This is a genomic window from Flagellimonas chongwuensis, from assembly GCF_013376415.1.
GTDB lineage: Bacteria > Bacteroidota > Bacteroidia > Flavobacteriales > Flavobacteriaceae > Flagellimonas > Flagellimonas chongwuensis.
Genome location: NZ_WYET01000004.1, coordinates 173,015 through 230,685, shown reverse-complemented (window position 1 = coordinate 230,685; position 57,671 = coordinate 173,015). Strand labels below are relative to the sequence as shown.

The 57,671-nt window shown below is 40.7% G+C and carries 51 protein-coding genes (2 of these 51 running past the window's edge); 23 read left to right on the top strand and 28 right to left on the bottom strand.

What is annotated here, in order from left to right:
* The 4 genes in view from GUA46_RS08160 to GUA46_RS08145 are tightly spaced (at most 47 nt apart) and all read right to left on the bottom strand, a layout consistent with a single transcriptional unit that may run on beyond the window.
* Positions 1-329: the 5' portion of an SMP-30/gluconolactonase/LRE family protein gene (locus GUA46_RS08160; RefSeq protein WP_176620074.1), read on the bottom strand. The gene continues 661 nt to the left of window position 1, outside the view; the window shows 329 of its 990 coding nt (coding positions 1-329); it begins with the start codon at positions 327-329; its stop codon lies beyond the left edge, outside the window.
* A 47-nt stretch (positions 330-376) separates the two neighbouring features.
* The gene (locus GUA46_RS08155; RefSeq protein WP_176620073.1) at positions 377-1,297 is read right to left on the bottom strand and encodes an ATP-grasp domain-containing protein; all 921 of its coding nucleotides are present in this window, start codon (positions 1,295-1,297) and stop codon (positions 377-379) included.
* A gap of 10 nt (positions 1,298-1,307) precedes the next feature.
* Entirely contained in the window at positions 1,308-2,993 is a 1,686-nt protein-coding gene (gene ggt, locus GUA46_RS08150) for a gamma-glutamyltransferase (protein ID WP_176620072.1), read from the bottom strand.
* Entirely contained in the window at positions 2,981-3,574 is a 594-nt protein-coding gene (locus tag GUA46_RS08145) for an acyl carrier protein phosphodiesterase (protein ID WP_176620071.1), read from the bottom strand. The genes ggt and GUA46_RS08145 overlap by 13 nt, the downstream gene beginning before the upstream one ends.
* Before the next feature lie 91 nt (positions 3,575-3,665).
* Between GUA46_RS08145 and glmM the strand changes: the two genes are divergently transcribed.
* Positions 3,666-5,057 (top strand): phosphoglucosamine mutase, encoded by a 1,392-nt coding sequence (glmM, locus tag GUA46_RS08140; protein WP_176620070.1) that lies wholly within the window; start codon positions 3,666-3,668, stop codon positions 5,055-5,057.
* A gap of 2 nt (positions 5,058-5,059) precedes the next feature.
* Here glmM and GUA46_RS08135 read toward each other — a convergent pair whose 3' ends face one another.
* Together GUA46_RS08135 and GUA46_RS08130 are read right to left on the bottom strand one after the other, a co-directional pair.
* Positions 5,060-5,596 (bottom strand): Cif family virulence factor, encoded by a 537-nt coding sequence (locus GUA46_RS08135; RefSeq protein WP_176620069.1) that lies wholly within the window; start codon positions 5,594-5,596, stop codon positions 5,060-5,062.
* 19 nt (positions 5,597-5,615) lie between these two features.
* On the bottom strand, positions 5,616-6,518 hold the full coding sequence (locus tag GUA46_RS08130) for a lysophospholipid acyltransferase family protein (protein ID WP_176620068.1): 903 nt from the start codon (positions 6,516-6,518) through the stop codon (positions 5,616-5,618).
* A gap of 53 nt (positions 6,519-6,571) precedes the next feature.
* On the opposite strand from GUA46_RS08130, the gene GUA46_RS08125 reads away from it, so the two are divergent.
* Positions 6,572-7,222, top strand: coding sequence for a rhomboid family intramembrane serine protease (locus GUA46_RS08125; RefSeq protein WP_176620067.1), 651 nt, complete (start codon positions 6,572-6,574; stop codon positions 7,220-7,222).
* 61 nt (positions 7,223-7,283) lie between these two features.
* On the opposite strand, the gene GUA46_RS08120 is transcribed toward GUA46_RS08125, so the two are convergent.
* Together GUA46_RS08120 and GUA46_RS08115 are read right to left on the bottom strand one after the other, a co-directional pair.
* Positions 7,284-8,405: a TlpA disulfide reductase family protein gene (locus GUA46_RS08120; protein WP_176620066.1), complete on the bottom strand. Its 1,122-nt coding sequence runs from the start codon at positions 8,403-8,405 to the stop codon at positions 7,284-7,286.
* 95 nt (positions 8,406-8,500) lie between these two features.
* Positions 8,501-8,992: a hypothetical protein gene (locus tag GUA46_RS08115; protein WP_108247039.1), complete on the bottom strand. Its 492-nt coding sequence runs from the start codon at positions 8,990-8,992 to the stop codon at positions 8,501-8,503.
* Between the two features lie 89 nt (positions 8,993-9,081).
* Between GUA46_RS08115 and GUA46_RS08110 the strand changes: the two genes are divergently transcribed.
* Positions 9,082-11,997: an FAD-binding and (Fe-S)-binding domain-containing protein gene (locus GUA46_RS08110; protein ID WP_176620065.1), complete on the top strand. Its 2,916-nt coding sequence runs from the start codon at positions 9,082-9,084 to the stop codon at positions 11,995-11,997.
* Here GUA46_RS08110 and GUA46_RS08105 read toward each other — a convergent pair.
* Positions 11,968-12,888, bottom strand: coding sequence for a UDP-2,3-diacylglucosamine diphosphatase (locus tag GUA46_RS08105; RefSeq protein ID WP_176620064.1), 921 nt, complete (start codon positions 12,886-12,888; stop codon positions 11,968-11,970). The genes GUA46_RS08110 and GUA46_RS08105 overlap by 30 nt on opposite strands.
* Before the next feature lie 194 nt (positions 12,889-13,082).
* Here GUA46_RS08105 and aroC point away from each other — a divergent pair, with 194 nt between their 5' ends.
* Positions 13,083-14,147 carry a chorismate synthase gene (gene aroC / locus GUA46_RS08100; RefSeq protein WP_176620063.1) on the top strand — a complete coding sequence of 355 codons (1,065 nt, stop codon included), beginning with the start codon at positions 13,083-13,085 and terminating at the stop codon, positions 14,145-14,147.
* Between the two features lie 59 nt (positions 14,148-14,206).
* A complete protein-coding gene (locus GUA46_RS08095; protein WP_176620062.1) occupies positions 14,207-15,514 on the top strand; it encodes a dicarboxylate/amino acid:cation symporter in 1,308 nt (435 codons plus the stop codon).
* 56 nt (positions 15,515-15,570) lie between these two features.
* Here the strand turns inward: GUA46_RS08095 and GUA46_RS08090 are convergent, their stop codons facing one another.
* The 11 genes from GUA46_RS08090 to GUA46_RS08040 form a co-directional block, all read right to left on the bottom strand.
* Complete coding sequence (locus GUA46_RS08090; protein WP_176620061.1) at positions 15,571-17,625, bottom strand: DUF4139 domain-containing protein; 2,055 nt, start codon at positions 17,623-17,625, stop codon at positions 15,571-15,573.
* A 110-nt stretch (positions 17,626-17,735) separates the two neighbouring features.
* On the bottom strand, positions 17,736-18,140 hold the full coding sequence (locus GUA46_RS08085) for a thiol-disulfide oxidoreductase DCC family protein (RefSeq protein WP_176620060.1): 405 nt from the start codon (positions 18,138-18,140) through the stop codon (positions 17,736-17,738).
* A 176-nt stretch (positions 18,141-18,316) separates the two neighbouring features.
* Positions 18,317-18,703: a VOC family protein gene (locus tag GUA46_RS08080; RefSeq protein WP_176620059.1), complete on the bottom strand. Its 387-nt coding sequence runs from the start codon at positions 18,701-18,703 to the stop codon at positions 18,317-18,319.
* A gap of 59 nt (positions 18,704-18,762) precedes the next feature.
* A complete protein-coding gene (locus tag GUA46_RS08075) occupies positions 18,763-19,428 on the bottom strand; it encodes a hypothetical protein (protein ID WP_176620058.1) in 666 nt (221 codons plus the stop codon).
* A gap of 104 nt (positions 19,429-19,532) precedes the next feature.
* Positions 19,533-21,305, bottom strand: a complete 1,773-nt coding sequence (locus GUA46_RS08070) for an AIPR family protein (RefSeq protein WP_176620057.1) — start codon at positions 21,303-21,305, stop codon at positions 19,533-19,535.
* A gap of 178 nt (positions 21,306-21,483) precedes the next feature.
* The gene (locus GUA46_RS08065; RefSeq protein WP_176620056.1) at positions 21,484-22,224 is read right to left on the bottom strand and encodes a DUF6090 family protein; all 741 of its coding nucleotides are present in this window, start codon (positions 22,222-22,224) and stop codon (positions 21,484-21,486) included.
* A 162-nt stretch (positions 22,225-22,386) separates the two neighbouring features.
* Positions 22,387-24,063 (bottom strand): hypothetical protein, encoded by a 1,677-nt coding sequence (locus tag GUA46_RS08060; RefSeq protein ID WP_176620055.1) that lies wholly within the window; start codon positions 24,061-24,063, stop codon positions 22,387-22,389.
* Between the two features lie 674 nt (positions 24,064-24,737).
* Positions 24,738-26,207, bottom strand: coding sequence for a Gfo/Idh/MocA family protein (locus tag GUA46_RS08055; protein WP_176620054.1), 1,470 nt, complete (start codon positions 26,205-26,207; stop codon positions 24,738-24,740).
* Between the two features lie 239 nt (positions 26,208-26,446).
* The gene (locus tag GUA46_RS08050; RefSeq protein WP_176620053.1) at positions 26,447-26,938 is read right to left on the bottom strand and encodes a hypothetical protein; all 492 of its coding nucleotides are present in this window, start codon (positions 26,936-26,938) and stop codon (positions 26,447-26,449) included.
* Between the two features lies 1 nt (position 26,939).
* Positions 26,940-28,112: an ImmA/IrrE family metallo-endopeptidase gene (locus GUA46_RS08045; RefSeq protein ID WP_176620052.1), complete on the bottom strand. Its 1,173-nt coding sequence runs from the start codon at positions 28,110-28,112 to the stop codon at positions 26,940-26,942.
* Positions 28,113-28,429: 317 nt separating this feature from the next.
* Complete coding sequence (locus tag GUA46_RS08040; protein WP_176620051.1) at positions 28,430-30,601, bottom strand: endonuclease MutS2; 2,172 nt, start codon at positions 30,599-30,601, stop codon at positions 28,430-28,432.
* 122 nt (positions 30,602-30,723) lie between these two features.
* On the opposite strand from GUA46_RS08040, the gene GUA46_RS08035 reads away from it, so the two are divergent.
* Positions 30,724-31,389, top strand: coding sequence for a uracil-DNA glycosylase (locus tag GUA46_RS08035; protein WP_108247311.1), 666 nt, complete (start codon positions 30,724-30,726; stop codon positions 31,387-31,389).
* A 51-nt stretch (positions 31,390-31,440) separates the two neighbouring features.
* Here GUA46_RS08035 and GUA46_RS08030 read toward each other — a convergent pair whose 3' ends face one another.
* The 5 genes from GUA46_RS08030 to GUA46_RS08010 all read right to left on the bottom strand — a co-directional run bounded on the left by GUA46_RS08030 (position 31,441) and on the right by GUA46_RS08010 (position 35,611).
* Positions 31,441-32,289, bottom strand: a complete 849-nt coding sequence (locus GUA46_RS08030; RefSeq protein ID WP_176620050.1) for a substrate-binding domain-containing protein — start codon at positions 32,287-32,289, stop codon at positions 31,441-31,443.
* Between the two features lie 72 nt (positions 32,290-32,361).
* Positions 32,362-33,249, bottom strand: a complete 888-nt coding sequence (locus tag GUA46_RS08025) for a nucleoside phosphorylase (RefSeq protein ID WP_176620049.1) — start codon at positions 33,247-33,249, stop codon at positions 32,362-32,364.
* 3 nt (positions 33,250-33,252) lie between these two features.
* Positions 33,253-34,185 carry a DUF1835 domain-containing protein gene (locus tag GUA46_RS08020; protein ID WP_108247314.1) on the bottom strand — a complete coding sequence of 311 codons (933 nt, stop codon included), beginning with the start codon at positions 34,183-34,185 and terminating at the stop codon, positions 33,253-33,255.
* Between the two features lie 143 nt (positions 34,186-34,328).
* Positions 34,329-34,658 (bottom strand): translation initiation factor, encoded by a 330-nt coding sequence (locus GUA46_RS08015; RefSeq protein ID WP_108247315.1) that lies wholly within the window; start codon positions 34,656-34,658, stop codon positions 34,329-34,331.
* A gap of 2 nt (positions 34,659-34,660) precedes the next feature.
* A complete protein-coding gene (locus GUA46_RS08010; RefSeq protein ID WP_108247316.1) occupies positions 34,661-35,611 on the bottom strand; it encodes an isopenicillin N synthase family dioxygenase in 951 nt (316 codons plus the stop codon).
* Positions 35,612-35,722: 111 nt separating this feature from the next.
* On the opposite strand from GUA46_RS08010, the gene GUA46_RS08005 reads away from it, so the two are divergent.
* The 7 genes from GUA46_RS08005 to GUA46_RS07975 all read left to right on the top strand — a co-directional run bounded on the left by GUA46_RS08005 (position 35,723) and on the right by GUA46_RS07975 (position 42,410).
* Positions 35,723-37,702: an alpha-ketoacid dehydrogenase subunit alpha/beta gene (locus GUA46_RS08005; RefSeq protein WP_176620048.1), complete on the top strand. Its 1,980-nt coding sequence runs from the start codon at positions 35,723-35,725 to the stop codon at positions 37,700-37,702.
* A 108-nt stretch (positions 37,703-37,810) separates the two neighbouring features.
* Entirely contained in the window at positions 37,811-38,296 is a 486-nt protein-coding gene (locus tag GUA46_RS08000) for a lipocalin-like domain-containing protein (protein ID WP_108247318.1), read from the top strand.
* A gap of 4 nt (positions 38,297-38,300) precedes the next feature.
* Positions 38,301-38,993, top strand: coding sequence for a YiaD family glycine zipper/OmpA-like lipoprotein (locus GUA46_RS07995; protein ID WP_176620047.1), 693 nt, complete (start codon positions 38,301-38,303; stop codon positions 38,991-38,993).
* Between the two features lie 162 nt (positions 38,994-39,155).
* Complete coding sequence (locus GUA46_RS07990; protein WP_176620046.1) at positions 39,156-39,488, top strand: P-loop NTPase family protein; 333 nt, start codon at positions 39,156-39,158, stop codon at positions 39,486-39,488.
* A gap of 85 nt (positions 39,489-39,573) precedes the next feature.
* Complete coding sequence (locus tag GUA46_RS07985; RefSeq protein WP_176620045.1) at positions 39,574-40,491, top strand: EamA family transporter; 918 nt, start codon at positions 39,574-39,576, stop codon at positions 40,489-40,491.
* A 67-nt stretch (positions 40,492-40,558) separates the two neighbouring features.
* Complete coding sequence (locus GUA46_RS07980) at positions 40,559-41,116, top strand: DUF4251 domain-containing protein (protein WP_176620044.1); 558 nt, start codon at positions 40,559-40,561, stop codon at positions 41,114-41,116.
* 106 nt (positions 41,117-41,222) lie between these two features.
* Complete coding sequence (locus GUA46_RS07975; protein ID WP_176620043.1) at positions 41,223-42,410, top strand: PQQ-dependent sugar dehydrogenase; 1,188 nt, start codon at positions 41,223-41,225, stop codon at positions 42,408-42,410.
* A 7-nt stretch (positions 42,411-42,417) separates the two neighbouring features.
* Here GUA46_RS07975 and GUA46_RS07970 read toward each other — a convergent pair whose 3' ends face one another.
* Positions 42,418-42,705: a hypothetical protein gene (locus tag GUA46_RS07970; RefSeq protein WP_176620042.1), complete on the bottom strand. Its 288-nt coding sequence runs from the start codon at positions 42,703-42,705 to the stop codon at positions 42,418-42,420.
* Between the two features lie 532 nt (positions 42,706-43,237).
* On the opposite strand from GUA46_RS07970, the gene GUA46_RS07965 reads away from it, so the two are divergent.
* From GUA46_RS07965 to GUA46_RS07950, 4 genes are read left to right on the top strand one after another with little or no spacing between them, the layout of a single operon-like run.
* On the top strand, positions 43,238-45,127 hold the full coding sequence (locus tag GUA46_RS07965; protein WP_176620041.1) for a ParB N-terminal domain-containing protein: 1,890 nt from the start codon (positions 43,238-43,240) through the stop codon (positions 45,125-45,127).
* The gene (locus GUA46_RS07960) at positions 45,124-47,022 is read left to right on the top strand and encodes an SNF2-related protein (protein ID WP_176620040.1); all 1,899 of its coding nucleotides are present in this window, start codon (positions 45,124-45,126) and stop codon (positions 47,020-47,022) included. The genes GUA46_RS07965 and GUA46_RS07960 overlap by 4 nt, the downstream gene beginning before the upstream one ends.
* A 3-nt stretch (positions 47,023-47,025) precedes the next feature.
* The gene (locus GUA46_RS07955) at positions 47,026-47,943 is read left to right on the top strand and encodes a DNA adenine methylase (protein WP_176620039.1); all 918 of its coding nucleotides are present in this window, start codon (positions 47,026-47,028) and stop codon (positions 47,941-47,943) included.
* A 16-nt stretch (positions 47,944-47,959) separates the two neighbouring features.
* A complete protein-coding gene (locus tag GUA46_RS07950; protein WP_176620038.1) occupies positions 47,960-48,592 on the top strand; it encodes an HNH endonuclease in 633 nt (210 codons plus the stop codon).
* A 20-nt stretch (positions 48,593-48,612) separates the two neighbouring features.
* Here the strand turns inward: GUA46_RS07950 and GUA46_RS07945 are convergent, their stop codons facing one another.
* Together GUA46_RS07945 and GUA46_RS07940 are read right to left on the bottom strand one after the other, a co-directional pair.
* A complete protein-coding gene (locus GUA46_RS07945) occupies positions 48,613-49,233 on the bottom strand; it encodes a JAB domain-containing protein (RefSeq protein ID WP_176620037.1) in 621 nt (206 codons plus the stop codon).
* 136 nt (positions 49,234-49,369) lie between these two features.
* Positions 49,370-51,565 carry a transferrin receptor-like dimerization domain-containing protein gene (locus tag GUA46_RS07940; RefSeq protein WP_176620036.1) on the bottom strand — a complete coding sequence of 732 codons (2,196 nt, stop codon included), beginning with the start codon at positions 51,563-51,565 and terminating at the stop codon, positions 49,370-49,372.
* A gap of 126 nt (positions 51,566-51,691) precedes the next feature.
* Between GUA46_RS07940 and GUA46_RS07935 the strand changes: the two genes are divergently transcribed.
* The 6 genes from GUA46_RS07935 to GUA46_RS07910 all read left to right on the top strand — a co-directional run.
* Positions 51,692-52,273, top strand: coding sequence for a YdeI/OmpD-associated family protein (locus GUA46_RS07935; protein ID WP_176620035.1), 582 nt, complete (start codon positions 51,692-51,694; stop codon positions 52,271-52,273).
* Positions 52,274-52,296: 23 nt separating this feature from the next.
* Positions 52,297-52,641: a VOC family protein gene (locus tag GUA46_RS07930; RefSeq protein ID WP_176620034.1), complete on the top strand. Its 345-nt coding sequence runs from the start codon at positions 52,297-52,299 to the stop codon at positions 52,639-52,641.
* A complete protein-coding gene (locus tag GUA46_RS07925) occupies positions 52,638-53,258 on the top strand; it encodes a YdeI/OmpD-associated family protein (protein ID WP_176620033.1) in 621 nt (206 codons plus the stop codon). Before GUA46_RS07930 ends, GUA46_RS07925 begins: the two co-directional genes overlap by 4 nt.
* 54 nt (positions 53,259-53,312) lie before the next feature.
* Positions 53,313-54,590 carry an aminotransferase class V-fold PLP-dependent enzyme gene (locus GUA46_RS07920; protein WP_176620032.1) on the top strand — a complete coding sequence of 426 codons (1,278 nt, stop codon included), beginning with the start codon at positions 53,313-53,315 and terminating at the stop codon, positions 54,588-54,590.
* A gap of 119 nt (positions 54,591-54,709) precedes the next feature.
* Positions 54,710-56,725 carry a M13 family metallopeptidase gene (locus GUA46_RS07915; protein ID WP_176620031.1) on the top strand — a complete coding sequence of 672 codons (2,016 nt, stop codon included), beginning with the start codon at positions 54,710-54,712 and terminating at the stop codon, positions 56,723-56,725.
* A 287-nt stretch (positions 56,726-57,012) separates the two neighbouring features.
* Positions 57,013-57,671, top strand: partial view of a leucine-rich repeat domain-containing protein gene (locus GUA46_RS07910; RefSeq protein ID WP_176620030.1) — the 5' portion only. It continues 1,033 nt past the right edge of the window; 659 of the gene's 1,692 nt are visible here — the first part of the coding sequence; its start codon is at positions 57,013-57,015; its stop codon lies beyond the right edge, outside the window.

Sequence of the window (57,671 nt, the reverse complement as noted above, 5' to 3'; positions counted from 1 at the left end):
TGCTTGTTTATGATCAAACCGTTACTTCCTGGTTCACGACTATAAGGAGAAATTCCTGTATATCCGGATGGTTTTAAAAATTCGGTAACACCTTCCGTTTCACTCCATTTAAAAATGGTGTTTTGGGGAACATCTGAAAAAAGAAGAAACGAGCCTTCCTTCACCCATACAGGACCTTCGGCCCAAATGAAACCCTCGGCAAGCACTTCAATTTTTGCATTTTTATCTATGTAATCATAAAATGCATCATCCAATGCGACCAATTTAGTTTTGTTTTGACCAAAACAACTTATTGTAACAAGAACAAACAGTAGGGCTAATTTTTTCATTTTTAATCATTTACGTAAATATAAGACATCGCTATCTTAAGATGTTTCTATTTTTGAAATAGATGTTCCTTAATCCCAATGGCCAGGGTGTCCGCTGCTTCTGGATGGAGTCTAAACCATAGTTCGGGCTCAAAAATCTCCAGTTCGGCCAAAGCCCATTTGCCTTGATTGTCCTTAAAAATATCGACCCTTGCATACATGGGGAGCTCGGGAGCGGCAAACACAACACTTTTGGCAAAAGCAATTTGATCTGCACTCGGGGAATAGGGGTGTACGGTACCGCCAAAATCGTCTTGCACCCTAAAATCACCTGTTTTGGCAATTTTTAAAACTGCGTGGGTGAACTCTCCGTTAAAAAGCATCATGGAGATTTCCCCTTCGGATACGATGTGGTGTTGAAATTCTTGAAGCATCATGGCCTCCTCCTTAATCAGTTCCGAAAAGATGGATTCGTGCTCTGCAACAGTGCTATCGTCCAATTTATAGGTATGTCTTGCCGCTCCGGACACACAAGGTTTGAGGATATATTCGTTTCCGTAAAAATCATGTTTCGATTTCGAAATTTCAATTGTTTCGGCAAGTGAAGGTGTGGCTCCCTGTTCGATAAATATCGTTTTTGGAATATTAACGCCCGCAATTGACAAATCCTTTAAATAATGTTTGTCGATGTTCCAATAGATGAGCTTTTTGGAGTTGATGAACTTTGTTTGCTGTGAGGTTTCATCCAACCAAAGTGAAAACTCTGCATATCTATCAAAATAGTCCCAAGTGGTTCGGAACAGGGCATATTTAGTGCTCGTCCAATCAAAACCGGGGTCGTCCCAAGCTTTTCGGACTGCTTTTAGCCCTTGATTTTGCAAAGCTTCCAAAACCAACCGGTCTTCTTGGAGAACATTTTTAATATAAGGTGTTTTCTTGTCTGGGGCCACATAACGGTGGTCCGTTAGAACGACTACGTCAAATTTCATTCAGTAAGGATTAATAGCCAACAGCGGTATCATCACCACGTTTATCCGCTCCACCTTCAAGTTTACCATTCGGCAGAACTCGAATAGCGTCTACTTTTCCGATTATGGGCGTACGTTCTTCGTTAATGATATATCCTTTGCTCTTTAATTCTTCAATTAATTCTTCGGAGAAACCTTCCGGTTCAAAAATGACCATATCCGGCAACCATTGGTGATGAAAGCGGGGTGCATTGACAGCTTCTTGCATGCTCAAATTAAATTCATATACATTTAGGATAGTTTGTGCTACAGCGGTGATAATGGTCGACCCTCCGGGAGTGCCCACGACCATGTACAGTTCCCCATCTTTTTCCACAATCGTGGGGGTCATACTGCTCAACATACGTTTTTCGGGTTGAATGCTATTCGCTTTGGCCCCAATAAGACCAAATATATTAGGAACTCCCGGTTTAGCACTAAAATCGTCCATTTCATTGTTCAAAAAGATGCCCAACTCCTCACAGAACAATTTAGAACCATATCCACCATTTAATGTTGACGTTACCGAAACAGCGTTGCCTTCCCCATCAACAATGGAAAAATGGGTGGTCTGGTCGCTTTCAATTATTTCGACTTCGCCATGGCTTACTTCCGATGACAAAGTTGCTTTATCAAATGAGAAATTCTCCATTCTATCCTGAAGGTAATCATCACTCAAAAGAACATTATATGGTATATCAACAAAATCGGGGTCTCCCAAGTAAAAGTTTCTATCGGCATAGGCCCTTCGGGATGCTTCGGTAAACAATTGGATGGTTTTGGCGGAGTTATGTCCGAAATCAGAAACATTGTAGGGCTCCATCATTTTAAAGATTTGATTGATGGTCACACCTCCGCTGCTAGGTGGGCTCATGGAAATAATTTTCATGTCCTTATAGCTGAAAACAATGGGGTCTCTCCAGACCGCTTCATATTTTTCCAAGTCTTCTTCGGTGATCAGACCACCTTTTTCTTGAACAAATGCGGCGAGTTTTTGGGCGATTTCACCTTTATAGAAGCCATCTCGACCTTCTTCCATTATTTTACCAAGGGTTTTGGCGTAGTTGGGATATTTTATGGTATCACCTGCTGTAAATGGTCCTGCAAATTTGGTGCCGTCACCGTTGGCCTCGATAAATCGTTCACGCGTTCTTTCCAGTCTATTGGCTTGGTTCTCGGTAACTACCACGCCCTTATTGGCAAGTGCAATAATAGGCTCAATTATCTCATTCAGAGGAAGTTTTCCAAATTTTTTATGGACTTCCAACACTCCTGCTACCGTGCCGGGAACTCCAACTGCCGTTCCTCCCGAGGTGCTCAATCCAGAGATTACATTACCCAATGAGTCCAAATACATGTCCTTATGGGCTGCCAGAGGAGCTTTTTCGCGATAATCGATTCCGCCGACCTCGCCATTGCTTTTGCGGTACACCATAAATCCACCACCACCAACGCTTCCAGCAAAAGGGTATGCAATAACCAAGGTTAGCTCTGTAGCTACCATGGCATCGAAAGCATTTCCTCCCTTTTTCATAATATCAACAGCGAGTTGCGATGCTTCTTTACGGGCAGAGACAACCATAGCCTTTTCGGCTACTAATCCGGTAGGTTCCGCTGGCTGTTGCTTACAATTGACAAAAAAGATTAGGAAGGGCAGAAGGAGTATCAGTCTTCGCATAGAGAAATAAATTTTTGGTTGGAAAAGGTAATTAATTCTTCAAAAAAGGAGGTGAACTCATTTTCGAATTCGGTATAATGTTCTTCAAGGTCCAAAATGGCAAAGTTCATTTTGGATTTGTTCTTGGTGCGTCGGTTCATGCCATGCAGAACATTGTTGATACCGGCTAAGTTGGCATAATTCAGCAGCCAATTGTCCGCCATCATATAGGGCATCATTCTTTTGGTGGCCATCGGGAGCACATCATAGTTGTCTTCCAATAGGTTATAGAAGTTTTCCACATACTCATCCAAGGGCACTTCTGAATAATCGCTCCAGTTCTTGGCCAAAAAATGGTCGTAATATATATCTACAATGACCCGACTGTAATGACTGTAATTTTTATGAAGACGTTTACTGCTCTTCCGAACCGTGGGATGCGAATCGGTAAAAGTATCGATTTCGCGGTGCAATAGTATGCCTTTTTGAATCTTTATGGGCAAATGACCAAACTTGTTTCCACGGATATGATCGGCAAAGAAATTGCCCAAAGTAATCTCTTTATCATCAAAAGAAAGATAGATATGCGCTAAGAAGTTCATCGGGACAAATTCCTTTTCTGTCGAAATTTACAAATTCAAAACATGGAATCGGATATGCCCGATTATATTTGCAAAAACTTTTTTAACAATTATGACACTAATCAAATCAATTTCTGGAATACGAGGCACTATTGGAGGCCAAACTAATGACAACTTAACACCTGTTGATGCGGTTAAATTTGCAGCGGCCTACGGTACTTGGTTAAAATCGTATTCGGAAACAGATGATTTGAAAGTTGTAATTGGACGTGATGCCCGATTATCCGGAGAGATGATTCAGAATTTGGTGGTTTCCACTTTGGTGGGGCTTGGAATTGATGTGATCGATCTAGGATTGTCCACTACACCTACCGTAGAAATTGCAGTTCCTTTGGAAAAAGCGGATGGTGGCATCATTTTAACGGCCAGTCATAACCCAAAACAATGGAACGCCCTTAAGCTTTTGAATGAAAAAGGTGAGTTTTTGGATGCCGAACAGGGCGCCAAAATTTTAAAACTGGCCGAGGAAGAGGATTTTGAATTTGCCGAAGTCGATGATCTTGGGGAAATCATTAAAAATGATTCCTATATCGATATCCATATTGATGAAGTCCTAGAGCTTTCCCTTGTGGATGCGGATACCATCAAGAAGGCAGGTTTCAAAGTGGTTGTGGACGGTGTAAATTCCACAGGAGGCATTGCCATACCCAAATTGCTCGAAGAATTGGGAGTGGAAGTAGTAAAGTTATATTGTGACCCAACCGGTCATTTTCCGCACAATCCTGAACCTTTAAAAGAGCATTTGGGAGACATCTGTAAAAAAGTGGTTGAAGAAAAGGCTGATTTTGGAATTGTGGTCGACCCAGATGTGGACCGTTTGGCATTCATCAGCAACGATGGACAAATGTTCGGGGAGGAATATACATTGGTGGCCTGTGCCGATTATGTCTTGTCCAAAACCCAAGGGAATACGGTTTCCAACCTATCATCTTCCAGAGCTTTGCGTGACGTTACCGAAAAACATGGAGGTACTTACGAAGCTGCTGCGGTTGGAGAGGTAAATGTTGTGACCAAAATGAAAGCCAACAATGCCATTATAGGTGGAGAGGGCAATGGCGGAATCATATATCCAGAAAGTCATTACGGGCGCGATGCATTGGTAGGAACTGCATTATTCTTGATGTTAATGGCGGAAAAAGGCGGGACGGTTGCCGAATTGCGTGCTAGCTACCCAAGTTATTTTATGAGCAAAAAGAAAATCGAACTCACCCCTGATTTGGATGTAGATGCTCTTTTGGAAGCCATGCACCACAAATACAAAGATGAGGAAGTGTCCACAATTGATGGAGTAAAAATTGATTTCCCTGAAAACTGGGTACACCTGAGGAAATCGAACACAGAACCCATTATCCGAATTTATACCGAGGCAAAATCACAGGATGAAGCTGATGGTCTGGCGGACCGAATTATTGGTGAAATTAAAGAAGTGGCAGGATTGGAATAAATCTATTTTTTCAGCTCATAGATGATTTTTGAACTACCAAATTCATCGTCAGAAATATCGGTACGGCTATCGGAATCCAGCCAAATTTTCCAAGTTCCATTTTCCTTCCTAAGTCCAACGTTAAAAAAACCATATCCCGTGTATTGAGGTTGGGCAATTGTTGAATTATATCGGACTAAACGGTAATAACCGGTTTGGTAGGCAACATCTTCATTGGAATTGAGGGCGATGGTACGGATTGCAAAAGCTATACTCAAATGATTCCCTTGATTTTTTACGCTATCTAAAAACCCGCCAAATTCATTCAGGTACTGACTCCCGGATGCAACATTGTTTTGGGTAATGGTAACCCGAACAATATCCGGGGTATGGATAGCTTTGATTTTCTTGGAATCCAGCTGATCGTAAGCCTCCATAAAAGGGACCCAAACGTCGTTTTTAATGGCTTCCATGATTTCTGGTGGTATTTGTTTGGGAGATGTTTGCCCAAAGCACAGACCAATTCCAAGACAAAAAAAGATAACAATTGATTTTTTCATGTTGAACTACCTTTTCCTGTTAAGATATTACTTTTTTAGGGATTTTAGGTGCTTTGTCCTTGTGCTTCCAGCGTTTGTGGGTCCAGAAATAATATTCCGGTGCCTCCCTGATGGATTTTTCTGTTTCTCTTAAAAAGGCATCTGTGATTTCGTAATCGGGAACCGTCGTAGGCTCCTCGAAAAGCACCTTAAAGGTGCCTTGGTAATATCCCCTATTTAGTTTTTTAACCTTAAGGTAAACGGGTACAAAGTTGTTCGTTTTACAGATTTCTTCACCTCCAACGTGCGCAGGAACGGTAATGCCCATAAATTCGGTCCAATATTTGGCCTTGCTCACCATGGGCGACTGGTCACTGATTATGCCGACCATGGTCAATTTTTCGCTGTCTTTGGCAGCTTTTAAGATTTTTCGGGACTCCCTTGTGGAAATCAGTTCAGTGTTAAATTTGCCCCTTATATTTCGCACCAATTTATCAAAGTACTTGTTCTGTATTTTCTGATAGATCCCGTAACCTTTCGATTTGATCTGAAGGTTCAAAGACAATACCCATTCCCAACTGGCATAATGGGGAAGCATTAGCATGGTGTTTATTCCTTTGTCTTCGAGACCATTTAATACCTCAATATTGGTAACTGTAAACCGTTTTTGGATTTCCTTTTTACTTATGCCCATGGTCTTGATCATTTCCAAAAACATATCGCACATGTGCTTGTAAAACTTTTTCTCTATCAGTAAACGTTCCTTTTCCGGTTTATCGGGGAAAACCAACGCTAAATTATTGCGGACCACTTTTTTACGGTAACCTATTACATGATAGAGTAGTGCGTAAACACCATCAGAAATAAAATATATGATTTTAAAGGGAAGTCTGGAAATCAACCAGAGCAAAGGATAAACAAGGATATAAACTACCAGCTGCATAGACTATTCTTGTGTGCAAATATAGCTATATTTGAACCCAAACCTTTATTTACATGCTCAATTTACATATCGCTACCATTGCTATTATGGCCGCCAATGTCTTGGTTTCCCTTCGCGGATTCAACAGTCAGGCATTTTTTGATAGATACAAGTTTAGTATCAGCGCCATTCAAGCAGGGCAAAAGGAACGAATGCTGACCTCTGGGTTTTTACACGTTGATATTTCGCATTTGTTCTTGAACATGTTTACGCTGTATTTTTTCGCCCCTGTTGTCATCGGATGGTTCGGACCCCTAAAATTCTTGATTATTTATTTGGTGAGTTTGGTTGCGGGAAGTCTTTTGGCACTGGTTTTTCATAAAAATGAGCCATACTACAGTGCGGTTGGTGCCAGTGGAGCGGTAATGGGGGTTCTCTATGCGGCTATACTATTAAATCCGGATATGCAATTAGGTATTATGTTTATCCCGATTCCGTTACCTGCTTATGTTCTAGGTATAGCATATCTATTATATTCTATCTGGGGGATGAAGAGTAGAATGGGCAATATCGGTCATACGGCCCACTTTGGCGGTGCCATAGGTGGGTATGCGACTACCTTATTGTTTATGCCAGGACTGTTCGTAACAGATACTTTGATTGTGATTCTGTTGGCCATTCCTATCATTGTTCTTTTTGTGTTGGATAAAATGGGCAAGCTATAGGGGTAATAAAAAAGGCCTTGAAACATCAAGACCTTCTTTTTATCAAAATATATTTTACTGTTTAGCTCTTTCCAAGTATTTCGGCTACTTTTTCCTCTAACGCAGGACCTCTTAAATCTCTTGCTACGATTACCCCATTTTCATCCAATAGGAATGCGGCAGGTATGGCATTTATATTGTAAAGTCGAGCAATCGGGTCTTGGAACCGTTGTAGATTGGAAATATGGTTCCACTCCAACCCATCTGAAGCAATGGCATTTTTCCAAAGGTCTTCTTTGTTGTCCAAAGAAACGCCCAATACATCAAAACCTTTATCGTGGTATTTTTTGTAAACGGATACAATGTTCGGATTTTCAGCACGACAAGGTCTGCACCAACCGGCCCAAAAATCCACCAACGTAAGTTTAGCCTTACTGGTCACATCACTGAGCGCCAAAACATCGCCAGATGGGGTAGGGGCCGAGAAATCTGGGGCAACTGCACCGATTTCGGTCGACTTTAAATTTTCAAGCTGTTCCGCAATTTTCTTTGCGGGTTCTGTTTGCTTCATTTCAGGGGTAAGACCCTCAAACATTGATTTGATTTCATCAACAGGCACTGCTTTTGTGGCCAAAAGATTGCCAATAACCAATACGGAAACAAAAGCATTTGGATTATTTTTCGCAAAATCGATATTAAAGTTTTTCGCATCTTCTTGAAACTCGATAAACTCCTCACGAAGTGCGGTGACCGTGGCCGTATCTTGTTGTTGGGCTGCTACTCGCATATCATTTTGCATAGACCTTGCTCTTTCGGAAAGTTTGCGGGATTCTTCCAAAAAGTCCATGAACAACTCATTTTGTTCCGTACCCTTTAGTTTAGCATACTCAATGCTATCCTTCGGAAACTCTACTTCTATGGTGCCGTTTTCCAGAATTACCGGTACGTTTCCTCGAACTTTATCCACAAATAGGTAGTGCATTTTAGGACCGGACTGATTTCCGCTGAAACTAAACAGCCCATTCTCTACCGTAGTAGTATCAATATCAATCAATTGATTGATGGAATCTGTGGTCTTCAAAAATATTTTTGTTCCATTTTCGGGCTCTCCGGTAATGGTTCCACTCAATGTGTATCCTTTAGGGTCTGAATTACATGATGATAAAAACAAAACTCCCAAGGTTATTGCTAAAAGTCTTTTCATTTCAGAATGTTTAAGTTGCTAAGGTATTCAATGTTTATGGCATAAAAAAACCCTTGACTTTTATTGGCCAAGGGTTTTTACATATATGTGCTCTACTAGAATTGGTATCTAATACCTAGCGCAATGTCAAAATCAAAATCATTATCGAAGCCATCATAGCCTACAAGCCCGACTTCCGGTCTAAAGTCCAATGATAACAGTAAAGGGATATTGAAATTGTATTCAATACCAATATCACCGGCCCCGAAAATGAATAGTCCTTCATCATCGTCAAAAATGGGATCTTCAAAGTCAACGCTTCCCAATCCACCACCGGCACCAACGTACCAGTTAAAATTGCCGTCTAAAGGAAATACCCATTGGTAAAGTCCGGCAAGTTTAAAAGCATCAAAGTGTCGGCTATCCCTCCAGCCTAGGTCAACTTCCAACCTGTTATTGGCTCCAAGGGCATTTTGGTACGAAATTTCGGCCCCAAAGCCATCGCTGTCTCCCAATCGTAGCCCCAAGGCATGTTCGGAAATACTTTGAGCGCTTACGCTAGCTGTTGCAAATAACATAACAGCGGCAAATAATGTGGTAATCTTCATGAGTTTCTCTTTTAAGTTAAAAATTAGAGATAGTTTTGTGTTAGATTTACGTTTGAAAAACCGTTTTAGTTCCCAAAAAGTATTCCAAATTGAATAAAAATTTGTTAAAAGGTCTTTCTGAACATCTGAAAGGTGAGTTGTTGTTCGATGATTTGAGTAAGGCAATCTACGCTACGGATGCTTCGGTATATCGTAAGTTGCCAATAGCCGTTGCATATCCAAAAAACACTGATGACCTTAAAACTTTGCTTGCTTTTGCAACCAAAAATAAGGTAGGTCTTATACCTCGTACTGCGGGAACTTCTTTGGCTGGACAATGTGTCGGTGAAGGTATCGTTGTGGATGTCAGTCGCCATTTTACCAAAATTGTCAGTTTGGATAAGGATAAAAGACAGGTTACCGTTCAACCTGGGGTGGTCAGAGATGAGCTCAATCAGTATTTAAAACCATTTGGTCTCTTTTTTGGGCCAAATACCTCTACTTCCAATAGATGTATGATAGGGGGAATGGTCGGGAACAATTCATCGGGAACCACATCCATACAATATGGTGTCACCCGGGATAAAGTATTGTCCATGCAATGTGTGCTGTCCGATGGGAGCGATGCGTTTTTCTCGGATATTTCAAAAGAAGAATTTGAACGGAAGAAGCAGGGAAGCTCCTTGGAAGCAACAATTTACAGAAAACTTTACGAAGAACTTTCCAATTCAGGCACAAGGGAAACCATTAAATCCGAGTTCCCCAAACCGAGCATACATAGACGAAACACAGGATACGCCGTTGATGAATTATTGGACAACACGGTTTTTGGCGATTATAACACAGATTTCAATTTATGCAGGTTGTTATCGGGAAGTGAAGGCACGTTAGCTTTTACCACAGAAATAACACTGCAGTTAGATGATTTGCCGCCACCATTCGCGGCAATGGTCGCCACGCACTATAAAACCTTGGAAGATTGTCTTAGTGACGTGGCTCCCGTAATGCAGCATAGCCTTCATTTGTGCGAGATGATGGACAAGGTGATCTTGGATTGTACCAAAAACAACCGAGCACAGTTGGCAAACCGATTTTTTGTAGAGGGAGATCCTGCCGGAATTTTGATGTTGGAAGTGAAAGCGAATTCCGAGGGAGATTTGGAAAGGCAACTTGAATCACTCCTCAAAACCATTGAAGCATCAGGATTAAGCTATGCCAATCCAATTTTATATGGTGAGGATATCAACAAAGCTATTGAATTGAGAAAAGCCGGTCTTGGTCTTTTGGGAAACATGGTGGGAGATAAAAAAGCAGTTGCCTGTATCGAGGATACTGCCGTGGCCTTGGAAGATTTAAAGGATTTTATCGCAGAGTTTTCCTTGATCATGAAAGGATATAACCAAGATGCGGTGTATTATGCCCACGCGGGTGCAGGTGAACTTCATTTAAGGCCCATATTGAATCTTAAGAAATCGGAAGATGTAGTGCTTTTCCGCAGCATTACCACCGATGTGGCCAAGCTGACGAAGAAGTACAATGGCAGTTTTAGCGGGGAACATGGTGATGGTATCGTTAGGGCCGAGTTTATTCCTTTGATGATCGGAGAGGCGAATTATGAGCTGTTGAAAAGGGTAAAAGCCTTTTTTGACCCCAACTTGATTCTAAATCCGGGAAAAATAGTTGAAGCCTATCCTATGGATGAGTCGCTTCGCTATGAAATCGATAGGAAGGAACCCGAAGTGAAGACTGTTATGGATTTCTCCGATAGCGAAGGAATTTTAAAGGCTGCTGAAAAATGTAACGGTAGTGGGGACTGTAGAAAGAGCCATCACATGAACGGGGGTATGTGCCCGAGCTATCAAGCTACCAAAGATGAGAAAGACACGACTCGTGCCCGAGCCAATGCCTTGCGCGAATTCTTGACCAATTCCGATAAAACCAATCGATTTGACCACCAAGAACTAAAATCGGCATTCGACCTTTGTTTGAGCTGTAAGGCCTGTGCGAGTGAATGTCCCAGTAATGTGGATGTATCCGCTTTAAAGGCTGAATTCCTATATAATTATCAGGAGGCGAACGGATACACTTTGCGAAGCAAATTGTTCGCCCATAACACGCAATTAAATGCCGTGGGCAGTAAAGTGGCCGGCATCACCAATTGGATGTACGAGTCCAAAGCCGTGGGCGGAATGCTAAAAAAAGCCGTAGGCGTGGCTCCTGAGCGTAGTTTGCCGAAGGTGGGACGTTTCAATTTTGAAGAGCATCTTAAGGATAACCTTGCGAAGCAAAAGGAAGTTTCCAAGCGACCTGTTGTTCTTTATATTGATGAATTCGTCAGGTATTTGGACATTCAGGTGGGTAAAGATGCCATCGAACTTTTGTGCAAGCTCGGTTACGATGTGGAACTGTTCTATGGGGAAAGTGGCAGGACCTATCTATCCAAAGGTTTTCTGAAACAGGCCAAAAAATTGGTGGCCAAGAACATGGAGAACCTAAAGGATGTTTTAAGTGCAGGAACTCCTATTGTTGGACTGGAGCCATCGGCCATTTTATCTTTCAGGGATGAGTACCAGCGTCTTCACGATGATAAAGCACAGTTACAAAAATTGTCCTTACAATCATTTTTGATAGAGGAGTTTTTGGCTGGTGAAATCATTAAAGGCCATATCTCTGCCAGTAGTTTTACCGATGAGAAAAAGACCATCAAAATACACGGGCATTGTCATCAAAAGGCATTGAGCAATCAAAAAGTAACTTTTGACATCTTAAATCTGCCCAAGAACTATACGGTGACCATTATACCGTCCGGTTGTTGTGGTATGGCGGGTTCGTTCGGATATGAGAAAGAACATTATGAGGTTAGTATGCAGGTAGGTGGGCTAAAACTGTTCCCTGCGGTGAAGAAGAGTTCAGAGGATACGTTAATTGCGGCAAACGGAACCAGTTGTAGGCATCAAATAAAGGATGGGACGAAAAGGGAGGCGCAACACCCGGTTTCAATCTTGAGACAGGCCCTTATCGTCTAAGAAGTCGTTCTCGATATTCTCTTCTTCGGTCTGGCTAAGATGTTCTTCCGTTACATCATACATGTTCACTTCCTTGTCGGTTATGGAAGCGATAAGGTCGTTCATGTCCATTTCCTTTAGATCCTCGTCCATAAAAAACGGCGAAAGTCGGTCATGGTTGTAGTGATATATTTTCCATCTTTTAAAAGAGTATTCAAGAGCGGTTAAATTTTCCACCCAATCTCCGGAATTCAGATAGGTGCAGCTGCCATATTTGTTCTCATACACTTCTTTTTTGGGTTGATGGATATGGCCACATACCACATAATCATACTCATTTTCTATAGCAAGATCTGCAGCGGTCTTTTCAAAATCGTTAATGTATTTAACCGCGCCCTTAACGCTGTTTTTGATTTTTTTGGACAAGGAATATTTTTCGCGGCCCATTTTGGTCAAAGACCAGTTTAAGAAGCTGTTGATCAAAATGAGAAGGTCGTAACCATAACCACCCAACTTGGCCAGCCATTTTGCATTTTGTATGGAAACATCGAACACATCACCATGGAAAATCCATGCTTTTTTGCCATCCAGGTTAAGTACGAGTTTATCCATCACCTTGAAATTACCCATTGAAGTATTACTGAACTTACGGAGCATTTCATCATGATTTCCAGTGATATAGTAAACTTCAACGCCCTTCGAGGCCATACCTATTATCTTTCTCAGGACTTTGAGGTGGGAAGGGGGGAAATAACGTTTGCTAAACTGCCAAATGTCAATGATGTCCCCGTTCAAAATCAGCTTCTTGGGCTGAATGCTATTTAGATATGTTATGAGTTCATCGGCATGACAGCCATAGGTTCCCAGGTGAACATCTGAGATAACCGCCAATTCTATCTTCCTTTTTTTCAATTGTATAGGGTTTAGTACAAAATAAAACGGTAGGAATAAAATAGAAATCAAATCCAAATCATTAATTCATGAGCATATTGTTAAAATAATATCACCTTAAAGTGAATTATGTTACAATAACATTAAGTCAAACCCCTGTTTTTGAATTAGCTTTGTAACATCTACCTTTGAGGACGATATAATTTTTATACCGAATGGCAGGAAATTCTTTTGGACAACTTTTTAAGCTCACCACATTTGGTGAATCTCACGGAAAAGCATTGGGGGGCGTCATTGATGGATGCCCTGCCGGGATTGTGTTGGATTTGGATAAGATTCAAGAAGAATTGAACAGAAGAAAACCTGGGCAATCTGCCATTGTTACACAAAGAAAAGAGCCCGATACTGTTGAAATTTACTCTGGAATATTCGAGGGTAAGACCACTGGTACGCCGATAGGTTTTGCCATCCACAATACCAACCAAAAGTCCAAGGACTATTCGCACATCAAAGATTCGTATCGACCCTCGCATGCGGATTATGTGTATGACATAAAATATGGTTTTCGTGATTATAGAGGTGGTGGTAGAAGCTCGGCCCGTGAAACCGCCAGTAGGGTAGTGGCCGGTGCCATTGCCAAACAATTTTTGAGCGATATCAAAATAAATGCCTTTGTTTCTCAGGTCGGAGCAATGAAATTGGACAAACCCTACCAAGACTTGGATTTTTCCAAGATTGAATCCAATGCCGTTCGTTGTCCAGATACCGAGATGGCACAGAAAATGGAAGACTATATCAAATCCATTAAAAAGGAAGGTGATACCATTGGTGGCGTTATCACGTGCGTTATCCAGAATGTACCAATTGGTCTTGGTGAGCCAGTTTTTGATAAGTTGCATGCTCGATTAGGTGAAGCGATGTTGTCCATAAACGCCGTAAAAGGTTTTGAGTACGGCAGCGGCTTTGCCGGGGTGGCCATGAAGGGAAGCGAGCATAACGATGCTTTCAATACGGACGGTACCACCAAAACCAACCGAAGTGGAGGTATCCAAGGCGGTATCAGCAACGGTATGGACATTTATTTCAGTGTTGCGTTTAAACCTGTGGCCACGGTGTTGCAGTCCTATGAAACTATCAATAAGGAAGGTGAAAAAGTGACCACACAAGGGAAGGGAAGACATGATCCATGTGTAGTCCCGAGGGCAGTTCCCATCGTGGAGGCCATGGCTGCATTAGTTTTGGCCGACTATTCACTGTTGGCACGGACCAACAAAATCTAGGTAGAGGTTAGGACGTTTCCATTCAATAAAGTATCTTTCCGTCCCTAACTTAACTCTTTATGAAGAAACTGGAATTACACTGGCAAATCCTAATCGGAATGGCCGCAGGTGTTTTGTTCGCGCTATTGATGGTTCAATTTGAATGGGGACCCAAAATTGTCTCCGACTGGATCAAGCCTTTTGGAAATATTTTCATCAATTCCCTAAAATTGATTGCTGTACCCTTGATTTTGGCTTCACTGATCAAAGGCGTTTCAGATCTAAAGGATATTTCCAAGCTATCCCAAATGGGGGGTAGGACCATTGGTATTTACATCGTGACTACTATTATTGCTGTTACCATAGGTTTATTGGTGGTAAATACGGTCAAACCAGGAAGTTCCATTTCCGAAGATACCCGAAACGAACTGGTCGAAAACTACAAAGGAGACGCCGATAATATTAAAACTGCCGCGGATAAACAAAAGGAAGCTGGTCCATTGCAGGCTTTGGAAGATTTGGTGCCGAGCAACATATTTAAGGCTGCGAGCGATAATGGCAATATGCTCCAAGTCATCTTCTTTGCTATTTTCTTTGGAATAGGTTTGATTTTGATTCCCGAAAAAACCGCAGAACCGGTCAAGAAATTCTTCGATGGCTTTAATGAGGTTATTCTTAAATTGATAGATATCATCATGTTGGCCGCACCATATGGTGTATTCGCCCTGTTGGCTGCGCTTGTAGTGGAATCGCCAAGTTTAGACTTGTTCAAGGCGTTGGCTTGGTATTCCTTCTGTGTACTGCTTGGTCTTGCGTTAATGTTATGTGTTTACCTCTTGATCGCTTGGGTTTTCACAAAAAGAAGCCCGGCCTTTTTTATGAAAGGGATGTCCCCTGCACAATTATTGGCATTTTCTACGAGTTCCAGTGCGGCGACCTTGCCCGTAACCATGGAAAGGGTCGAGGAGCATTTGGGAGTAGAAGAGGAGGTAACCAGTTTTGTGTTGCCTATTGGAGCCACCATTAATATGGACGGCACCAGTTTGTACCAAGCTGTGGCCGCAGTTTTTATCGCGCAGGCATTTGGTATGGACCTTAGTCTGTCCGCGCAACTTGGCATCATTGTAACGGCTACCTTGGCCTCCATTGGCAGCGCTGCGGTTCCGGGAGCTGGAATGGTAATGTTGGTTATCGTATTGGCACAAGCGGGAATTCCAGAAGCGGGATTGGCCCTAATATTTGCAGTGGACCGACCGCTGGATATGTGCCGTACCGTAGTGAATGTTTCCGGGGATGCAACCGTATCCATGGTTGTGGCAAAATCAGTAGGTAAATTGGGTGAGCCCAAAGTGAAGAATTGGGACGATAATTATCAAAAGAAGCAATAGATAGATTTAAGAATCCTAAATAAAAAAACCTCTTTTTAAAGAGGTCTTTTTTTGTTTTAGAGCGAGATATATCTTCCTTTTGGGAATTTCACTTGAAAAGAGAAGTTTTCTTTCTGGACGGATTTTGGCCCGAGTGTCATGTTCCACGTTAACAAGCCTTTGCTTTCGTCGTATTCGGCATTGTTGAGACTTACATCATCCACTTTAATTTCCTTGTTTTGGGATTTTGGTATGCGGTCCATCAGCTTCAGATTAATGGGGATGTTTTTATTGTTTTTAACTTCCAAAACATATGTACGATCTACTATTCGGTTGCTGCCAACAAACGGTTTACTTTTAAAATTTCGATCCTGTTGCCTTGTTACGGAAATATTGTGCTCAATGCCCAAGGATAGAATCATTTCTTTTTTCGTGGTATATGGGTCTATAACCGTTTTACCGGCATAGGTTCCCTCAAAGTAGATGTTGGCTTCTCCCGGTAAAAGTTGATGTTGTTCCCAATCCTTGAAACTTGCGGTTAGATAAACATTGTCATTTAGAACGGGAGCGGCAAAGTATTCATAAGTGGCCGGCATTTTAAATGTATTCACCTCAATGGCGGTTATATCCCCATTTGCCAAAATAGTGTACGGCTTTTTTATGGCGAATTCTGTTTTGGTTGCTCCCTCCTGCATTTGACTTTTCTTGGTGGTTATCACAACAACGCCATTGGCACTCCGGTTTCCATAAATGGAGGTGGCATTAGTGTCTTTTAAGACTTCAATGTCCTGGATTTCGTTCTCGTCCAAATCACCTTCGGTAAAATTATCAATAGGAACTCCATCAATAATGTATAAGCGTTCTGGTGTACTGTCAATGGATGACGCACCTCTGATGGAAACGCCAGCTACACGACCATTTAAGGTTCTTTCAGGGGAAACCGAACCAACTGCTGCCGTGCCATATCCGGTTACAACCACTTCTTCCAATCTTTGTGCATCTTCTTCCATACGCACGTTCATAATGGAGGAGTAAATGGGCAATTCTTGCATGTGCATCCCAATGTAGGAATAGGTCAATTCTTTCCCAGAAGGCACTTCCAACGTATAATTTCCATCAAAATCAGAAGTAGTTCCCATAGTTGTCCCCTGGACTACAATATTGACCCCTGGTAGGGGAGCACCGGATTCGTCTGTTATGGTTCCTGTAACTTTTTTAACGTAGGGGTTAAATGCATATCCCTTTTTACCCGTAGTTGCAACCTTTCTTTTGTTATAAGCACTTACAAAGTTCAAATAATGTGCGTCAACAGTAGGTTTGCTGATGTTATATTGAGGGTTTCCCGTAGAGAGGGAAATTTTGACGTTCTTCCAGTCCTGACCTGTATTCTGATATACATTGCCTTTATATGCCAGAGAGATAGGAGCGTTTGTACCAGAGGATTTAATGTCGTAATTGGGCACCCATCCAGCATCTTGTACTAAGTAGGATAGCGTAGCGTTCAAAGTTGTGGTAATAGGCGTATCAAAGGTTATGGTGATTTCTCCTTGAGGAGTTTGACTGCCGTTATTGGCTTCGGCCAATTGTTGTCGCAAATCATTGATTTCAAGATTGTATGTATTGATATTCAGGTTGGTTTTGAATATTTCGTTTTTGATTTCTGTAATCCTTTCCCGGTAGTAGGCACCAATTTGTTTCATACGCTCCAAATCCAATACTTGGCTGTCACCGTTAACGATTCGATTGGAGGTAATTACCTTTTCTTCCTCTTCCAGACCGGCAATGGTGTTCTTTAACAACGAGATTTCTTGCTCCAGTGCCTCAATTCGGTTTTTCCATTCTTTGATTTTTGGATTGCTTTCAGATTTTTCAAGATAATTGATATCGTAGGCAATGGATAAAATGGAAACGGAACCCAAACCTGAGATTTGAATGCTACTTTCATCAATTTTGTGGGACAGTCCAGTAAATATTACTTCGTTAGAACCTTCTTGGAGCAGACAAGAGGCCGTTCGGGTAATCTGGGCTCCATTCAGGTAAACAGTTACTTCCTTGATCTTGGAAGGAGTTTTCGGTGTGTTGGCAAATAAAAACAAGGGTGCCAACAAAAATAGGATGACTGTATTTTTCATAAGGGTTGGATATTAATTGTTTACCCAAACCTATGATTCACATCTTCCAATTAAAACCAACAATGGTGTGAATGGGCAGATTGACTTAGGGAAAGTAATGTTTGGATGAGTCAGTCCAAAAACTTGGCCTTCAATTCGGGTGTGGGAATCATACAGGCATCCTGCTTTCCGAACCATTTGTAGCGGTTTTTGGCAACAAAATCGTAAATGCTGTTTCTGATGGAAGTGGGTATCCAAGTGAAAATTGCGGACAATTTCCATAAGCCTCCTAAATCCTGAGCTATCTCCAAAGCGGCATCCGATTTGGTGTAGTAGGCCACTCCTGGCTCTATTAAGATAATGGAATCCACCTTGCTGGCATCGATATGGCGTTGGTTCACCAATTCCTGACCGATTTCACTTTGCAATGCGGCATAGCGAAATATATCTTTTTTGTCCCGTTTGATCACAAACTGGACGGAGTTGTTGCATAAGTTGCAAACACCATCGAACAAGATTATTTTTTTATTTTCCATATCCCTATTATTCCTGCGCGGGCAGGAATCCAATTTCTTTTCTATAAAGATACGCAGCTTTGCTATCTAAGTCTAATGGGCTGACACTAATTAAACAAATAAACACGAATGAAGAATAGTGTCATTTCGAACCGAGTTCTACGAGTGTGAGAAATCTAGATTTCTCTAGCGGAAGTTTACTCCGTTATTTCAATCCAATTTCCTTCGGGGTCGCCAATAACACTTTCATAATAGCCATCTCCGGTGGTTCTAGGTTCCCCGATGACCGTGAATCCATTTTTGCGGATGGTTTCGGTAATAGCATCTACTTTTTCTTTTGAACCAACGGATATGGCAAAATGGGTGAGGCCAAGTTTGACATCTCTATTGGCCATGAATTCTGAAATATCGGGTCTGTGCATTAATTCGATGCGCGCTCCTTTTTTAAAGAAGAGGAAATAGGAACTGAATTTTTTCTTTGGATTGTAATATTTTTCATTGGATTCCAGTTCGAAAAAACGCAGATAAAACTCTTTCATTTTTTCCAAATCCGAAGTCCATATGGCGATATGCTCAATCTTCATTTAAATGTAGGGATTTAGGTTACGGGTTTGTGAGAAGAAATAGATCATGGTCCAAGTTCTCACAATGAATCATTTTCTATAGAACATTCCAATATCAAGGACTCGTCAAAGCCAACAGTGGTTTGCTCAAATTCCTTTTTATAAGCTTCGCCTTTTTCCTTAAAAGCTGCATTTAAAAATTCCAAGTATACATCTGGAATCACATTTTTGTAGGGGTTGTTGCTAACGGGGATAATAGTATAGTTTGGAAGTGCTTGGTAGGCATATACCTTTCCTTGGGCCACTTCGAATTCTCTAATGGATTGGGTTACCTCGATACGCTCATAGCCTTTTTCCGTTCGGTCTATTATGGATAGGTCCTGTTCGTCAATTATGAAAAAACAGGCGTTCATAAAGGCGCCTTCCTTTGCTTCCAAATTAGGATTTACAATGGACTGGGGTATTATGGTATCCTGGTCCTGAATACACATTATGATATGATCTACGGGTGGGTGGGGCAGGTTATTGGGAAATACCATATTCCAGTTCCTTTGATAACCGGTCAAATGGACAATCTGTACTGGACCGTCATATTTTTTACCAAGCTGTTGTTCCATTTGTTTTGAGGATGTGAGCGACCCATAACCAATCAGTCCTACTTTTCCCTCGGGAATAATAATTTTTTCCTTTTCTGGCTGACAACCAACCAAAAGGGCTGCCATGATGATAAGAGAATATATTTTCATTGAAATTATATGATAATGGTCTCTGCTATAGCTGTTTAGTTTCTTAAAAATAAGGAATTTAGTTTAGGGGAGGGAGGAACAATGGATTATTGGCATTGTTTCTATTAGTTTGTTATTTTATAATATTCTTTTAAATCTTCTTCAAATTTCTCACTATCAAACCATTTTGAAAAGTTATAACTTTGGTAGGTTCTTATTTCACCTGTTTTTTTGTCTTTTCTAGTTTTTGTATTGTAATTTGATTTTTTCCAATCTTCTAGGTAACTATTCCATTTTTCATTTAGTTTATTATAGTTATTTTCAATGTTGTCCTCATAATTTTCAATTTTTGTAGGTTTAAATAGAATTGTCATTGCTCTAACCTTTGCATAAGTATTTAAATCAACTCGTTGGTTCTGATGTGTAAGCTTAATGATTTTTTTAAAGCATAAAAAAGCAAAATAAGTATTGTCTAGTAAGTTTTCGTCAGCTGTTAAATCTTCAAATGTTAAGTCTTGTCTTATGAACAATTTTTTTTGTCTAGCTTTTGTAACCCTTCCATTAGAACAATAAAACATTCTGAAAAATAGATTTCTCTCTAATATACTTTTTGCAGGTATATAGTTATTATAGATGCCATCAGCAAATTCACCTCTTTTACGTTCATAGAGTAAACCGTATTTATCAAAAAGACATTTTTGGATTTTTATTTGCAGTTCATCATTAGATATTTTATCGGCGTTAATAACTGGTGTTTGTTGGTTGGTAGCGTTAGAAATGTTATTGATGAGTTCAACCTTGTTGTTGTGATTACTATTCTCTAGCAGTGTGATAATTTTCACCAAAACCTCTTTACTTTGAAACACACTTTCAATATCATTATCTATATTCTCTTCGTAAATTCTACTTAAGGTATATGAAGTTTGTCCTCCATTAATTATTTGAGGGTTTTTAACTATTAATTGAGCTTTGTTTTTCTGACCTATTCTTTCATTGATGTATGTTTCGTCAGACAACATGGTAATCCCATTATTATATAGTGCAAATTCATTGGTTGTTTTCTCAATTATAGTTTCTTTAATGGCGTCATTTACTTTTTTGCCTTCATGACCTAGATAACTTCTTGGGTTATACTTTAAAATCGAGTTTTTGTATTTATACATAATTCTTGCAAGCTCTATTGTAGGAACAAATAGAACAGTGATTTCGCATTCTCCTTTACCTGTTAAAACCGTATAACTAATTTTACTTCCTGCATTTTTATTACTTAAGTCTATATTAATACTTAAATCAGATGCCTTGTAATACGTTCCTGTTATTACTGGAAAAACTAAATTTTCATAACATTTTGAAAAATCAAAAACTGAGCACGAAAAACCTCCTGTAAGTTTTCTTAAGTCACTGGCTTTGACGTCTTTTAAATTTGCTAAAATTATAACCTTGTACGAATATCTAGCGATATCCTCTATAGAAGAAATTTCTCTTTGTAGTTGCTTTATTTTTCCATTATACTCATTACTATCCTCATCATTCTTTTCACCATCTAATATTCTATTAACATCCATTACTAAAATTTCAGACAAGTCAATTTGTTTGCTTTCAAAGTTTAAGTCATTAGTTCTAAATTTGGATTGAATGAAATAAATAGTTTTTGAGTCATTGTGGATATAATAACCATCTATACCACCGTCATATGGACCATCGGTAATAAAATGTTCTCTTTCACTAAAGTTTAATAAACCAAAATTAACTTTCAAATAGAGATGAATAAAAGCTCTTGCTCTTGCTTGATTCTTTTTTTCAATATCAGTTGTATTTGGATATTTTTTATTCATTGATGGTGGTGCGTCATCAATTATTGTGTCGAGAATATTTATGAGAGTTTGATATTTGGTCATGTTCTTAAATTATTGCTAGCTCATTTTTTTGATGTAAAATCTATCAGATTTCTAATTTCACCGAAATTCACCTCAAAATCAACAAGTTAATCTAGCTAGTTGTAAAAAAGTTATCAACCAGCCCCATTATTCTGTTTCGGGATAAAATGTATAATTGGAGTGCTTAAACCAACGCACTTTACTTTAAATCTTCCAATTGCTCCAAATCGCTTTTTAAAGTAGTGTTGGATTTTAGGATGCCCCGGGCAAACTGCAATATCACCATGGTATAGGCCATTTTCCAATCTGCTACGCGTTCAAAGTCGGCAGCAAGCTGAAGTGGGTCGGCATTTTCCCAAATTTTATCCCGGACCGCCTTTCCGCTATCAAAAAAATAATTTTCCATCGGGTATTGGGAGTTCTCGTTCAATATGCTGAAATACTCATATATCAGATTGGTGTTGGTCTTGTCAAAATCGTTCTGATATTTGATCACCTCCGCCATGGATTGCCGAATTTCCGGCGGATAGCTAACGGTATTGTCGCCGATCAAATTAATTAAAGTGGTATTGTTAAAACTGTAGTCGGACCGAATAAAGGCCGGGAATTGATACCTGAAAACTTCTGCAATGGTATCTAGATTGGAGTTGGAGGCTTTAATTTTATTTTCAATGTCCACAAAGTTTAAGCTATCGGTCTGTAGTTGAGAAATAAGACTGTTTAGGGCTATGTTGTCCTTTTGTAGGTCACTGATCAAGGAAAGGGAATAGCTCCTGCGTATGGTATTGTTTTTTTGGTTTTCGTTCCAATTATTGAACTGTAGGGCGATTAGTATCCCGATAACCACTAGTATGATCTCGCCAATGGCATAGAGTAGGTACTGGCTGAACTTATTTTCGGAAAGCAATCGCTGACGGATTCTTCGGAAGAATTTGATCATTAGAGGTTAGTTTTTCTAAAGATATAATTTTTAATGTATTGTATTAGTGCATAGTAAGGTATAGCGTTCCCTGCCATGATTTATTATGGTATTCTGTTTTAATAAAGGTAATAGGGGGGAGGACCATGTTATAGCCCTCGTTCCTTTTGTTTTATACTGCGTTTATTCGGTAATGGTCTTTAAATGCTCCTTGGAGCCCGTCATTTGCCAATGTCCCAACGAAATAGGGATGTTGCCCATACTGTTCAACGTATCAAAAAAGTCCTTTGGGGTAAAGGGTTTGCCCTCCAGTTCCTGTAGTCGGGCATAATCGGCCAAGGCGGCTTCCAATAAATATTTACCGGTAATATAGCTAGATCCATACCCGGGTTGACGCAAATAGAGGTGTTGCTCAAAAATGAGCAGTTCCTTTTCGGTCTTCATCCATCCACGCGGGGTGTATTCGCTGTGGATGCCTCCGGCTTCTTCCATGGTCATTTCATTGGCGTGGGCGTATAACGAGCCCAAGCCTCTAGCCGCACGTTGCGCGATCATAATGTATACGATTTCTTTGGTCCGTGGGCTATCGTTGTACAGTCCGGCCTGCATAAACATTTCTTCCACGGCCGTGGCAGTTCCCTCGTTTCTGGAATCCCAAATATTGTGCAACAACGGGCCTTTTCGTATTTCACTTTTGTGGGGTTCCAAATCCATGCGGGCCAACTCGAACCAATGGTAAAAATGGGAGTAGAGGGGTCTGGCATCATAATGCTCGCCAATGGAGAAGAAATTACGTTTTTCCTTGGGGATAAACTCACCTAAATGCTCGCGTAGGGCGGAATCAAAATACGGTTTTACGGTAACGATGTCTTGTTGCTCCAAAAAGTTTATCAAACTTTTGGCGGATGCATCTGCCATTTTATCATAGGCTTCCGGGGAGTCGGCATCCACCAGTTCCGGAAGGTTTCGGTTGTTGTGCTCCACCAATTTTAAAGCGGTCCATGCACGGGCAAGTTCCCTTTTTAGGATCATTACCTCATCTTCCCATGTCAACGGCACCAGGTGTACATTTTGAATATACCAAGTGTAATTATCCTTGCCAATGCCCGAAGGGCCGGTTTTTGATTCGGATTCGGTCTCCAACCAACTAACAAGGTCGTCGGTGGCGGTTATGGCTTCATCAATAACTTTGACCAATTCGGCATCGTTGGTAACGGCATCGTTTTCTTTTAACTCGGTAAGCACTTCGCTCTGGTTTTTGATATCTCGAATACCTGTGATCCATAATTCACGAGCGTTCCCTGTCAAGTTTTGCTTGGCTTGCGTGTAGAACGGGACAATGACTTTTAAGTCGGACAGAAGCTTGGTACGTTCCTCTGTGGATAAAGGAAAAGTATAGGTCCAAAGCTCCGTGGTGCCGTGGTTGGTAGGTCCTTCGTGGGCGGGCACATCGCTTTTAGCTGTCCAGACCACTTTGTAAAAGGCAGGATCACGGACCCAGGGTTGTAAAACGCGCTGGTTGAAATCGTAGCCGTTCATTTCGGCCCAAACAATCATCCAATCCACTTGGTTTTCCACGGACCAATTGGTGGTGTCGATGGCCTGTAGTTTGAATTGTAATTCTTTGAATGTTGGCCAGCGTTTCTCAAAGGTTTCGGCGGTATAATCGGGAGCTCCATCCAAAAGCGGAGGATTTTCGAATGTTCTCCATTCCTTGAACAAGGCCACAAGATCTTGATAATCGTTAGAGGTGAAATTTTGAGTTGTGGTCGGGGATTCTGTGGCACCTTCTTTTTTATCGGTTTTGCAGCTCAGCAAGAGCACGAACAAAAAAGAAAGAATAAGGTTGGTTGTTTTCAAGGAGTTGAGTTTTTAATTGGCGTCCAATTTCGTTGAAATATCCTTGAAAAGCAAAAGTTACGGTGGGACTCAGACAAGTTTTGAACACTAAAGTGAGTTTGGTTGCGGTGGAGGTGATATACAATCGTTTTTTTACAGTTTGACACGAATTTCCCGAACTCTCACGAATTATTGTAGCGCTGTCATGTCGAGCGCAGTCGAGACATCTGTTTTCTTGATTTCTCAATCCTCACTTCGTTCCTCATATCGAAATGACCATGATATTGTTTTGGTTATTCTGTAATGAAAAATGGTTTAGAAAAGTCTTCACGATATAGAAACCACTAACATTTATCGTTACGAAGCTGTAAACTTCAATACAATCCAAACAGCCAAGCAAACATGGCAAATCATCGCTATCCATTTCAATAATTTTCCATCAACAGGCTTTTAGGGGCCATTTCCTTGTGATGTTTCACACTTTTCCCAAAGTAGCCACCATTCCAGATATGGCTACAAGGCCAAGTTTAGGAAGAAGGTGTAATCAATAGAAAAATCAATGCTGTACATGGAAAAGGGTTAGGTTGAACACCCAGTTGCACAGGTTTTTTGGCAATTGATTACGATGTTTGCTTAAAAGAGTATAAAAAAAGACCGCGATAAGCGGTCTTTTGATTTCTAATGGGATGTATATTTTAAACATCCTGCATTTCCCAGCCCTCACGATAAGTACGGGTAACAAACTGGTTGGCATCATCAAAATTGGTGATTTCCATGTTGTCGCCGTCCCAAAGCAACTTTTTACGGCCATAAAATTCCATATTGCCCTCGGCATTTTCCTTGCGCAACATATAACTGCGTATCGCCAAGTTACCCATAAGAACGGTTTCCGTCATAGGTCCGGCATAGTCGAATGAAGACGTTAGGTCTAGGTGTTCTGTACTTCCGAAACCGGCTTTACAGGCATCTACCCATTTGCGTTGGTGACCGTATTCAGGTTCTGGCATTTCCTCTACCTCTGGTCCAAATTCGGTAACGCCATTGTTCATGTATAATTTTGGAGTCAATGGCGAACTATCGTTGATGTTCGTGGAAATTACCCCATGCTCTCCATGGATCAACACACCGTTTTGACTTCCTGGCCCACCAATATCGCTATCCGCAGGTATGATCTCTGGGTGCGAAGGTCGGATTCCGCCATCGCTCCAAGTCATGGTCAACGGAGCTCCTCCGGTTTTGTCGGTAGCTTCGTAGTTCAGTGTAATAAAGGATGATGGTGGACAACCTTCCGGATGGTAATCAGGGTTCCACATTTGGGAGAACACGGTTCCTACACTACATTCTGCTGCAGTCGGATATTTAAGTTTTAGGGTTCGGTAAGGAATGTCGATCAAGTGGCATCCTACATCTCCCAAAGCTCCGGTTCCATAATCCCACCAACCTCTCCAGTTGAACGGATGCAGGTTCGGTGTATACGGTTTCATGGGTGCTGGGCCCAACCATAGGTCCCAGTTCAAATCGTTGGGTTTGCTGGAAGCATCGGGTTCTGGCATGGCGTTTCCTTGTGGCCAAACTGGACGGTTAGTCCAAATTTCAACCTTTGTGATTCTGCCCAGTGCTCCGGAATCTACCCATTTTTGCACCATGCCCAATAACGGGTTGGACGCTCCTTGGTTCCCCATTTGGGTCACTATTTTTTTATCACGGGCCATTTGAGTAAGCATACGTGCCTCTCGAATGTTGTGCGTCATCGGTTTTTGTACATACACGTGCTTGCCGCGCTGCATGGCATAAGCTGCTGCCGGACCGTGAACGTGGTCGGGCGTACTGATGGTAACCGCATCGATATCCTTCATGGTATCGAGCATTTCGCGATAATCGCTAAAGAGCTTTGCCTTGGGAAAACGCTCCACGGATTTCTTGGCCGATCCGGAAAAATCGACATCACAAAGGGCCACTACATTTTCGCGCCCGTTTACGGAGGCGTTGGCAATGTCGCTGGCACCTTTGCCACCGGCACCAATGGCAGCGATGTTCAAACGGTCGCTGGGGGCCAAAAAGCCCGGACCGCCCAGCACATGGCGGGGCACAATAAAAATACTGGACGCCAGCGCAGTGTTTTTAACAAAATTTCTTCTGCTTTGGGAATTGGTTGTTTTTTTCATTTTTTGTTTAACGATGTTTAGTTTCTAATTGCTAAACAAGATAGGAAAAAATGAACTGAACGCTCGGAGGGATTTTGTGATATGTGTAAAATGAGGAGGGTTTGTTGGTCTTGGATATGAGTAGTTGCGTGGTTTAGCGGTTAACTTTATAAGTACACAACAAACTGAAAATCCGCGAGGATTTTCAAAGATAGGCGAGTGGAAGCAATTACTTACAATCAGCTTTGTTATAGATTTTTTTAATCTTGATGATCGTATCCTAGTTCTTCGTTTTTGTCCCAAAATGCCATAAATAATTCTGAAGCAGAACCTTTTCTGGAAATCCAATCTGCCACTATTTGAATTGCAAACTCTAAATCTTCTATGTAAGCCATTCTTCCGTCACTACCTCTAATACCTTTATCATCTTTTTTGGCACCACGATTAATTAATATATTTTTTTCATCATAAACTATGCGTCTGACTTCTTCGTTTTCTTTACCCTTTGGTAAATTATCTTTAAGAAGTTTTGTTAATCCATGATAGTAAAGCTGAAATTTCTCTACTGGGTCATCAATGGTTTGACCAAGTAATTTTAGAGCTTCATTTTCTATCTTTAATTCAGAATCTACATTTAGAGTTAGTTGTTCTCCTTTTATTTCTTCTGATTTTTGAATGATTTCTAACCTTTCAATATCAGCTTGTGATAGTTCTCTTTTTTTCTTTTCTATGTTTTTATTATCTTCTTTCATATTATACTGTTAAAAGTTCTCTTATATTTTCTGCAGCAATCCTTAAAGACTCAGCGCCCCAATTTGAAACATTTAGATTTTTAGTAGCCAAATTGATATCAGGAAAATATTCTTTAAAATATCCCCAATAATTATTGCCTAATTCCGATTGTCTCCATTGATATTGTGAATAGATAATGCAAGGATGTAGTTGACACTCCTTTGCAAATCTTTTGACAATTAATGGATTATCTATTAATTTTTCGATATATCTCATTTTCTCAGAAGACAATAAATATTCTGATGCAAATTCGTTTGCTTTATCCTCTTGTAGCAGAAATAAATCGGGTTCTCCGGATAAATGAAATTTTGTATTCACTATTGTATCTAAATCAAACAGAACGTGGTTCAGTTCGTGAATAAGAGCAAACCATATAGTAGCATAATTTTTATTAAAATCAGTAATTACAATACAGGGTTTGTCATTAATATAAAAAGTTGCGCCTCGGATTTGTGTTTTAGGCAAAGATGGTTGAAATACAACTGTAACTCCAATATTGTATAAAGCTTGAAAAACTGTCAATAGTCCTTTTTCAACATTTTGAGTGTAAGGTTTTATTTTTGGTATTAAATCAACTAAATCTTTTCGGGAATACTCATTAGGATTGTCAATTAATTCAAAATACTTGTAAGAAGATTTGATCCAAAAGTCTTTCATTTTATCACTGTAAGACCTTTTTGTCCTACTGTATAAAGCATCATTTAAATCTTTTTCATAATCGTAAATTGAATCGAGTTCAAAAAATCCACATATTCTTTCTGATAATTCTTCTACAGAATCATCTATGTTTATAAAACCTAGGTTTGCTAGTGTTTTTAAATCAAAATTTTTGTTGATGTATGTGATATCCATTGAATTTTGTAAATCTCTTATTTCTTCTCTTGGTCTATCTTTGAAATGAAGAATCAATAAATCCTCTAAGCTTAATTCTAAAAATTCGCCTAACTTTAAAAGATTTAATATGTCTGTTTGTTTAGAAGACTTTTTTAATATGCCATCTAAACTTTTTCTTTGAATCCCGGAAAGTCTTTCGAAATGAGTTTTACTTAGTCCTGTTGTCTTAAGTTTGTCTTTAAGTAGTTTCTCAAGATCTTTGTTAGTTTTAAAACTTCTATCTAATATATTGCCAATCATTTAGCTGCGGTAAATTTACCGCAAAAATAGTAAAAATATTAATAAAGAAGTATTAAAAAAGGTAAATTTACCTCGATTTTGTTTTTTAGTCATCTATAAGGGCTTAGCTAAACATCATTTTATCGACCTTTAGCGACTTCTGACGAAGTTCTCCGAAAAAACCATAACAAACAATAGGTTGGATGGTTGACTTATGAGGAATTGTTAACACTACAAATGATGGCAGCGTGTCATTTCGAACGCATGTGAGAAATCTGAAGACGGCAAAGAGATTTCTCAATCGTCGGTGCCCTCCTCATTTCGAAATGACAACCGGATTACTTTTTTGCTTCCACCAGTTCCAATTGGTCCACGCTCACGTTGGTAGTAAACATACCATAGTTGACCACCGCTTTGCCCTTTTCCAGCGTATCAATGCTGCCCACGGCCTTACCATCCATCAAACGGACACGGTCACCAATCTTAAAAACAGGTCTGGGTTTGTTCTTCTCGGCCTGGATTTCCTTTTTCTTCTGGATTTTCTTCTCGACCCGTACCTTTTTGATTTTTTGCTCCAGCTCTTCGGCCACCTGTTTCTTTTCTTCCTGTTTGGCCTTGGCCTTTTTGGCAGTGGTCTTTTTGCGCTTACTGTTCTCGGTTTCCACAATACGCAGCATTTCGGAGATCAACGGACGCTTTTTCTTGTCCATAAAGTATTTTTCCGCAGCGGTGTTCACCTTGTTGCCCAATTGGATCATACGTTGGTTGTGGTCGTACATCTCTTGGTAGCTCTCTAGTTTGGATTTGATCTTGGAATTCAGCTGCTCCAAACGTTCATTTTCCTCACGGGCCTTATTTTCCTCCTCTTTAAGTTTGGAACCGGTCTCTTCCATTTTGCTGCGCTCTTTCTGCAGCTTGGCGATGGTGGCGTCAAAACGGACCTTTCCACGTTCAATCTTTTTCTTGGCCTTATTGATTAAGGAGTAGGGGATACCGTTCTTTTGGGCGACCTCAAACGTAAAGGAACTTCCCGCTTCGCCCAACACCAATTGAAAGGTGGGTTCCAGTGTTTTGGAATTGAACAACATGTTGGCGTTGGTGGCATGCGGCAATTCGTTGGCCAAAGCCTTCAAATTGGCATAGTGCGTTGTGATGACCCCATAAGCTTCACGCTCGTAGAAGACTTCCAAGAAAGCTTCGGCCAGGGCACCGCCCAATTCCGGGTCGCTTCCCGTTCCAAATTCATCAATTAAGAACAATGTTTTGTCGTTGCACTTTTTAAGAAAGTGGTTCATGTTCTTTAATCGATAACTATATGTACTTAAATGATTTTCAATAGATTGATTATCTCCGATGTCCGTCAAAATCTTATCAAAAAAGCAAACTGAACTGCGCTCGTGCACAGGAATCAACATACCACTTTGAAGCATTACTTGAAGCAGTCCAATGGTCTTTAACGTGATACTTTTACCCCCTGCATTGGGTCCCGAAATCACAATAATTCGATTCTCCCGATACAGTTTTATGGTCTGTGGCCACGTTTTTTCGTTCTTCCGCTTGTTGGATAAATAGAGTAGTGGATGAAAGGCATCGCGGAGAAACATTTCACGCTCATCATTGATTTCCGGTAATATGCCGTTCATATCGTTGGCATAACGTGCCTTTGCAGCCGTAATATCGGTTTCGGCCAAATACGTTTGATACGATTTCAACACTTCCAAGTATGGACGGATTTCGTCCGTCAACTTGTTCAGGATACGTTGTACCTCTTCTTTCTCATCAAACTCCAAATTGCTCAACTCCCTGGTGTAGGCCAGCGTAGTTTCCGGCACAATGTAAACGATACTCCCTGTTTTGGAGGTGCCCATCACGGTACCCTTCACTTTTTTGCGGTGCATGGCCTTAACGGCCAAAACCCGGCGGTTTTCAACCACGGATTCACGGATTTCATCCAAAAAGTCGGACGATTGATAACGCCCCAATGCAGCACTAAAACTTTGGTTTATCTTGCTACGCACCTCATTGATTTGACTCCTGATGTACCGAAGTTCATCTGACGCGGAATCCTTGATTTCCCCAAACTTATCGATAACATCATCAATGGCATCGGGAATTTCAGGATGTAGCTCCAAAGCATCCACTTTAATAAAAAGTAAGGGATAATACTCCTTAAACTTTTTGAAGAATTTATGATGAATGGCAACCGTTTTGCAAATCCCGCCAATTTTTCGAAAACCGCTAATCTCCAAGGTGCTGTTGTCAATCTTGAGCAGTCCGAGTTCACTATTGATGTGGTCGAAACCGTGATTGGGAATACGGTTATCGTTGGAAAACGAAGCCAGATACTCCGAAGTCTGTCCCAAAACACCCATCAATTCATCTTTGTGGCGGTATGGCTGAATGGTCAATGCCTTTTCCTTTCCCAGCGCCGTATTGCATCGTGCAGCAATCTGCGTCAATACGGTTGGAAACTCTAGGTCTTGAAGTGTTTTGGGGTGAATGTTTCGCATCTTTTTCGACTAGCAGGGCAAATATAGGATTTTGAAGTCTTTTAGCAGATGTGCTGTCTAGTAAAAACTGTCTGCATTATGTACTTTTGGGTGAAACTTGAAATTCCCATCAAAACCATCATATGGAGGTAAACATTGAACCCAGTTGGAAAACGCAATTATCTGACGAATTTGAAAAACCCTATTTCCAACAATTAGCCGCTTTTGTGAAGCAGGAATATCAACAACATACCTGCTATCCCAAAGGAACGGATATTTTTTCGGCGTTCGACCATTGCCCTTTTCAAGAAACCAAAGTGGTAATTATTGGACAAGACCCGTACCACGGCCCAAACCAGGCCAACGGATTGTGCTTTTCCGTAAAAGATGGGATTCCACATCCACCATCCTTGGTCAATATTTTTAAAGAAATTAAAACGGATGTTGAAAAGCCTTACCCTAAAAGCGGTAATCTTGAGCGTTGGGCCGACCAAGGCGTACTCTTGTTGAACGCGACGCTGACGGTTCGGGCACATCAGGCCGGAAGCCATCAGAAAAAGGGTTGGGAGCAATTTACGGATGCGGTGATCCAAACAGTTTCCAACGAATTGGAAGGTGTGGTTTTTCTGCTTTGGGGCGGATTCGCCAAAAAAAAATCATCTTTGATTGATAAAACCAAGCACCATATTCTTACCTCTGGGCATCCTTCGCCCTTGAGTGCCAATAGAGGACTGTGGTTTGGCAATCAGCATTTCAGCAAAACAAATGATTTGTTGAACCGCATGGGTAAAGAGGCTATTGACTGGTAGGTTGAATTCGAATGTTGGATTATTGGATTTTTTTGATTCGCGGACTTTGGTTTATTTCCAAAGAAAGGTTTCAATAGACTTGACTTCATCGACTAAGTTAAGGTCGTGCAATCTCGATTGGACTTCGTTCACGGTTGCTGAGGAAAGTTGTTCCTGTCCCCAAGTTGTTTTGGATAACCATGCTTTTATGTCCTCCAGTTTTTGCTCATATCTGTTGGACAGGGTTCTGTCAATACTTGGAATTTGTTTGAATTCCGATGTATAAGTGTTGATAACCTCCAAAACATGTTTGAGCACGCCTTCGTTATCCTGAATAAATGAGTCTGAAGCAGTAATCACAAAACAAGGCCAAGGGGTAGGGCAGTCGCCCACTCTTTTAAAAGTACCGTTGTCGACCAAAGGTTTAGTAGTGAAATGCTCCCACATAAAATAGGCGCCGGAACCGCCAGTTAGACTTTCGATGGCGCCATCCAAATTGTTGATGATCTCAAATTCCAGTTTTTCCGTGTCCCACCCTTGGTTTTGCGCATTAACGTAGGCCATTAAGTGGCTTCCACTTCCCATTCGGCTAATGGCTACTTTATCATCCCTAAGGTCGGAAATAGATGTGCGGCTACTGTTAGCGTCCACATGAATGCCCCAAAGCAACGGAGAGGAAATGAATCCCTGAACAATTTTACTAGAATTTCCCTGCGATATGCTTTTGATAATGCCTTCGGTAAGAATAATGCCCATATCCGCTTCTCCATCTTGTAGCATTTGTGTCATTTTACCGGTTCCTTCTGGAACATCGGTCCATTCCAATTGAATGCCCCTGTCTTCAAAAGCACCATCTTCCATGGCCAGATGCCAAGGGAGGTTAAAATGTTCTGGGACACCAATTATTTTTACCGTTTTCATAGGGGACTTGTTGCTTTGTGGTATTAAAATTATGATTCCGTTCGGTATCCATCAAAAAAAAGTAGCGTAAAATTATGTCAGGTCACTATTTGCGATAGCGCTTAAAGTGTACTTGATGAGTTCTTCGACGGTTTTATGTCCTTGCTTGGAAAACTCTCCGGTGGCCCTGTTCGCCAATATCGCATTGAGCGAAACCGCTCGATGTCCAAGGAGTTTGGCAAGACCATAAATACCTGCGGTTTCCATTTCCAGATTTGTTATCCTTGTATTTTTATGGGAAAACCCGGCTAATTTGTCGTTAAAATCTTGAATGGATGGCGCTAATCTCAATGTCCTTCCTTGTGGCCCATAAAAACCTGAATTTGTTACGGTTACACCGTATCGTATACGATTTGATTCAAAAATTTTAGCTAATGATTCGTCAAAATCGACAAAGTAGGGATGTATATTGTGGTCTGCCCAACCCAAATAGGATGTAAGGGCGGATTCGAGTTCATGGTTCTTTATATGCCCATGCTCATAAAAATGGAGTAAGTTGTCAAAACCTATTCCAGAACTGCTGATCAAAAACGAATCAACGGGAATATCTGGTTGTATGGAACCGGATGTACCAATCCGTATAAAACTGAGCTGTTTTTTTTTGAATTTAATTTCTCGGGAAACAAAATCGATGTTGGCAAGGGCGTCCAATTCATTAAAAACAATGTCGATATTGTCCGTTCCGATGCCTGTTGAGATAACTGTTATTCGTTTATGGGCATATGTACCTGTATGGGTGACAAATTCGCGTTTCCCTTTCTTTAATTCAATAGAATCAAAGTGTTTGGAAACTTCGGAAACACGTTCTGGGTCACCTACAGTTATAATACTATTGGCAAGATCTTCTGGAAGAAGGTTGAGATGGTAAATGCTCCCATCAGCATTCAGAATAAGCTCTGAATTGCTCAAAGAGGCTTTCATGTATTACAATTTCAGAATTCGTTCGGTATCCGTATTGTATAAAAAGTTATACTTTAAGGAACCTCCCAGATACATTTGACTATCACGTAGTTCTGAATAATAGTTAGCTTCTTGCTTTAGCACATGCAACCCTTTTTTGGTCAGTTTGACCGGGTCAAAAGAACTGAACAAAGGTTTTAGGGACGAAATCATTCGGTCATATTGCGTATCGCCAAAACCATAATAACCTTGATTGGTCAATAGTTTGCCCATAAGCTCATTTCTGGATTGTGGCTTTTCTTCTTTGGCTACTTCCAAAATATGGTTCTCCAAGTCGTTAAGACCATTTTTAATGGTAGGGTAGCGCTTCAAATGGGTTTTGAGTGCATCCGAAAGATATTCGAACTGGAAATCGTTATTGGCAATCTGGTTTTCCAAACGAATGGGATTGTCACTGCAATATAACTGCCAGATGTAATCCGCGTATTCAATATCGTCCTGTGAAAGGACTTTTTTATTGTCGTAAAGCTCAAGAAGTTTTTCGTCGTTGAGCTCGTTTAGGCCATAAAGCTTATTGGAGCCTTCAACTTTGCCACTACATACCAAATAAATTTCGGCATGTCTTCTGTGGGTTTTTAACCAGCTAAGTACGGCCAGCATATTTATTTGGCAAAATAGGTCATATTCAAACCATAGCACTATCTGGTCCTGCTGTTTGTGGTTACAAAGGGACCTATACTCTTTCAGGGTTTTTTCAATGAACCAAGATTTGGATACTTTGTAGTTCTTGTTAAGGAACTCGAACCTTGTTTTCCAAAAAGATTCGCTTCCCACGGAAGAGAGAGTTTTGCCTTCGCAAAGCATTTCTCTCCATGTAATTACGTCTCCTTTTAATTGCAAAGATTGTAATCTGGACGTGAAACTGTCCCCGTTGGTTATGTGCAACAGTGATTTCATTTTCAGCTCAGTTTTCGTTGGTTAGGAATAATAAAAGTACGGTTTAAAGCAGGAACACAAAAATTTTTTCACTAAACATTGCTTTAAACATCAAGTTTTTAACATCAATTAAAAACAGAATCGATTTTTTGTTAAATTTTATATTATCCACCAACACGCTTTACGGAAAATCCATTTTCCTTTAGGAAATCCATGATTTTATCGCGATAATCTCCCTGAATAATGATGGCTTCGTTCTTAAAACTGCCCCCGACACCCAAGAGTGTCTTTAAATCTTTGGCCAGTTTTTTGAAGTCACTGTCTGCGCCGTTGTATCCTTCAATTATAGTAACAGGTTTGCCTTTTCGCTTTTCGTATTTGCATATAATGGGGTCGTCCTGTAACCAGTAAGACGGTTCTTTTCCTTCATTGTCAGGCTCATCTTCCGGTTCATGGTCCGGGAACAGGTTTTTAAGTTGGTCTTTTAAGTCCATCTTTATTTTTTTACAAGCCCTAGCTCAATAAGTCTTTCATGCAGGTATTCTCCCGCGGTAATATCCTCAAATGCCTTGGGATTGTCCTCATCGATACAGTTTTCAAGGCAATTCAATGGCATATCGCTTACCGGGTGCATAAAGAAGGGAATGGAATAGCGAGATGTTCCCCATAGCTCTTTTGGCGGGTTCACTACTTGGTGAATGGTCGACTTTAACTTGTTATTGGACAAGCGGGACAACATATCGCCGACATTGATCATTAATTGATCGGGTTGGGCAATGGCGTCCACCCAATTACCTTGGTGGTCTTTTACTTGAAGTCCTTTACCGTGGGCCCCCATAAGCAATGTAATCAAATTGATATCGCCATGGGCAGCGGCTCTCACTGCGTTTTTTGGCTCTTCGGTAATGGGCGGATAGTGGATGGGCCTTAAAATGGAATTTCCATTTTTGATATAATCATCAAAATAGGTTTCTTCAAGGTTTAGATGCAATGCCAGGGCCCGTAGCACATATTTAGCGGTTTTCTCCAACATTTTATAGGTTTCTTCTCCAACGCGATTAAAGTCAGGGAGCTCATCAACGGTAACATTATCCGGGTATTCGGCCTGCAATTTTGGATTGTCCTCCACATATTGGCCAAAATGCCAAAACTCTTTTAGGTCGCCTTCCTTTTTTCCTTTGGCATGTTCTTTTCCAAAGGAAGTATATCCCCTTTGGCCACCTATACCTTCAATTTCGTATTTATCTTTCACCTCTTGCGGAAGGTTGAAGAACTTTTTAATCTCACTATAAAGGTCACCCACCAATTCATCAGACAAAAAATGTCCGCTCAGTGCCACAAAGCCAATATCTTCAAAGGCGGCACCTATTTCATTGACAAATTTTTCTTTTCTTTTTGCATCGCCCGAAACAAAGTCGTTCAGGTCCACACTTGGAATCGCACTCATATTGTCATCTTTGATATAAAACCAAAAATAAGGAAATAAGCTGAAGGTTTTTGAATTTTAAAGTGTTTTGAAGGGCTTTTTACTACTTTTAGCCAACAGAATTTTTACGATATGAGGTATCATGTTGGCAGCTTGGAACGCGAAAAGTTGCTGGAGTTGTACAAGGGCATGTTGAAGCCAAGGATGATAGAGGAAAAAATGCTGATTCTTCTTCGGCAGGGCAAAATTTCCAAGTGGTTTAGTGGAATTGGTCAGGAAGCTATTTCTGTCGGCGTTACACAGGCACTCAAGGAAAGTGAGTACATTCTCCCTATGCATAGAAATCTTGGAGTTTTTACCTCCAGGAACATTCCATTGAATCGTCTTTTCTCCCAATGGCAAGGAAAGCAAAGTGGTTTTACGCAGGGAAGGGACCGTAGTTTTCATTTTGGGACCCAAGCATATAAAATAATCGGTATGATTTCCCATTTGGGGCCTCAATTGGGGGTGGCGGATGGTATTGCCCTTGCGGATATGCTGCGCAGGAAAAAAAGGGTTACCACCGTTTTTACCGGTGAAGGAGCAACGAGCGAAGGAGATTTTCACGAAGCTCTGAACGTGGCTTCCGTTTGGAACCTACCTGTGCTGTTCTGCATTGAAAACAATGGGTACGGACTATCCACACCGACCAATGAACAATATAAATGTGAACATTTGGCGGACCGAGCCAAAGGCTACGGTATGGAGTCCCGAATAATTGATGGCAATAACATTTTGGAAGTGTACACCAAAGTGGATGAATTGTGCAGGGCCATACGCAAGCGTCCAAGACCCGTGTTGCTCGAGTTCAAGACTTTTCGCATGAGAGGGCACGAAGAAGCAAGTGGAACCAAGTATGTTCCAGAAAAATTGATGAAGGAATGGGGCAAAAAAGACCCTATTTCCAATTATGAAGATTTTTTGGTGGCGGAAGGAGTATTGACTCAAGACTACATTGAGAACCTCAAAGAAGAAATCACTGAGGAAATCAATACAAATTTACAGTTGGCGTTTGATGAGAACGAAGTGGATTCAATTGAAAGTAAAGAATTAAAAGAGGTATACCATGATTTTGATTATCATTATATTGAACCAAAATCAGACTCCAAAGAAAGTATACGGTTTGTTGATGCCATCTCCCAAGGTTTGGAACAATCCATGTACCGTCACAACGAACTCATCATCATGGGACAAGATGTGGCAGATTATGGCGGAGTGTTTAAAATCACCGAAGGTTTTGTGCCCAAATTTGGCAAGAGCAGGGTTCGGAATACGCCCATTTGCGAATCGTCCATAGTCTCTACGGCCATGGGACTGTCCATCAACGGTATGAAGGCCGTCGTTGAAATGCAATTTGCCGATTTTGTGAGTTCCGGATTCAATCCAATTGTCAATTATTTGGCCAAAGTGCATTACCGTTGGAACGAGAAAGCCGATGTAGTAATACGTATGCCCTGTGGCGGCGGTGTAGGAGCGGGGCCTTTCCATTCCCAGACCAATGAGGCGTGGTTCACCAAGACCCCAGGTCTAAAAGTTGTGTACCCGGCCTTCCCGGATGATGCAAAAGGATTATTGAACACGGCTATAAACGACCCTAATCCCGTCCTCTTTTTTGAACACAAGGGGCTATACCGAAGTGTAAAAGGTGATGTTCCAACCGATTATTACACAGTGCCTTTTGGCAAGGCTAAGCTGTTAAAGGAAGGAAAAGCTATGACCGTGGTCACCTACGGCGCTGGTGTTCACTGGGCTTTGGAAGTTTTGGAAAAACACCCAGAAATTGATGTAGATGTCTTGGATTTGAGAACACTTCAGCCCTTGGATACGGAATCCATCTACAATTCGGTTAAAAAGACGGGCAAATTGATCATATTGCAAGAAGATACTTTATTCGGGGGCATCGCCAGCGATATTGCAGCCATGGTCATGGAGAATTGTTTTGAATATTTGGATGCTCCCGTCAAAAGGGTGGGGAGTTTGGAAACACCGGTTCCCTTTGCAAAATCACTTGAAACAAACTATTTGCCCAAAAATCGGTTCGAAGCAGAGTTAATTGAACTGTATCAATATTAATATGTTGTTTATCCCATTTAAAGTAAGTTGATTAGCCATTTTTTTTATAATTTAACAACTATAAGTACGTCCCCAAACGTATATTCTTAAACATTAACTTAATTACCTATGATGAAACGATCACTCTTATTGATTACAGTGGTGGGACTTTTGCTCTCATCATGTTCGGTTTCCAAAAGCGCTAGAACACAGCGAGACTTGTTCAGCGGAACTTGGAATTTGGACAATGTTTACTACCAAAACGCTTCCGGAAATTTTAAATCCACCATCTTCAACGATGCAGAGGATATCTGCTTTGAGGATAGTGAGTGGTTTTTTAGGGACAATAATAGTACTGGACGCTACACCATCGCTCCAAGTTCGCTCTGTCAAGGAGGGGACCGTTTTTTCAGATGGTCCGTTGTGGAGCCGGAACAGAACTATCAAAGTCAGTTACAGTTCAAGTTTATTGATGAAAACCGAAAGGATATTTCCGGAGGTTACGGATACCGTTTGAACATTGTCAGTTTGTCCGAGCAGTCCATGACCCTTAACTCCAATGTATCGGTTGACGGTCAGAGTGTGACCATTGTTTACGAATTCTCAAAAAAATAATTTCATGAAAAATATTCTATTGAAAGGTGCAACTGCTTTTTTAGCCTTGACCATGATTATTAGCTGTGATGCTGTCAAAAATGCCAACAACACTCAAAAAGGTGCCGCGATAGGTGCCGGTGGTGGTGCCGTTATCGGTGGTGTTATCGGTAACAATGTAGGTAAAGGAAACACTGCCCTTGGTGCCATTATCGGTGCTGTTGTAGGTGGTGCTGCCGGTGGGTACATTGGTAACCGTATGGACAGACAGGCCGAAAAAATTGAACAGGAAATCCCAGGTGCCGAAGTGCAAAGGGTAGGTGAAGGTATCAATGTGACCTTTAGCGGAGAAAATGGTGTGTATTTTGACACCAATAAGGCCGATATCAAAGGAGCTTCAGCTACTACATTGGATAAATTGGCCGGAATCTTTATGGAATATCCAAAAACCAATATTCTTGTTGAAGGACATACCGATTCCGATGGTGCTGCCGAGTACAACATGAGCCTTTCTCAGCGTAGAGCACAATCCGTAACCAGTTATTTGGTATCCAAAGGAATTTCCAGCGGACGTTTTACCACTAAATGGTATGGTGAGGAGCAACCTATCGAAAGCAACGAAACAGCTGCTGGTAAAGCAGCCAACCGCCGTGTGGAGTTGGCCATTATAGCCAGCGACGAACTTAAGGAAGAAGCTAAGGAGCAGACTGAAAATTAAGAACTGCTTGCTTTTAAAAGATAAGGCCCGGATAAAACCGGGCTTTTTTTATGGCCAGATGTTAAATAAACTATTAAATGTGAGTTAAGCCGTTACAGTATTGCAAGAATTGTTTTAACTTAATAGTGGACAACACGTTACACCATTAAAACCTTGTAAGCCATGCAACATATATCCCCAAATACCATTGAACATAAACAGGAACTTCTTGTAAGAGTGGAAAGAAACGAACGTATGGTGCAAAGACTATCGGAAAAATTAAATTCTTACACCTTTGAACCCAAATGTCCACAGCGGTTCGAAAAGTTTTATGAGCTCAATAGACACATTCAAGAGTTTAGGAAGCATCAAAATAGGTTGTTGTCCAAAATAAGAAATCAAAAGGTAGATTTACCGGAAACGCATACCCATGAAATCGAATCCCATTTGGATCGTTTCAAAGTATTGGAAAGCGAATTCGCGGCCTATCTCTTCGACCTTAAAAAGCCCTTGTAAGCGATTTTTTGTTCTAAATTTTCAACAAAACGGTCGTCACCCAATATTCATGCGTAATATTGCAGGATAATAACAGTATCCCGCAATGGCAAAATCCTCAAAATCAGCACTTGTCATCATGGCGTTTTTTGCCATTTACTTTATATGGGGCTCAACCTACCTGTTGAATAAAATCGCTGTCATGGAACTTGAACCGTTCATGTTGGCGAGCTGCAGGTTCACCGTGGCAGGACTCTGTATTTTTGTATTGGCCAAGATCATGGGGATTTCCCTAAGCATTACCAAAAAACAGCTTATAAACTCTGTATTGGCAGGCATTCTATTCCTGAGCGTTGGCAATGGATTGGTGGTCTGGGCCTTGCGTTATGTGGACACAGGCTTTGCAGCGCTCGAAATCTCTTCGCAACCGCTTATTATCCTTTTGATGATGCGCATACTCCAAGGGAAGAAAATACAGCCTATGTCCGTAGTGGGAGTGGTCTTGGGAATCGTCGGCATTTACCTACTAGTAAGCCAAAAGCAGATTATAGCCCAAGAGGAATCCATCGTTGGAATGGCAATGATTTTCTTTTGTATGCTCTGCTGGGCGTATGCAAGCCTTTTTGTGGCCAAAGCAGATTTACCGACCAATTATTTTGTAAACACAGGCTATCAAATGTTCTTTGCAGGCCTTATTTTAAGTTTGATGAGTCTTGGGTTTGGAGAAGAATGGTCATCACCATTGGCCTGGAGCGGCGATGTGCAGATTTCGATGTTGTTGCTCATCTTTTTTGGAAGCATCTTGGCGTTCACCTCGTTCAACTACCTGCTCAAGACCGTTTCTCCTGAAAAAGTGGCCACATCTACCTACGTGAATCCCATTGTTGCCCTCTTGTTGGGTTGGTATTTTTTGGATGAACAGATTACCCTTCAATCTATTCTGGCGGCTGCCATACTTTTGACCGGGGTGTATTTTATCAACACCAAAAAGACCTTGGCCATCTTTGAGCGCTTTAAACGTTAAGGCTCCGTTATTTATCTCGGAATTGGTTTGGCTTTTTCGTATTTTCTTTCGAATTAATCATAAACCAATGAAGCATATTATAAAATTTGGAGCCTTTCTTTTACTATTGATGTCCGTGGGATGTGCTTCCAGCAAAAACCAGGCATCGCCCGAAGCTATGGCGGCTTTGGATAAAATGATCACGAACCAACACTTTGAAATCGATGCCAATTGGGCCCAACCCATGGCAAGTCAAGGGTTGAACAGCATTGCCAATGCTGGGCTTTTGCCCTTTGGCAGTACCGCCAGCCGTATCGATATCAGTGGGTCAGGTGGTTATTTGCGCATGGTGGGTGACAGTGTTAAGGCGGATTTGCCCTTTTACGGTGAGCGCCGAATGGGCGGATATTACAATCAGAATAACGCCGGAATCAAATTTGATGGTGTGCCGAAAGACCTTTCTTTTTCATCGAACAAGAAGGATTCGGGAAAAACGATGCGTTTCAACATTACCGAAGATTCCGAAAGTTATCAAGTTATCGCCCAGTTATATCCCAATGGAAATGCCCGACTCACGGTCTCCAGTAGCCAACGGGCCAATATTTGGTACCAGGGCAACCTTTCCGAATACAAAAAGAAAGAATAGGAGCGGAGGGCGTCAAGTTTTGCCATTGCCAAGGGATATCTTTCCACGTTCCATCATTTTGTCATAGTTTTATTGATTCAGAAACTAAAACATCTAAACTAGTAAAATGAAAATGTACACTTTGACCCAACGGTCAATATTTATGTTGATGCTGTTGGGGGCTTTTGCAGCCTGTAAGAACAATAAGAAGAACCAAGAGGAATCAACCCGGGAAGAAGTAGCGGAAAATACCGAAACCACAACCGATTTGCCATTGGACCGCCTAAACCTGCCCGATGGTTTTAGCATAGATGTATATGCAGAAAATATTGAAGGGGCCCGTTCCATGGCCATGGGGGCCGATGGAACCCTTTTCGTGGGTACCCGTAACGAAGGAAAGGTCTATGCCCTAAAAGATACCGATGGTGACTACAGGGTGGATAAAACCTATACCATTGCATCCGATTTGGAACAGCCCAACGGTGTTGCATTCAAGGATGGAGCCTTGTATGTGGCCGCCGTGAGCAAAATGTTCAAGTATTCGGATATTGAGTCCCAGCTGGAGAGCCCACAGGAACCCGAATTGATCTACGATGACTATCCGACGGAGTTCCACCACGGCTGGAAATACATCGCTTTTGGACCTGATGACAAACTCTACGTACCTGTTGGAGCACCCTGCAATATTTGTGATAGCGCCACAGTGGACAAGCGTTATGCTTCCATCACCCGAATGGATTTGGATGGCAGTAACCGTGAAATTGTGGCCAATGGGGTAAGAAACACCGTAGGTTTCACTTGGCACCCAGAGACCAAGGAGCTTTGGTTTACCGATAATAACCGGGATATGATGGGCGACGACCTTCCCCCGGGAGAATTGAATAAACTTACAGAGGTAGGCCAACATTTTGGATATCCGTTCTGCCACGGCGGAACCGTTAAGGACCCCGAGTATGGCGACCAGCGACCTTGTTCGGATTTTGTGCCACCGGTACAGACATTACAGGCCCACGTAGCCGCTTTGGGCGTTAAGTTCGGAGAAGGCCCTATGTTCCCGGAGCAATACACCGGACAAGCATTTTTGGCAGAGCATGGTTCTTGGAACCGCTCCAAGAAAGTGGGTTATAGGATAAGCATGGTAAAACTTGAAAACGGCGAAGTAGTAAGCTACGAACCTTTTATAGATGGTTGGTTGGACGAAGAATCGCAAGAGGCCTTCGGTAGGCCAGTAGACCTTCTTTTCCTAAAAGATGGTTCGTTGTTGATCTCCGATGATGAGGGCAACGCCATTTACAGGGTCACTTACAAGGGGTAACCCTTTTTTAAGATAACGATTCAAGGTACTTGGGGATGGACAATGGCTCCATTTTCCAAGTACTTTTTTTTTGGTTCCTATCTGTGACCTCCACAAAATAGTAATTGGGCATCCCATTTTTTTTGGGATGAATGTGCTCCACCGAAAATGTACTTTCTTCGTGAAGAAACACGTATTCCGTGGTCTCACCCTCGGCAGACTTTCTTATTTCCCCATTTCCAAGGATTAGGTTGGGCTTGGTGAGGATGCCGTTACGCTTGTTCCAGCACAGGTAACGGATTTCGCCACTGCGCAACCGATCTATTCGTATAATGTACTGCCCATCTCCTATATAGGCTAGAATGCTTTGAATGTTTGGGTCTCTCCAAAAAATGGCTAAGTAGGTTTAAGAAGGTTTGGGTGTGTACGAACGGTTTAAAACCTGGTGTATTGCTTTAACATCTGTATTTTCTGGAAAATTCTGCTCCCAAAAGCCAACCCACCATAAATATGATGAATCCCAATACCACTAAGCAAAAAATCTGTAAGGCGTTTATCGTTTCAAGTGTAGTCATACTCTTAATTTTTTTCCAAACTACACAATGCGCAATTATTTTACGCATCCCAATTGACGAATGCCCCTTTTGAATTAACGAATGGCCGTTTTGAGCCAACGGATTTTTATGGATGGGTGAAAAAGGGGGGTGAGTGGCTGGAGTTTTTGGAGTGTTGGAGGAAGCGCATTAGGGCTTTTTTGGCAACAAAAAATAAACGTAATTAATTTCTTGTTAAAGAAAAAATAATTAAATAATTTGATGACTTATAATGAATTACGAATTTTATTAATTATGGCGCGAATTCAGCCTACTCCTTCAACAATAAAAAAACTCTTTGCGTTATCAGGGAATGAATGCTCATCTCCTAACTGCCGAAACAGATTAATTGAAGATGACGTAATTCTTGGAGAAGTATGTCATATAGAGGCAGCTGAGAAAGGAGGTCCAAGATATGATAAAAGGTCAGATGATAACTACCGAAGGAGTTTCGAAAATTTAATTCTTTTATGCGAGTCTTGTCATAAAAAAATCGATTCTGATGTAGTTAAATACTCCACAGCCTTAATTACAGATTGGAAAGAAAAGCATAATAAAGGACAATCTTCTTTTGAAGTCTCAAATATTCTTACGGAGGGAATTATTAAAAAGTTTATGAATCAAAGTAATAATAACAACGAATCGGGCACTCAAATAAATAATCAAGCTCTTACCCAGAATATCAAGAAGCAAATAGCTACTCAAAATAATTATTTTGGGTCATCAGAAGGGGAAATGGGAATTGAAGGCAATTACAGACCGGTGAACAAAGACTTGAAAAAGAAGATTGACGTACTTAGAGAAGATGCTTCACCTCCCAAAAAAGATGTAATAGATTTTCGAAATAATCTTACTAAGAAAGAAGAAAGTGATATATACGAACTTCCATTTAAAGAGTTGAAGTTCAGAAAGAAAAATGGACGTATTAAAGCGGAAGTAGAAAGTTATGAAAAACAATTTGGTGAAATCAATGAGATTAGTGAAGAAGGACAGGAAGTTTTAAGAGGCTTTCTTAAAGAAAGTGATCCTGAAAAAAAAGAAGTTCTGAAACAGCAAATTAGAAAGAAGGGACAAAGAGAACCTGCGATAATCACATGTGATGGTTTTTTAATAAACGGTAATCGTAGGAAAATGGTCTTTGAAGAACTTTATGAAAAATCTCATCAGAGCCCACAATTTCTCAATATGAGGGTGGTTATTCTTCCAGAAAACGTAACTGAATATGATATTAAACGACTGGAAAACAGTTACCAACTTCAAGATGAGGGAAAATCTGAATACCATGGCCTTAATAGAGCTTTAACAATTAGAGATAATATTAATGAAGGATACACTTTGGAAGCACAAATTTTAGATGATCCGCAATATGCGGATAAAAAAGGGAAAGAATTACAAGCCGCAAAACGAGAATTTAAGAAGAAATTTTTACTTCCTTTAGAAAGAGTTGACCAATATTTAAAAACATTTAATAGGGAAGGACTGTACAATACTATTTCAGAAGGAACTGGGGATAAAGAAGGAAGGTGGCAAGCATTTATAGATTATAGTTCATTCTATCAAGGTACTTTAAAGAACCCATCAAAACTTCGAGAACTTGGGGTTCAAAATGGGGAAGAAGGGTTAATAGAAAATGCTATTTTTAAAATCATTCGTAAAAGAAACCTTAATTCAAAAGAATTAGAAAGGGCATTGGGTAAAGTGCACTCATTTGTTCGTGGTGGGAATTTGAAAAAATACATTGAAAATCCAACTGCAAAAAAACATTTGATAGCAATAGCAAAAGAAGTAGATGAGGACATTCCAGAGAAAGAAAAGAAGGACAAAGAAGGCAATCGATACAAAGAGAGAGAAATAGATGAAAAATGGGGCAATAAGTATAAAAACGAGATACTGGGAAATCTAATGCAGGCATATAAAGCTGTAAATAATAAAATTGAAAGAGATAAACCCGTAGACCTATTGAATGACGCCTTAAAAAAACTTAATCACGACAATCTAAAAATAGAGAACATGGGTACTGAACATTATAATAAAGCTTTGAGCCTCACAAAAAAAATAATGGCTAAGGCAGAGAGCATATACAATGAAGTGGACCATGCCAGAGGTGAATTAAAAAGACTTTCAAGAAAGGGTAAAAGCATTTGAAAATATCAGTCCAAGAAAATAAAATTATAATAGATTCTTCTAACTATAATTTTAAGAAGTATCAAATTTCTCAACTAGGTTTTTTCGGTTATAAAAGTATCGAAGAATGTTTTTTTTCAAACTCTCTTAACGTTAAATCTGATATATTGAAAATTTTAGGATATCTAGATAACGAGAATATTAGTTATGAAATTGATGAATCTGTAAAACTAATATTAGAGCAAATCAGCCTAAATGAAGCGGAAAAAAAGAGAAATTCAGCAATTGCTTTAAATATTAAAAGTGGAATATTAAATGAAGACTCCTTTACAAGCTTCAAAGACTTTTTAGATGAATTACCTAGAAAGCTGAAACCACATCAAGTGAAATCAGCTTTTCATTTGTATTCTTTAAAGAATGGCGCAAATTTTTCTGTACCTGGTAGTGGAAAAACATCAGTTGTTATATCGGTTTATGAAAAACTGAGATTAGAAGGTCAATGTAACGTAATGTTTGTGGTAGGGCCGCCACCGTGTTTTCAACCTTGGCAAAATGAATTTAAAGAAACCTTGGGTAGGCTCGTAAAAACGACAATTCTCTCTGGAGGGAATAAGAATCTAAGAAAGGAGGAATACTATAAATCTAGCGACTCAATTGATGAGCTTTATTTAAGTACTTTTCAAACTTTAATGAATGATCATGAGGAGGTAATAAAATTAATTGGGCAAAAAGAAGTCAATTGCTATTTTGTTGTAGATGAAGCTCATTATATGAAGCAAATCAATGGGTCATGGGCAAGTTCGTTACTTCAAATATCAAAATATGCGAAATTCAGATGTGTCCTAACAGGAACCCCTATACCTAAAAGTTATTCTGATGTCTTTAACTTATTCGATTTTTTATGGGTCAATAACTCGCCATTGACTGAAAGTGATAAAATTGCAGTTTTACTGGCTGAAAAAAATGGAAAGAATGAAGAAGTTAAAGAGATTTTGGATAAAAAAATAGGTCCACTTTTTTATAGAGTAAGAAAAAAGGATTTAGGTTTAAAACCACCTATCTTCCATAAGCCTTTATTGATACCTATGAACCCTTTGGAGAAAAGGATCTATAATCTTATTAAGTCAAAAATTCATGAACTTTCAAAGGATGATTTTATAAACAATGAACAAATTCTATCAAAACTATGGAAAGGTCGTATGATAAGGATGAGACAGGCAACGTCATACCCCAAACTTCTTTTAAAATCTCTGGAGGATTACAGTGAGGATTTATTAGACGAAAATGTTAATATAGCTAACATAATTAGAGCTTATGATGATTTGGAAACTCCTGGTAAATTGGAGTATTTAACTGAAAAAGTAAAAAATCTAAATAATCAAAATAAAAAAGTCCTTATTTGGTCAAATTTCATTGGGACTCTTGAACTCTTGAAATCACATTTCATAAAAGAAAACCTTCATTCTGAATTAATTTATGGAAAAACTCCTGTGAAGAAAAATGGCATTTTTGAAGTTTTGGAAGAGAAAACTAGAGAGGAGATACGAGATGAGTTTGTTGACCCAGAAAGTGGACTAGATATATTAATTGCTAATCCAGCGGCTTGTGCAGAATCTATTTCATTACATAAAACTTGTTTTCATGCTTTTTATTACGATTTGTCATATAATTGTGCCCAATATCTGCAATCGCTAGACAGAATTCATCGCGTAGGTGGTTCTGAATTCAATACTGCTAATTATTATTTTCTTCAATATGAGAATTCGATAGATCAAGATATAAAGGAGAATTTGGAATACAAGGCTCAAAAAATGTATAATATTGTAGAACAGGATTATGCAATATATAATCTTGATATGTTTGAGGAAAATAATGAAGATGATTTAGCAGCTTACAAAAGAATTTTTAAAAATTAAAAATTGATTAAGAAAAATAAACCAGAATATAAAAAGGTTCATCCACCATTTGGATACTTTGGGTCGAAAACCAAATTGGCTATAGAACTTTGCCAAAATCTACCACCTCACAATTGTTGGGTTGATGCTTTTTGTGGTTCATCCGCTGTTACTTTGGCGAAACCTCCAGTTCCAATAGAAGTAATAAATGATATAGATGGAGAGATTGTTAATGTGTTTCGACAACTGCGAAATAATTCGGAGGTGTTGCGAAAACAAATTGAAATGACACCTTATGCCGAAGAAGAATTGGTTGAAGCCAGGAGTCAGGTTGATGGCTTGACCGATTTGGAAAAAGCAAGAAGATTTTTGGTAAAATCTATGTTGGCCATAAATGGATCTTTTGGAGAGGCAAAAGGGGGGTTCTCTTATTCTGATTCATATTCTAGGAATGGAATAGAAGCGCGAGTTAATAGATGGAATAATTTACCTGACAGATTAGAAAAGGTTGTTAGTAGACTTAAAAATGTAAGGATTGAAAATAAAGATGCCAAGAAACTAATTGAACGATTTGCCGATAGACCCGCTACACTAATTTATTTAGATCCACCTTATTTGGGAAAAAGAACAAATGGATATGAAAATGAAGCTAATGATCATGACTTCCATTTAGACCTTTTAAACTCAATTTCGAACTCAAATGCAATGATTTTCTTAAGTGGTTACCATAATGAATTGTATGATGATTTACTTACGGAGCAAAGAGGATGGTCTAGAAAGGAGATTGAAACCACAACACAGGGCTCCAATGGTTCTAAAAAGCAAAGAACTGAGGTCTTATGGATGAATGCAAATTTTACCGAGACCCTGAACTCAGGAAGACTCCCGATAGAATTGGACGAAAAAGAAATAAAAAACAAAAAATTGAATCCCAAAAGATAATTGAGCAACTTTATAAATGATGAAAGGTAGAATGATTAATGAGATTTTACAATTAGGTGCGGCTCATGCTCTCTATTTTCATCAAGGAAACTGGTATCATCATTTAAAACGGTTTCCTGGGGTTTTGATAGATTCTGGAGGGTATCTCTGGTTTGAGACTAAAGAAAAATTTGCAAATTCTAAGGATATAAAGATTAAAGAAAGAGTTAATATCTACGGGGGTATTTCATCAAAAAAAGGATATATAAAATTTTCGGCAGAACAGTTACTTAAAATAGAAGAGGAGATTTGTTCAACTGATGAGGAAGTAGCTTTGAGGAAATTAAGAACTACTAATTTGGTATTAAGAAATATAGGTTTAGCTCAAAAACTTAAGGAGACATATAATTACAGGTGTCAGATTTGTGGAAATCAAATCCCAATAGGCACAAATAATTATTATGCAGAGGTTCATCATATAAAACCACTTGGAAAACCTCACAATGGCCCAGATGTTTTAGAAAATATGATTTGTGTTTGTCCCAATTGTCATGTACTATTAGATTATAATGCAATTTTTCTAAGTCAACATTCCATTCTCTCTAAACATAAAATAAAAAAAGAATTTGTGGATTATCACAATTCTCAATTGAAGGCAAAAAAAACTTGAGGTTTGTATCTTAAAGTCATCTATATCTCCCCAATCACCTTTAAACTCAAACCCGTAGCTTTTTTAATAATTTCATCGTCAACACCTTGAGCCTTTAACTTCTTGGCAATATCCAAAGCCTTTTCTTTTTCGGCCCGCTTTTTCTCGGTTTCAATCTTAAATTGTTCCAATTCCTGCTTTTCGGGTCCCATAATTTCAAAAAGGCCACTTTTTTGCAGTTCGTCCATTACGCCTTGGTCGGCAAAACTGGTGTAGTGGGTCTCGGTGATCACCAAATGGTCCAGCACTTCCACTTTTATGAGTTTCCCCACTTTTAGCATGTGGTCGGTAAAGGTAATATCGGCATCGGTAACCTCATGGGTGCCGCTGGGGTGGTTGTGCACCAAGATCAGTTTACTGGCCAGTTTGTAGATCGCCATGCGGAACACATCGGGCGGGTCGGCATTTACGCGATTACTTGCACCCAGACGTATAAGCTCCACAAACAGTATTTTGTTGTTGTGGTTGAGCCCCACCACCCAAAAATGCTCTTGGTTGCGGCGTATCTTGTTTTCGCGCAGCAATACCTGTTGCATGATCGCATATATGTCCGCAGAGTTGAGCACTTTTATCTTTTGTTCTTTGGTAAGCCGTACGTTCATGGTAGGTGTTTATAATTTTGGGTCTGGGAAAGGTAGTCCATGCTTTTGAGAAAAACAAAAATGCGATTTGGGCATAAAAAAACCGCCCCAAACGTTGTTCGCAGGGGCGGTCTTGGCTTTTTCAGGAGAAATCTATCTACTGCACAATGCTGTTCAGTTTTTGTACCTGCGCATCAAAAGCTTTTAGGGTGGTGGCCAATACCCCAATTTGTTCCTGTGCTTCTTTCCATTCCTTCTGTTCAATGGCCTCGCGCACGCCTGGAAGTGTTTTTACCCCATAGCCTGTGTAAAATCCAGGGGCATAGATCTGGTGCTTGAACCAGTCCCTGCGGGGAAGACCTTTATCCTGCAACAATATTTGCTCCATTCCCATCAACTCTTGGTTCAGTTGTGCCTTTTTGGCCGGGGACAGCGCCAACGCATCTGCCTTGGAAAAGGATTCGATACTTTTCTTTAATTCCGCTACCACATTTTGGATAGGAGAGAAGTCCAAATAAGGTACTTCGCCCTCCATTTTTGCGGGAGCTATTGGTTTTTTCGGGTCCATCACCAATCCGTAGGTATCCGCTTTTACCAATTTGTTGTGTTTTTCCACATCGGAACGCATGGTTTCCAAAGTTTTCATTACCTCGCCCAAATACGTTTCGATAGTGCTGTGCCATTGCGTGAGTTCAAACGGCAAAACTTCGGCATTTGCCAAACGTAAAGAGATACGTCCAGCCGTATTTGCCAAGGCAACACCATATTGGAATCCGGGATCTTTAAAACGGGTGTAGTGGGTGTAGGTATCGTAAATGGTGTGATATTCACCGCCAGAACCTTCACCACCGTAGCCCAAGTTCAACGAGGCGATACCGGTATGCTGGATAAACGGCGTATAATCCGAACCTGAACCTAATGCGGACAGTTTAAACGAGTTGTCCCCACCCCGCATTACATTGGCCGCTTTGCGACGCTCCGCCACGGAAACTCCTTTTTGTGGATCGGTCACTGCATTGGCCACTTGGCTCACCATGGCCTCCAAAGAGTGGGAACCTCCGGCACCCAAATACCCACGGCTGTTTCCATCGGTATTGATGTAGGCCACGGCCTTTTCTTTCAATTCGGGAATGTGGTCCTCCACCCATTCGGTGGAACCTATCAATCCGGGTTCTTCGGCATCCCAAGCACAGTACACCAAGGTACGTTTGGGTTTGTTGCCTTCCTTGGCCAATTTAGCCACTACGCGGGCTTCTTCCATCAAGGCTACCATACCGCTCACAGGGTCACTGGCACCGTGTACCCAAGCATCGTGGTGGTTTCCACGAATCACCCACTCGTCCGGGAACTCAACACCTTCCAACGTAGCGATCAGGTTGTGGGCAGGTTTCAATTGCCAGTCAAACTCCAATTTTAAGTGCACTTTGGCAGGTCCAGGGCCAATATGATAGGTAATCGGCAATCCACCTCTCCAGTTGGATGGTGCAACAGGGCCTTCCAAAGCAGCCAACAACGGCTGTGCATCCTCGTAGGAAATGGGCAATACCGGAATTTTAGTGATTGTTGGTGCATCTTCACGGTTCAAACGCTTTGCATCTTTGGTAGCGGCATAGCCAGGGGTTAGCACATCACCGGGATATAACGGCATGTCCATTACGGAACCACGCTGTACGCCGGTTTTGTTCTTGTACGGACCTTTGGGGTACACATCGCCTTGGTAATAGCCATCATCCATCGGGTCGGAGTATATAATACAACCAATGGCTCCTTTTTCAGCGGCCAATTTTGGTTTAATACCCCGCCAAGAACCTTGGTATTTGGCAATCACGATCTTTCCTTTAACGTCGATGCCCAATTTTTCTAGCTCTTCGTAATCGCTGGGGATTCCGTAGTTCACGAAGACCAAATCGGCCTCAACATCACCGTCGGTGGAGAAGGCATTGTAGCTGGGCAACAATTTATCGCCCTGTGCCGTGTAGGGGTCGCCCTCAACGGCAATGGCTTCAAGGGAAGCGGTGTACTTGGTCGGTGCGGTCAATTCCAGCACGCGGACTTTCGGATAAGGGAAAAGCACATGGTAGGTGTCGATCTTGGTTTTGTAGCCCCAAGATTTGAACTGTTTTTCCATCCATTTTACGTTCTTTTCACCGTATTCGGTACCTACCCAGTGCGGTTCTGCCGCCATGAGTTTCATCCATTCGTCCAAATTGTCGGAAGAAAGTTGTTTTTCAAATTCAGCTTCGAGCTGGGTCTGTGCTTCCGAAGCTTTTTCTCCGAACCCAATGATCTTGTCCTGGGCCGAGACACTGACTACTCCTAAAAGTAGGAGTAGGGGAAGTAATTTATTTTTCATTGTTTTGAATTAGCTCCCTAAATTTAAGGGATTGTTTAAAGGTAATGAAGTAAAAAGGGTAGAAGTGATACCACATTTTCAAAGAATTTACATTTTCTTTGAAAGGAACCCTCAAAAATAAATATCATGAACCCAAAAGTTGATTTCTTTTTTGAAAAGCCATCCCAATGGCAAAATGCATTCAGGGAATTACGAAGAATTGCGTTCGACACGGGTTTGACCGAAGAGCTTAAATGGGGCAAGCCCTGCTATACCTTAAATGGCAACAATATTTTTTTGATGCATGGTTTTAAGGAATATTGTGCTTTGCTTTTTCATAAAGGTGTTTTGTTGAAAGACACAGAACATATTTTGGTGCAGCAGACCGAGAATGTACAGTCAGCACGCCAGATTAGATTTACTGATCTTGAAGAAATTATAGATCAAGAAAAAATTCTGAAAACTTATATCTATGAAGCTATTGAAGTGGAAAAAGCAGGTTTGGAAGTAAAACTAAAAAAGACCTCCGAGTTTGATATGCCCGATGAGCTTCAGAAGAAAATGGATTCGGATACAGAGTTCAAATCAGCATTTAAGGCATTGACACCTGGTCGACAACGCGGGTATATGCTCCATATTTCCCAAGCCAAACAATCCAAGACCAGAATAGCCAGAATTGAAAAATCAATTCCCAAAATTTTTGAGGGTAAAGGGTATAACGAACAGTAGTTTTAAAATAAATCCTTGTAGCAATGCGTAGAATTGTTCCCAACATCCATTCCAATGACCTCGAAGCAAGCAAATTGTTTTATATGGATTTCCTAGGGATGGAATTGGTGATGGATATTGGATGGGTCATAACATTTGCCTCCAAAGAAAACCCAACGGCGCAAATCAATATCTTTAAGAATGATAAGCCTATAGTTGATGAATCCTTTATATCCATCGAGGTGTCCAACGTAGACCAATTGTACGAGCAGGCCCAAGAAAATGAATTCGGTATAGTTTACGAATTAAGGGAAGAAAGTTGGGGTGTGCGCCGATTCTTTGTAAAAGACCCCAACGGGGCCACAATTAATCTTTTGACACACCTATGAATCCCGAAGTTGACTCGTATTTACAAGAAGGTTGTGGAAGATGCTCCTTGGGTGGCACGCCACAGTGCAAAGTACATAACTGGCAGCAAGAACTCAAATATCTCAGACAGCTTGTTTTGAGCTGTGGATTAACGGAGGAATTGAAATGGAGCGTGCCCTGTTACACCCATAATGGCCATGTGATAGTAATGGTGGCAGCCTTTAAAGAAAATGCAACCCTTAGTTTTTTCAAAGGAGCACTCTTAAAGGATGAAAATAGAATTTTGAAAAAACCGGGAAAAAATTCTCAAGCAGGCAGGGTAATCCGGTTTACTAATATTGAGGAGATAATTGCATTGGAGGATGTGTTGAAAACATACATTTTTGAAGCACTGGAAGTTGATGAACAGGGCAAAAAAGTGACTTATAAAAATATTAGGGATTATGAGGTGCCCGAAGAATTCCAAGAACGTTTGGATGCCGATGCAGATTTGAAAGAAGCATTCGAAGCATTGACTCCCGGCAGGCAAAAAGGGTATTTGCTCTATTTTGCCGGGGCCAAACAATCGAAGACCCGTGTATCGCGTGTGGAGAAGTATATACCCAAGATATTGAAAGGACTCGGTTTTCACGACTAACAAACAATGAACCATGTCAATGTTCAATCAACCAATAACCAAAAACCAACCCATATGTCACAACGTAGAAAATTTTTAAAACAAGGCACGGCAGCCATGATGTCGTTACCTTTTATTTCTTTCGACCCTAAAAAAGATTGGTCCATCGCAGAATTGAAAACCAATGCTCCAAAAGATGAGGCGTATTGGCAAATGGTGAGGAAACAGTTTCCGCTCAAAGAAGGCCAAACCTATTTTAACAATGGAACCATGGGGCCTACGCCTGGTTATGTGCTCGATAAAATGTTCGACCATATGATGCATTGGAACGTGGAAGCCGCTACCGTGGATTATAAAAATGGTTCGGGACCGGAGTTGTTGACCGGTTATTTTCCGTATGAAGAGCTTCGCACCAAATTGGGCAAGATCATCAATTGCGATTTTAAGGAAATCTCCCTGACACAAAATGCCACGTTTGGCATGAACTACGTTGGCATGGGACTCAACCTAAAAAAAGGGGACGAACTGATCAATACCAATCAAGAACACGGCGGTGGTTTTGGCGCTTGGCAATTGTTGGCAAAACGTAAGGGATGCGTGTACAAACAGGCCACCATGCCAGAACCTGCCAACGACCCGCAGGAAATCATGGATGCCATTTTTAAGGAGGTCACCCCAAAGACGAAGGTGATTGCAGTACCGCATATAATTTCAGGTTTTGGAACGGTAATGCCCGTTAAGGAAATCTGTGCCGAAGCCAAAAAACGTGGTATTTTCACGGTTTTGGACGGAGCGCAATGTGTTGGGCAGGTTCCAGTGGATGTTAAGGACATTGGTTGCGATGCGTATTATTCCAGTTTGCACAAATGGTTGTTGGCTCCCTCGGGAAGTGGGTTGTTGTACATCAACAAAGATGTGGTAAGCGACATCTGGACCACCATTGCAAGCTATAATTGGGACAACCAAGACGATCACGGTTTCCGTTTGATGCAGAACGGAACGGGAAATGCAGGACTAATGGCCGGGTATGAAGCTGCGGTGGATTTTTTCAATACGATCGGCCATGATATATGGTTGGGCCGGGTAAAGGAATTGGGCAAATACTTGCGTGACGGGCTCAAGGAAATGGACCATGTAACATTCTATTCGTCCACCAATGAGGATATGGCGGCAGGAATCACCACCTACGGGGTTACAGGCATGAGTGGCCCTGACCTGCAAAAATATATGTGGGATAAGGAACGTTTGCAGCCCCGTTCGGTGGGCAACGAAATGATACGGCATTCCGTACATATTTATAATTCCAAAGAAGAAATCGATAGGGCTTTTCAGTTGGTTGAGGGATTGGGGTAAGAGAGCTAATACTGCTTTTGCTATGGATGTTTGCCCTCCTTTAATTTATGATTTTTTTAAAGAATCAACTTACAAGCACGCTCTAATATTAGGTATCTTGTAGCAAATAAACCAACTGTATGAAATACTTAATAACAATGGCCCTCGCGGGCATGCTGTTGCTATCTTGTCAACAGGAAAGAAAGCAAGAAGAAGAACCTGCCAAAATTGCCTTTACGGGAATTACCGAATCCATTAAACCTGGGGACAACTTTTTTAACCATGTAAACAAATCTTGGTACGATACCGTCCAGATTGCAGACGACCAAGTAGGTGTGGGGTCTTACAGCTTTCTCAATATTCCACAGCGCCAATTGCTTCAGGATATTTTGGAAGAAGTTTCATCCTCCGAGTATGAAAAAGGCACCGTAGAACAAAAAGTGGGAGATTTCTTTGCATCGGGAATGGACACGGCCACCCTTAACCAACGTGGATATGAACCCATAAAGCCTATTTTGGAAGAAATCGATGCCATTTCCAACAAAAAGGAATTGATCAATTTTGTCACTGAACAAATTTCCAAAGGAAATAACTCCATTATGGGGCTGCGCGTGGCACCAGATAACAAAAACAGTCAGATCAATATTTTACATGCCGGCCAATCAGGACTGGGACTGCCGGACAGGGATTATTATTTTAAGACGGATGAATCAACAGTTGGCATTCAGGAGGCCTACAAAACTTATTTGGCAACCTTGTTCGATTTAACGGATATTGAAGATGGTGCCGAAAAGGCAGAAACGGTGTACGATATAGAAAAACAACTGGCGGAATCGCATAAGACCCGTATTGAAAGAAGAGACCCACAGACCAACTATCACAAATTGGCGGTTTCTGCTATTACTGCATCAAATCCTAACATTGATTGGGCATCTATGTTATCAAAATTGGAGCTGGAAGCAGATTCCATCAATGTGAGACAGCCCGAGTATTACGATAAATTGAACAGTATGTTGGGCAGTGTTTCTGTGAATGATTGGAAAACCTATCTAAAGGCACATACCCTGGACAATTACTCCAGATTTTTAAGCATACCTTTTGAGGATGCCCTATTTGAATACAACAAAATTTTGTTGGGGCAGTCCGAACAACAACCAAGAGCACAGATCATGGCCCAACAGGTAGATAGGAACCTAGGCTTTGCCTTGGGGCAATTGTACGTGAAACGCTATTTTGATGAAGCTGCGAAGCAACGGGTATTTGATTTGGTGAACAATCTTCAGAAAGCCTTTGAGAACAGAATGTCCGAGTTGGATTGGATGAGTGATAGCACTAAGACCAAGGCCAAGGAAAAATTGTATGCCATCACCAAGAAAATTGCATATCCAGATGTTTGGCGCGAGTATGATGTGGAAATTGCAAGAGACCAATACTTTGAAAATGTGGTAGCCCTACAGGAAAATAATTACGAGTATAACGTACAATATTTGAACAAGCCCCCGAATAAAGATGCTTGGGGCACAACCCCATCAACTGTAACTGCGTATTACAATGCTTCCTTAAATGAGATTGTTTTCCCAGCGGGGATTCTGCAGTTCCCTTATTTTGATATGGCCGCTGATGATGCGGTTAATTATGGCGGAATCGGAATGGTCATCGGTCACGAGCTTACCCATGCGTTCGATGATAATGGTTCGCAATACGATGGCGAAGGAAACCTGAAAAACTGGTGGACCAAATCAGATTTGGAAAAATTCAAGGGCAAGACCCAACAATTAATAGATAGATATAGCTCGTTTACCGTGTTGGATACCGTGCACTTGAAAGGTGCCATGACCATTGGTGAGAACACGGCAGACAACGGTGGAATTTCAATTGCGTATGATGCCTTTAAAATGACGGAACAAGGGCAGGATACTGTTAAAATTGGCGGATATACCCCGGACCAGCGGTTCTTTATGTCCATTGCCCGTATTTGGCGCGTAAAAGTACGTGATGAGTTTATGAGGAACTATGTGAATACCAATTCTCACTCTCCTGCTATTTGGAGGGTAAACGGTCCTTTAATGAATTTTACCCCGTTCTATGAGGCCTTTGAAGTGAAGGAGGGCGAAGAAAACTATAAACCAGAAGAGGAAAGAATAAAGATTTGGTAAGAACTCGTATCTTGGTTAAAACATTAAAGCGCACCCAATGGTGCGTTTTTTTAATTTAGGTATAGTACTAATCAAGATGGATGCATAGGTATTTTATCTAAAAAAGTACGATGTCTGGTGACTAACCAATCCATATTTAAAAGAAAAATCCTACTTTTAGAAAGCGCATTAAAATTATAATCAACCTTAACCCTAACCATGTACCCCTTCAGAAGAATCTTTCTATACGGCACACCTTTGCCGTGGAAACGATGGTGTATTTTAGACTAAACAACCCCATCCATGTCATGAAACAAGCCTTATACGTATTGGTATTGCTCACTTTTATGGTTTCTTGTTCAGAGAGTGAAAGTCCTACTCCTCCTAAAACACCAGAAGTACCAAGTGCAGTAGAACAGGGATCCCAATCTTTTGGGATTAACAACATGGAGATTACTTCCAAAAATTCAACAAATCTAGTTGCAAAGGAATTTATACCAGCCTATGTTTTTGTTAGCGTGGAAACGGATGAAGGCAGTACTATATTGAATAGACATCAACTTGATGTTGTGGACAATGGAGGTGATTATGTTACAGAAGAAGTACTATTGGACTCAGGAACCTACACATTAACAGAATTTATTGTGGTAGATGCTGACGATAAAGTGATTTCCTTAGTGCCAAAAGCCACCTCTGCACTCTCTCAGTTTACTGGAACTTCACTTCCGTATGATTTTACAGTTCAAGAAGGAGATTCAAAGAATACACCTATTGATAATATAGAAGCAGCCGGTTATTCTTGGGTGGAATTTGGTTATGAAGAAGATGACTTGGTTTTTTCCGAGGCAGAAGATTTCTTCACATTAACTGTTGATGATTCAGAAAACTTAACAACAAAAGTGATTGCTTTAAAATCGTTAACAGGTTCAACCTATCAAATTGATTGGGGAGATGGTGTTATTGAAGA

Coding starts and splice junctions, on each gene's coding strand:
- GUA46_RS08155 (WP_176620073.1), bottom strand. CDS start 1,297: ATGAAATTTGACGTAGTCGTTCTAACGGACCACCGTTATGTGGCCCCA.
- ggt (WP_176620072.1), bottom strand. CDS start 2,993: ATGCGAAGACTGATACTCCTTCTGCCCTTCCTAATCTTTTTTGTCAAT.
- GUA46_RS08145 (WP_176620071.1), bottom strand. CDS start 3,574: ATGAACTTCTTAGCGCATATCTATCTTTCTTTTGATGATAAAGAGATT.
- glmM (WP_176620070.1), top strand. CDS start 3,666: ATGACACTAATCAAATCAATTTCTGGAATACGAGGCACTATTGGAGGC.
- GUA46_RS08135 (WP_176620069.1), bottom strand. CDS start 5,596: ATGAAAAAATCAATTGTTATCTTTTTTTGTCTTGGAATTGGTCTGTGC.
- GUA46_RS08130 (WP_176620068.1), bottom strand. CDS start 6,518: ATGCAGCTGGTAGTTTATATCCTTGTTTATCCTTTGCTCTGGTTGATT.
- GUA46_RS08125 (WP_176620067.1), top strand. CDS start 6,572: ATGCTCAATTTACATATCGCTACCATTGCTATTATGGCCGCCAATGTC.
- GUA46_RS08120 (WP_176620066.1), bottom strand. CDS start 8,405: ATGAAAAGACTTTTAGCAATAACCTTGGGAGTTTTGTTTTTATCATCA.
- GUA46_RS08115 (WP_108247039.1), bottom strand. CDS start 8,992: ATGAAGATTACCACATTATTTGCCGCTGTTATGTTATTTGCAACAGCT.
- aroC (WP_176620063.1), top strand. CDS start 13,083: ATGGCAGGAAATTCTTTTGGACAACTTTTTAAGCTCACCACATTTGGT.
- GUA46_RS08095 (WP_176620062.1), top strand. CDS start 14,207: ATGAAGAAACTGGAATTACACTGGCAAATCCTAATCGGAATGGCCGCA.
- GUA46_RS08090 (WP_176620061.1), bottom strand. CDS start 17,625: ATGAAAAATACAGTCATCCTATTTTTGTTGGCACCCTTGTTTTTATTT.
- GUA46_RS08085 (WP_176620060.1), bottom strand. CDS start 18,140: ATGGAAAATAAAAAAATAATCTTGTTCGATGGTGTTTGCAACTTATGC.
- GUA46_RS08080 (WP_176620059.1), bottom strand. CDS start 18,703: ATGAAGATTGAGCATATCGCCATATGGACTTCGGATTTGGAAAAAATG.
- GUA46_RS08075 (WP_176620058.1), bottom strand. CDS start 19,428: ATGAAAATATATTCTCTTATCATCATGGCAGCCCTTTTGGTTGGTTGT.
- GUA46_RS08070 (WP_176620057.1), bottom strand. CDS start 21,305: ATGACCAAATATCAAACTCTCATAAATATTCTCGACACAATAATTGAT.
- GUA46_RS08065 (WP_176620056.1), bottom strand. CDS start 22,224: ATGATCAAATTCTTCCGAAGAATCCGTCAGCGATTGCTTTCCGAAAAT.
- GUA46_RS08055 (WP_176620054.1), bottom strand. CDS start 26,207: ATGAAAAAAACAACCAATTCCCAAAGCAGAAGAAATTTTGTTAAAAAC.
- GUA46_RS08050 (WP_176620053.1), bottom strand. CDS start 26,938: ATGAAAGAAGATAATAAAAACATAGAAAAGAAAAAAAGAGAACTATCA.
- GUA46_RS08045 (WP_176620052.1), bottom strand. CDS start 28,112: ATGATTGGCAATATATTAGATAGAAGTTTTAAAACTAACAAAGATCTT.
- GUA46_RS08040 (WP_176620051.1), bottom strand. CDS start 30,601: ATGCGAAACATTCACCCCAAAACACTTCAAGACCTAGAGTTTCCAACC.
- GUA46_RS08035 (WP_108247311.1), top strand. CDS start 30,724: ATGGAGGTAAACATTGAACCCAGTTGGAAAACGCAATTATCTGACGAA.
- GUA46_RS08030 (WP_176620050.1), bottom strand. CDS start 32,289: ATGAAAACGGTAAAAATAATTGGTGTCCCAGAACATTTTAACCTCCCT.
- GUA46_RS08025 (WP_176620049.1), bottom strand. CDS start 33,249: ATGAAAGCCTCTTTGAGCAATTCAGAGCTTATTCTGAATGCTGATGGG.
- GUA46_RS08020 (WP_108247314.1), bottom strand. CDS start 34,185: ATGAAATCACTGTTGCACATAACCAACGGGGACAGTTTCACGTCCAGA.
- GUA46_RS08015 (WP_108247315.1), bottom strand. CDS start 34,658: ATGGACTTAAAAGACCAACTTAAAAACCTGTTCCCGGACCATGAACCG.
- GUA46_RS08010 (WP_108247316.1), bottom strand. CDS start 35,611: ATGAGTGCGATTCCAAGTGTGGACCTGAACGACTTTGTTTCGGGCGAT.
- GUA46_RS08005 (WP_176620048.1), top strand. CDS start 35,723: ATGAGGTATCATGTTGGCAGCTTGGAACGCGAAAAGTTGCTGGAGTTG.
- GUA46_RS08000 (WP_108247318.1), top strand. CDS start 37,811: ATGATGAAACGATCACTCTTATTGATTACAGTGGTGGGACTTTTGCTC.
- GUA46_RS07995 (WP_176620047.1), top strand. CDS start 38,301: ATGAAAAATATTCTATTGAAAGGTGCAACTGCTTTTTTAGCCTTGACC.
- GUA46_RS07990 (WP_176620046.1), top strand. CDS start 39,156: ATGCAACATATATCCCCAAATACCATTGAACATAAACAGGAACTTCTT.
- GUA46_RS07985 (WP_176620045.1), top strand. CDS start 39,574: ATGGCAAAATCCTCAAAATCAGCACTTGTCATCATGGCGTTTTTTGCC.
- GUA46_RS07980 (WP_176620044.1), top strand. CDS start 40,559: ATGAAGCATATTATAAAATTTGGAGCCTTTCTTTTACTATTGATGTCC.
- GUA46_RS07975 (WP_176620043.1), top strand. CDS start 41,223: ATGAAAATGTACACTTTGACCCAACGGTCAATATTTATGTTGATGCTG.
- GUA46_RS07965 (WP_176620041.1), top strand. CDS start 43,238: ATGGCGCGAATTCAGCCTACTCCTTCAACAATAAAAAAACTCTTTGCG.
- GUA46_RS07950 (WP_176620038.1), top strand. CDS start 47,960: ATGATGAAAGGTAGAATGATTAATGAGATTTTACAATTAGGTGCGGCT.
- GUA46_RS07945 (WP_176620037.1), bottom strand. CDS start 49,233: ATGAACGTACGGCTTACCAAAGAACAAAAGATAAAAGTGCTCAACTCT.
- GUA46_RS07940 (WP_176620036.1), bottom strand. CDS start 51,565: ATGAAAAATAAATTACTTCCCCTACTCCTACTTTTAGGAGTAGTCAGT.
- GUA46_RS07935 (WP_176620035.1), top strand. CDS start 51,692: ATGAACCCAAAAGTTGATTTCTTTTTTGAAAAGCCATCCCAATGGCAA.
- GUA46_RS07930 (WP_176620034.1), top strand. CDS start 52,297: ATGCGTAGAATTGTTCCCAACATCCATTCCAATGACCTCGAAGCAAGC.
- GUA46_RS07925 (WP_176620033.1), top strand. CDS start 52,638: ATGAATCCCGAAGTTGACTCGTATTTACAAGAAGGTTGTGGAAGATGC.
- GUA46_RS07920 (WP_176620032.1), top strand. CDS start 53,313: ATGTCACAACGTAGAAAATTTTTAAAACAAGGCACGGCAGCCATGATG.
- GUA46_RS07915 (WP_176620031.1), top strand. CDS start 54,710: ATGAAATACTTAATAACAATGGCCCTCGCGGGCATGCTGTTGCTATCT.